The 57,671-nt window shown below is 28.8% G+C and carries 44 protein-coding genes (1 of these 44 running past the window's edge); 23 read left to right on the forward strand and 21 right to left on the reverse strand.

All coding sequences use genetic code 11. The features are described 5' to 3' along the window. Window positions 1-221 precede the first annotated feature (221 nt). The 4 genes from ACY2RW_RS14335 to ACY2RW_RS14350 all read right to left on the reverse strand — a co-directional run bounded on the left by ACY2RW_RS14335 (window position 222) and on the right by ACY2RW_RS14350 (window position 4,881). Complete coding sequence (locus ACY2RW_RS14335) at window positions 222-2,111, reverse strand: DUF349 domain-containing protein (RefSeq protein ID WP_490123422.1); 1,890 nt, start codon at window positions 2,109-2,111, stop codon at window positions 222-224. 102 nt (window positions 2,112-2,213) lie between these two features. Then, window positions 2,214-2,969, reverse strand: coding sequence for a shikimate dehydrogenase family protein (locus tag ACY2RW_RS14340; RefSeq protein WP_490123423.1), 756 nt, complete (start codon window positions 2,967-2,969; stop codon window positions 2,214-2,216). Next, window positions 2,950-3,957: a DUF368 domain-containing protein gene (locus ACY2RW_RS14345; protein WP_490123424.1), complete on the reverse strand. Its 1,008-nt coding sequence runs from the start codon at window positions 3,955-3,957 to the stop codon at window positions 2,950-2,952. Before ACY2RW_RS14345 ends, ACY2RW_RS14340 begins: the two co-directional genes overlap by 20 nt. Then, a complete protein-coding gene (locus tag ACY2RW_RS14350; protein ID WP_490123425.1) occupies window positions 3,958-4,881 on the reverse strand; it encodes a polyprenyl-phosphate transporter in 924 nt (307 codons plus the stop codon). It abuts the gene before it with no gap. A gap of 131 nt (window positions 4,882-5,012) precedes the next feature. Here ACY2RW_RS14350 and ACY2RW_RS14355 point away from each other — a divergent pair, with 131 nt between their 5' ends. After that, window positions 5,013-5,537, forward strand: coding sequence for a superoxide dismutase family protein (locus ACY2RW_RS14355; RefSeq protein ID WP_490123426.1), 525 nt, complete (start codon window positions 5,013-5,015; stop codon window positions 5,535-5,537). Between the two features lie 22 nt (window positions 5,538-5,559). Here the strand turns inward: ACY2RW_RS14355 and ACY2RW_RS14360 are convergent, their stop codons facing one another. Further along, complete coding sequence (locus tag ACY2RW_RS14360; RefSeq protein ID WP_490123427.1) at window positions 5,560-6,930, reverse strand: tetratricopeptide repeat protein; 1,371 nt, start codon at window positions 6,928-6,930, stop codon at window positions 5,560-5,562. Window positions 6,931-7,124: 194 nt separating this feature from the next. Between ACY2RW_RS14360 and pyrR the strand changes: the two genes are divergently transcribed. The 5 genes from pyrR to ACY2RW_RS14385 are packed head-to-tail and all read left to right on the forward strand — an operon-like array spanning window position 7,125 to window position 10,171. Further along, complete coding sequence (pyrR, locus tag ACY2RW_RS14365; protein ID WP_490123428.1) at window positions 7,125-7,664, forward strand: bifunctional pyr operon transcriptional regulator/uracil phosphoribosyltransferase PyrR; 540 nt, start codon at window positions 7,125-7,127, stop codon at window positions 7,662-7,664. A 1-nt stretch (window position 7,665) separates the two neighbouring features. Beyond that, the gene (locus ACY2RW_RS14370; protein WP_490123429.1) at window positions 7,666-8,595 is read left to right on the forward strand and encodes an aspartate carbamoyltransferase catalytic subunit; all 930 of its coding nucleotides are present in this window, start codon (window positions 7,666-7,668) and stop codon (window positions 8,593-8,595) included. Window positions 8,596-8,597: 2 nt separating this feature from the next. Further along, complete coding sequence (locus ACY2RW_RS14375) at window positions 8,598-8,930, forward strand: hypothetical protein (RefSeq protein WP_490123430.1); 333 nt, start codon at window positions 8,598-8,600, stop codon at window positions 8,928-8,930. A 9-nt stretch (window positions 8,931-8,939) separates the two neighbouring features. Continuing rightward, window positions 8,940-9,260, forward strand: a complete 321-nt coding sequence (locus ACY2RW_RS14380) for a T9SS type A sorting domain-containing protein (RefSeq protein ID WP_490123431.1) — start codon at window positions 8,940-8,942, stop codon at window positions 9,258-9,260. Beyond that, window positions 9,257-10,171 carry a ribonuclease Z gene (locus ACY2RW_RS14385; RefSeq protein ID WP_490123432.1) on the forward strand — a complete coding sequence of 305 codons (915 nt, stop codon included), beginning with the start codon at window positions 9,257-9,259 and terminating at the stop codon, window positions 10,169-10,171. Before ACY2RW_RS14380 ends, ACY2RW_RS14385 begins: the two co-directional genes overlap by 4 nt. Here the strand turns inward: ACY2RW_RS14385 and ACY2RW_RS14390 are convergent. Further along, window positions 10,168-10,530: a CoA-binding protein gene (locus ACY2RW_RS14390; protein WP_490123433.1), complete on the reverse strand. Its 363-nt coding sequence runs from the start codon at window positions 10,528-10,530 to the stop codon at window positions 10,168-10,170. The two genes, ACY2RW_RS14385 and ACY2RW_RS14390, sit on opposite strands and share 4 nt — an antisense overlap. Before the next feature lie 98 nt (window positions 10,531-10,628). On the opposite strand from ACY2RW_RS14390, the gene ACY2RW_RS14395 reads away from it, so the two are divergent. After that, complete coding sequence (locus ACY2RW_RS14395) at window positions 10,629-13,085, forward strand: TonB-dependent receptor (RefSeq protein WP_490123434.1); 2,457 nt, start codon at window positions 10,629-10,631, stop codon at window positions 13,083-13,085. Window positions 13,086-13,227: 142 nt separating this feature from the next. Further along, window positions 13,228-15,630: a TonB-dependent receptor gene (locus ACY2RW_RS14400; RefSeq protein WP_490123435.1), complete on the forward strand. Its 2,403-nt coding sequence runs from the start codon at window positions 13,228-13,230 to the stop codon at window positions 15,628-15,630. A 97-nt stretch (window positions 15,631-15,727) separates the two neighbouring features. On the opposite strand, the gene ACY2RW_RS14405 is transcribed toward ACY2RW_RS14400, so the two are convergent. Next, complete coding sequence (locus ACY2RW_RS14405) at window positions 15,728-16,735, reverse strand: 3-oxoacyl-ACP synthase III family protein (protein ID WP_490123436.1); 1,008 nt, start codon at window positions 16,733-16,735, stop codon at window positions 15,728-15,730. Between the two features lie 99 nt (window positions 16,736-16,834). On the opposite strand from ACY2RW_RS14405, the gene ACY2RW_RS14410 reads away from it, so the two are divergent. The 8 genes from ACY2RW_RS14410 to ACY2RW_RS14445 all read left to right on the forward strand — a co-directional run bounded on the left by ACY2RW_RS14410 (window position 16,835) and on the right by ACY2RW_RS14445 (window position 26,670). Beyond that, a complete protein-coding gene (locus tag ACY2RW_RS14410) occupies window positions 16,835-18,226 on the forward strand; it encodes a Gfo/Idh/MocA family protein (protein WP_490123437.1) in 1,392 nt (463 codons plus the stop codon). A gap of 243 nt (window positions 18,227-18,469) precedes the next feature. Beyond that, on the forward strand, window positions 18,470-20,383 hold the full coding sequence (gene htpG / locus ACY2RW_RS14415; protein WP_490123438.1) for a molecular chaperone HtpG: 1,914 nt from the start codon (window positions 18,470-18,472) through the stop codon (window positions 20,381-20,383). A gap of 164 nt (window positions 20,384-20,547) precedes the next feature. Continuing rightward, window positions 20,548-22,086: a rhomboid family intramembrane serine protease gene (locus ACY2RW_RS14420; RefSeq protein ID WP_490123439.1), complete on the forward strand. Its 1,539-nt coding sequence runs from the start codon at window positions 20,548-20,550 to the stop codon at window positions 22,084-22,086. A 212-nt stretch (window positions 22,087-22,298) separates the two neighbouring features. After that, on the forward strand, window positions 22,299-22,700 hold the full coding sequence (locus ACY2RW_RS14425) for a carboxypeptidase-like regulatory domain-containing protein (protein WP_490123440.1): 402 nt from the start codon (window positions 22,299-22,301) through the stop codon (window positions 22,698-22,700). 3 nt (window positions 22,701-22,703) lie between these two features. Further along, the gene (locus ACY2RW_RS14430; protein WP_490123441.1) at window positions 22,704-23,717 is read left to right on the forward strand and encodes a transglutaminase domain-containing protein; all 1,014 of its coding nucleotides are present in this window, start codon (window positions 22,704-22,706) and stop codon (window positions 23,715-23,717) included. Window positions 23,718-23,770: 53 nt separating this feature from the next. Continuing rightward, window positions 23,771-24,667 carry a KPN_02809 family neutral zinc metallopeptidase gene (ypfJ, locus tag ACY2RW_RS14435; RefSeq protein WP_490123442.1) on the forward strand — a complete coding sequence of 299 codons (897 nt, stop codon included), beginning with the start codon at window positions 23,771-23,773 and terminating at the stop codon, window positions 24,665-24,667. Window positions 24,668-24,856: 189 nt separating this feature from the next. After that, window positions 24,857-26,032 carry a nuclear transport factor 2 family protein gene (locus tag ACY2RW_RS14440; RefSeq protein WP_490123443.1) on the forward strand — a complete coding sequence of 392 codons (1,176 nt, stop codon included), beginning with the start codon at window positions 24,857-24,859 and terminating at the stop codon, window positions 26,030-26,032. A gap of 11 nt (window positions 26,033-26,043) precedes the next feature. After that, window positions 26,044-26,670 (forward strand): TMEM175 family protein, encoded by a 627-nt coding sequence (locus tag ACY2RW_RS14445; protein ID WP_490123444.1) that lies wholly within the window; start codon window positions 26,044-26,046, stop codon window positions 26,668-26,670. Here the strand turns inward: ACY2RW_RS14445 and ACY2RW_RS14450 are convergent. After that, window positions 26,667-27,089, reverse strand: a complete 423-nt coding sequence (locus tag ACY2RW_RS14450) for a hypothetical protein (RefSeq protein ID WP_490123445.1) — start codon at window positions 27,087-27,089, stop codon at window positions 26,667-26,669. The genes ACY2RW_RS14445 and ACY2RW_RS14450 overlap by 4 nt on opposite strands. Continuing rightward, a complete protein-coding gene (locus ACY2RW_RS14455) occupies window positions 27,076-27,660 on the reverse strand; it encodes an RNA polymerase sigma factor (protein WP_490123446.1) in 585 nt (194 codons plus the stop codon). The genes ACY2RW_RS14450 and ACY2RW_RS14455 overlap by 14 nt, the downstream gene beginning before the upstream one ends. 144 nt (window positions 27,661-27,804) lie before the next feature. Between ACY2RW_RS14455 and ACY2RW_RS14460 the strand changes: the two genes are divergently transcribed. The 7 genes from ACY2RW_RS14460 (at window position 27,805) to ACY2RW_RS14490 (ending at window position 33,567) form a co-directional block, all read left to right on the forward strand. Next, the gene (locus tag ACY2RW_RS14460; RefSeq protein ID WP_490123447.1) at window positions 27,805-28,149 is read left to right on the forward strand and encodes a DUF6249 domain-containing protein; all 345 of its coding nucleotides are present in this window, start codon (window positions 27,805-27,807) and stop codon (window positions 28,147-28,149) included. 95 nt (window positions 28,150-28,244) lie between these two features. Further along, window positions 28,245-29,567, forward strand: a complete 1,323-nt coding sequence (locus ACY2RW_RS14465) for a hypothetical protein (protein WP_490123448.1) — start codon at window positions 28,245-28,247, stop codon at window positions 29,565-29,567. Between the two features lie 3 nt (window positions 29,568-29,570). Further along, entirely contained in the window at window positions 29,571-30,911 is a 1,341-nt protein-coding gene (locus tag ACY2RW_RS14470; RefSeq protein WP_490123449.1) for a M28 family peptidase, read from the forward strand. Beyond that, window positions 30,912-31,709, forward strand: coding sequence for a M23 family metallopeptidase (locus ACY2RW_RS14475; RefSeq protein ID WP_490123450.1), 798 nt, complete (start codon window positions 30,912-30,914; stop codon window positions 31,707-31,709). Between the two features lie 135 nt (window positions 31,710-31,844). Continuing rightward, window positions 31,845-32,399 (forward strand): hypothetical protein, encoded by a 555-nt coding sequence (locus tag ACY2RW_RS14480; RefSeq protein ID WP_490123451.1) that lies wholly within the window; start codon window positions 31,845-31,847, stop codon window positions 32,397-32,399. A 100-nt stretch (window positions 32,400-32,499) separates the two neighbouring features. After that, window positions 32,500-33,075: a YdeI/OmpD-associated family protein gene (locus tag ACY2RW_RS14485; RefSeq protein ID WP_490123452.1), complete on the forward strand. Its 576-nt coding sequence runs from the start codon at window positions 32,500-32,502 to the stop codon at window positions 33,073-33,075. Window positions 33,076-33,078: 3 nt separating this feature from the next. Then, a complete protein-coding gene (locus ACY2RW_RS14490; RefSeq protein ID WP_490123453.1) occupies window positions 33,079-33,567 on the forward strand; it encodes a YdeI/OmpD-associated family protein in 489 nt (162 codons plus the stop codon). Between the two features lie 125 nt (window positions 33,568-33,692). Here ACY2RW_RS14490 and ACY2RW_RS14495 read toward each other — a convergent pair whose 3' ends face one another. From ACY2RW_RS14495 to ACY2RW_RS14550, 12 genes are all read right to left on the reverse strand, one after another. After that, complete coding sequence (locus ACY2RW_RS14495) at window positions 33,693-35,279, reverse strand: T9SS type A sorting domain-containing protein (RefSeq protein WP_490123454.1); 1,587 nt, start codon at window positions 35,277-35,279, stop codon at window positions 33,693-33,695. 394 nt (window positions 35,280-35,673) lie between these two features. Next, entirely contained in the window at window positions 35,674-38,733 is a 3,060-nt protein-coding gene (locus ACY2RW_RS14500; protein ID WP_490123455.1) for a discoidin domain-containing protein, read from the reverse strand. Between the two features lie 12 nt (window positions 38,734-38,745). Beyond that, complete coding sequence (locus ACY2RW_RS14505; RefSeq protein WP_490123456.1) at window positions 38,746-42,108, reverse strand: GH36-type glycosyl hydrolase domain-containing protein; 3,363 nt, start codon at window positions 42,106-42,108, stop codon at window positions 38,746-38,748. 10 nt (window positions 42,109-42,118) lie between these two features. Further along, window positions 42,119-44,227, reverse strand: a complete 2,109-nt coding sequence (locus ACY2RW_RS14510; RefSeq protein ID WP_490123457.1) for an MFS transporter — start codon at window positions 44,225-44,227, stop codon at window positions 42,119-42,121. A 58-nt stretch (window positions 44,228-44,285) separates the two neighbouring features. Beyond that, the gene (locus ACY2RW_RS14515) at window positions 44,286-46,265 is read right to left on the reverse strand and encodes a hypothetical protein (protein WP_490123458.1); all 1,980 of its coding nucleotides are present in this window, start codon (window positions 46,263-46,265) and stop codon (window positions 44,286-44,288) included. A 17-nt stretch (window positions 46,266-46,282) separates the two neighbouring features. Beyond that, window positions 46,283-47,533 (reverse strand): T9SS type A sorting domain-containing protein, encoded by a 1,251-nt coding sequence (locus ACY2RW_RS14520; RefSeq protein ID WP_490123459.1) that lies wholly within the window; start codon window positions 47,531-47,533, stop codon window positions 46,283-46,285. 184 nt (window positions 47,534-47,717) lie between these two features. After that, window positions 47,718-50,450 (reverse strand): helix-turn-helix and ligand-binding sensor domain-containing protein, encoded by a 2,733-nt coding sequence (locus tag ACY2RW_RS14525; protein ID WP_490123460.1) that lies wholly within the window; start codon window positions 50,448-50,450, stop codon window positions 47,718-47,720. A 227-nt stretch (window positions 50,451-50,677) separates the two neighbouring features. Continuing rightward, complete coding sequence (locus ACY2RW_RS14530; protein WP_490123461.1) at window positions 50,678-50,857, reverse strand: hypothetical protein; 180 nt, start codon at window positions 50,855-50,857, stop codon at window positions 50,678-50,680. A gap of 28 nt (window positions 50,858-50,885) precedes the next feature. After that, window positions 50,886-53,417 (reverse strand): T9SS type A sorting domain-containing protein, encoded by a 2,532-nt coding sequence (locus ACY2RW_RS14535; RefSeq protein ID WP_490123462.1) that lies wholly within the window; start codon window positions 53,415-53,417, stop codon window positions 50,886-50,888. A 32-nt stretch (window positions 53,418-53,449) separates the two neighbouring features. After that, window positions 53,450-55,627, reverse strand: coding sequence for a beta-glucosidase BglX (bglX, locus tag ACY2RW_RS14540; RefSeq protein ID WP_490123463.1), 2,178 nt, complete (start codon window positions 55,625-55,627; stop codon window positions 53,450-53,452). A 19-nt stretch (window positions 55,628-55,646) separates the two neighbouring features. Further along, window positions 55,647-56,993 (reverse strand): glucoamylase family protein, encoded by a 1,347-nt coding sequence (locus ACY2RW_RS14545; RefSeq protein ID WP_490123464.1) that lies wholly within the window; start codon window positions 56,991-56,993, stop codon window positions 55,647-55,649. Window positions 56,994-57,005: 12 nt separating this feature from the next. Beyond that, window positions 57,006-57,671: the final stretch of a glucoamylase family protein gene (locus tag ACY2RW_RS14550; protein ID WP_490123465.1), read on the reverse strand. Its footprint extends 705 nt past the window's final position; only the last 666 of its 1,371 coding nucleotides appear in the window; its start codon lies beyond the right edge, outside the window; it ends in the stop codon at window positions 57,006-57,008.

The raw sequence follows: 57,671 nt of genomic DNA on the forward strand, positions 1-57,671 counted from the left end.
ATGTCCTGTTCAAATTAACTTTGGGAATATAACAAATCTTGATGTAAAAATTACCAACCATTTTTTACCACATTACCTCATTTTGAGCCTTTCGTTTTCGCTCAAGACAGGCTTTGTGAAAAAATCTATGTGATTGATTTTGAACAAATAAGATTTCTCCATTACAGTCGAAATGACAAATTTCAATACTTTTTAGACAGCCTCTTTTTTATGTGAAAAAATTAATAGTCTAAATTCTTTAAATAATTTAGTTTTTCTTTCCAGATAGATAAATCATTTTTAAATTCTTCAACTCTGTTTTTTACGTTTAAAACAAGTGGGTTATCTCCTTTAGCATTAGAAAAGAAACCTAAATTATTTTCTAATTGCTGAATTTCTTTTACAACCTCATCCATTTTTTTTCTTACAAATTGATGTTCAGAATCTAATTTTCTAACATCGTTATCAGCTACAAAACCATCTACAGCATTTGTAAACTTTAACATTGCTACTTCTCTCTTTCCTAGAGAAAGGCTCTCTAAAAATTTGTCTATTTGTTTATTAAATTTACCATCTAAGTGTCTTGCATTTCTTGGTAATCTACCCAAACTTCTCCATTTATTTACAGATTCTAAGACAATGTCTTTAGTAGGCTCTTTTAACTCTTTTAAAGATTCTAAAAATTCTTTTTTAGCTTCTACAATTTCTTGTTGCTCTTTATTTAAAGTATTTCTTTGTTGATGGTATCTGTCAAAATAATGGTTACAAGCAGCTTTAAAACGTTTCCAAATATCATCAGAAAATTTACGAGGAACATGTCCAATCTTTTTCCAATCTGCTTGGACTTTTTTCATTTGATTTGTTGTGTTCTCCCAATCATCACTATCTTTAATAGATTCTGCAAACTCTATTAAAGCTATTTTTTTATTTAAATTATCTTGCTGACCACTTTTTTCTTGTTTGTAAAAACTATTTTTTGCGCTATTAAACTTTTTGGTAGCAGCTTTAAATTTTTGCCAAACTTCTTCGCTTTTATTGTAAGGCAATTTTCCTGCATCAAAATAAGATTTTCTTAGTGTTTCAATTTCTTTTATACTTTTTTTCCAATCGCTATGAGATTTATTATTGGAAGTATCAATAGCATCTATTTGTGCAATAACTTTTAATTTTTCTTCTATAATATCTTTGTATTTAGAGCGCATTTCTCTAAAATGGTCATGCCTTTTATCATGTATCTTCTTTGTAGCTTCGCTAAATTTGCCCCAAATTTCTTCTCTCATTTCTTTAGAAACTGGGCCAATATCTTCTTTCCAAACTTTATGTAATTCTTGCAATTCTTTAAAAGCAGTGTTTATATCTGGTTCATTTTCTAAAGCTTCTGCTCTTGCAATAAGTTTTAATTTTTCTTCTAAGTTGTGTTTAAAATCTAAATCTCTAAAATCGTTACTTAAATGTAATAAATCGTAAAAACGCTCTACATGATGATGGTAGGTTTTCCAAGTATCGTTATAATTATTTTTAGGAACTGGCCCTATTTTTTTCCATGTATCTTGTAGTTCTTTAAAACTTTTATACATAGTAGCAGTATCTCCTCCTTCAATTAATTGTTTTAATTGATTGATTACAGAAATCCTTTTTTCTAAATTTTCTGCTAACTGTTTTTCTAAATCTTTGTAATACGCATCTCTCTGCTTTTTATATTCAGATAAAAGCTTGTTATATTCAGATTTTACAGGGCTTGAAAACTTAAAATCGATAGAATTACCTCCAGCCTCAAGAAAAGCGGCTTTTTTTTCTGCTAAAATTGCGCCGAATTTTAAATTAAAGGCACTTTTTATTCCTTCTACCTGAGATTTTACTTTTTGAACAGCATTATTAGATAAGGTTTTTTTTAACTCTAATACTAAATCTTCTAATGATAAAGTTGCATAATCTATAGATGGTGCATCATCTTCTTTAGTTGTATCTTTCTCTGCATTTTCTGCCACAGATTTTTCAACCTCATCTACAGCTTCTTTAGTCTCATTATGCTTTTCAGGCTTTAAAGAATCATCAGCTTTAGCTGTTGTCTTAGTTTCTTCAACTATTTTTTTATCCGTTTTATCAACGTTATCATCATTATTTTCTAACATGTTTACAATGTTTAAGCGCTTATATATAATACCATAATTATACAGTCTATAAAGATACAGACAACTTAGTTAATTTACAAATCATCAATAGATTTTAAAAATTTAATCTTCGTTCCAAATTCTCCAAGATTCTTCTGCTTGCAATTCTAACATTTCATATCCATTCTTAATAGTTGCTCCTTTTTCTTTTCCTTTTTGTAAGAAAGTAGTTACTTCTGGATTATAAATTAAGTCAAATAAAAGGTGCTTTTCTGTAAGATGTTGATAAGGAATATTTGGGCATTTTAAAATATCTGGTGAAGTACCAATAGGAGTACAATTTACAATAATATGGTATTTTTGTAGAATTTCTTTGGTTATATTCTCGTAAGAAATTTGTTTTTCGTTTTTAGGATTTCTTGATACAAACTTTACTTTGATATTGTTCTTTTTTAAGGCATAAGCAACTGCTTTAGATGCACCTCCAGTACCAAGAATCAAAGCTTTTTTATGATGTTTTTTTATAAACGGACTAATAGATTTTTCAAAACCAACAACATCTGTGTTATACCCTTTTAAATCTCCTCTTTTAGTAAATTTAATGGTATTTACAGCACCAATTTTTTTAGCTGTCTTATCAAATTTATCTAAGTAAACCATTACGTCTTCTTTGTAAGGAATCGTAACATTTATGCCTTTTAAATTTTGAGTTTCTTTTAAAATTTCTGGAAATTTATGAATGCTTTGTATATCAAAATTTACATATTTGTTTGTATTGAGTCCCATTTTTGCAAACTTCTCTGTAAAGTATCCTCTAGAAAAAGAGTAAGAGATGTTTTTACCTAACAAACCAAACGTATTATTTTTTTTCTCTCCCATAATAATCTATGATTAATATTAATGCAATTCCTAAAATGATATAAAAAATGGCAAACCAAGTTTCAAGACTAGAAAAATTGGGCATAAAACGTTCGTAATTCTCTACAATTTTATTCCCTTTTTTATCTAATAAAAAAACATCATCTTTTAATGCGAAAATTGTTTTTTTCCAAGGCCAAACAATACCTAAAGAACCTGTTATAAAACCAATAATAATAGCATTTACAATTTGATGCCATCTTTTTAAAACATATCCTAAAACGTGTGAAATAGAAACCAAACCAAATGCAGAACCTGCAGTAAAAACAGTAATAATTTTTAGATATCTAATTTTAATTGGATCTGATAAAACTTCGTAATTACCTGCTAATAAATTGGTAATTATAAAAAATAATTCGTTTACAGAGTCTACTAAAAGCAGTACGTAATTACCCAACAAAATTAAAATAAAAGAGCCTGAAAGACCAGGAAGTGTCATGCCAGAAACTCCTATTATACCACAAATAAAAACAAACCAAAGATTGTCGTTTTCTGTTGCTGGTGTTAAAAAACTAATTCCTAAACCAATTGAAGCTCCTATAACCAGCGATAAAATGTTTTTAAAATTCCAATCTCCAAAGTCTTTTCCAATATAATAAATAGAGCCTATAATCATCCCAAAAAACCAACTCCATACATAGAGTTCGTAATTTTCTAAAAAATAATCTAAGACTAGAGAAATACTAAAATAGCTAAAAATACTTCCTCCCATAATCAGTATTAAAAACTGACCATTTACGTAGTTATAAAAACTTTTAAACCTACCATTAAATAACAATTTAAAAGCAGTCAAATTTATTTTTCTAAAAGAATAAATTAGCTCTTCATAAAAACCAAAAACAAAAGAAACTGTACCTCCAGAAACACCAGGAACTTTATTTGCAGCACCCATTGCTATCCCTTTTAAAAAAAGGATACTTCTTTCTAGGAAGTTTCTTTGTTTTTGCATTTATTTTTTTTGAACTGCCAATTTTTCCATAATTAAAATCAACCCAAAACCAACCAATGCCAATACAATTGCCATTGTTAATTCTGCATCACCTTGATAAGAAAAAGGAGATACACTTTGCTGATTAAATGGTACTTTAATTCCATGAGAATTTGTACGCCAAGTTAAGGTTTCTTTCCAAGGCCAAATTTTATTTAAAGAGCCTATTATAAAACCAGTTAAGGTAGCTAAAGTATAATTTTTATAATGTTTAAACAACCATTTTAAAACTCTAGAAAAAGTTAACAAACCTACAATTGCACCTCCCATAAAAATAAGAATTGTTTTAAAATCTCTGCTATTTACAGCTTCTAAAACAGGTTTATAGGCACCTAACAACACTAAAATAAATGAACCTGAAATACCTGGTAAAATCATTGCACAAATTGCAATTGCACCTGCTATGAATATAAATAATGGCGATGAATTTTCTGAAACTAACGGATTTAAAGTAGTGATATAATAAGCCAAAACTGCACCAATAATTAGCACTAAAACCGAGATAAAATTCCATTTTTCTATTTGTTTTGCAATATAAATGATGCTTGCTAAAACCAACCCAAAAAAGAAAGACCATAACAAAATAGGCTCATTTTCTAACAAGTACTTAATTATTTTTGCTAAAGAAACTATACTTATAAATATTCCAATAAAAAGTGCTGCTAAAAAGTTTCCATTTAATTGTTTCCAAGCTGCTTTGAAACCTTCTTCTTTTAATGTTTTAAATAGTTTTAAATTAATATTGCTTATAGAACCTAAAAGTTCTTCATAAATTCCTGAAATGAATGCAATGGTTCCTCCAGAAACTCCTGGCACAACATCTGCAGCACCCATTGCCATTCCTTTTAAACCAACAACAACATAATCTTTAATGCTTCTACTCATTTTAAATTTTCTATTTTTTTGAAAAACGAAGATAGGCGAAATTGGAAAAATAAAATAGTATTCTAGTTTCAATTATAAATCAAACCTATTTTTTGTAAACTTTTTTTTATTTTTGAAGAAACGATAAAATCATGAAAAATATTAAACTTTTATTATTATCAACAATACTATTCTCTATAACCTCTTGTAATACTACTGGAGAAGATAAAACTGCTATTGTAAATATAGAAGCAAAAAGCGATAGCAATGTAACTGGTAATGTTACTTTTAATGAAAAAAACGGAGTAATGACTATGAAAGCAGAAGTATTTGGTTTAACTGAAGGAAATCATGCAATTCATATTCATGCAATAGGAGATTGTTCTGCACCTGATGGAAAATCTGCAGGAGGACATTGGAATCCTACAAATAAAAATCATGGAAAATGGATGCAAGAACCTTTTCATATTGGAGATATTGGTAATATTGTGGCTGATAAAAATGGAAAAGGAACTATTGAAAGAACCACAGATTTATGGTGCATAAATTGTGAGGACGAAAACAAAAATATTGTTGGCAAAGCCATTATTATTCATGCTGGGCCTGATGACTTTAGTTCTCAACCTTCTGGAGCTGCTGGACCAAGAATAGGTTGTGGAGAGATTAAAGTAAAGTAAATTTAAGAATTGTTCTTTTATTCTACTCCATTGCCTTTTTATAATTTATAATCAGTTTTTGTACTTTTTCATTTTCAAATACTGTTGGAAATAGTTCTTTGAGTATTGTATGATACTCAAAGTCTATTTTAAAACCTGCAATTAAATGATCAAATCCAAATTTTTCTTTGCTTAATACAAAAAACAATCCAGCAAATCTGTATTCTATCTCAGCAGATTTTAAATGCATTTTTTGAGCTTTGTATAATATATTTACGGCATCATTAAAATCTCCTAAAAAAGATAAAACATCGCACAAACCAATATAAATTTCTAGCTCTTTATCATTTAAACTCAAACATTTTTCAAAACCAATAACAGCTTCTTCGTAAAAATTAAGTTTTAAATTAATTTGTGAATAACTTCTCCAGTACAAAGCATTTCCATCATCAATTTTTAAAGCTTTAGAAATGTAATATGCTGCTTTTTGGTATTTTTTTTGGTTGTAATACAAATTGGTTAAAAGCATCCAAGCTCTATCTAATAAAGGATCTTCATGTATTGCTTTTTTATAAAAAGAAATTGCTTCCTCTATATGTTCTAATTTTTCTTTACACTCCCCTATTCTTAAATAGGCAAAAGCTGTAGGGTCGTCTAATTCTATAGTAATTAAATAATTGTCTATTGCTTCTTGATAATGTTTTAATTGTTCTAATGTTTTTGCTTTTTCTAGATATCCACCAATAAAAGATTCATCAATTAAAACAGCATAGTCAAAAGACCTTAATGCTTCTTTGTAATTTTCTAAAATAAAATATTGCCTTCCTAATTGATGCCAAGCGACTTCGCAATATGGGTTTGTGTCTAAATAATTAGTAAGATATTTTACAGCTGCATCGTGTTCTTTTTCCATATCAAAACAATACACAATATTGTACAATGCAGAAAAATCTTCGTAATCTACTTCTATACACTTCGCAAAATTTAAACGTGCATTTTCAAAATCATCTAAATACAGATACTCCATTCCCATAATAGACCAGACATCTACTTTGTCATTTGTGTAGGTTAAAGCCGTTTTTAAAAGCTCAATAGCATTTTTATGATTTCCTTTTTTTGAACTTATAGTTGCTTTTTGTATAAAAACCTCATCATTATTAGGTTCTAGTCTTTCTATTTTTTTTAATAGTAGAGATGCTTTGTCTAATTCGTCTTCAAAAAGGTAAATTTCTACTTGAAGTAACTTTAAATCTACAGAAGCAGGATGCTGTTCTAGCCCTAATTTTACTGCTTTTTTTGCTAAAGCGTGTTTACCAACATCTAAATAATGTACAATAATTTCCTCAAACTCAACCAAATCAAAGAAATAAACAGCATTGGTTTTGAGCATCGATTCAAATTTTAATAGAGACATAACTATGAGATTTGAATTATTAGTTTAAAAATACTATAACTCTTAGGGCATATAAAATTTAGATGCAATTGTTTTTAACAATTTAATTAACAAAAAGCAATTGCAATTATTTACTACTTATAAATTTTGCACATACATATATTTGCAGTAATTTTGATTTTCAATAACTATCAAGCTAATTTGGTAGCTTTCTTATGAGCAAAAAAACACTACTTAACTCAAAAGATATTGAAATTATTTTACATCGATTGGCTTGTCAGTTAATCGAGAATCATAACGATTTTTCTAATACTGTTTTAATTGGCTTACAGCCAAGAGGTACTTATTTAGCTAAAAGATTAGCCCATTTACTTGAAGAAAAGTACCATATTAATAATTTAAAATTAGGCCTTTTAGACATTACTTTTTATAGAGATGATTTTAGAAGAAGAGAGGCACCATTGGTAGCCGAAACTAATAAAATGGATTTTTTAATTGAAGGCAAAAAAGTAGTTATTATTGATGATGTTTTGTACTCTGGAAGAAGTGTAAGAGCTGCATTAACTGCAATGCAATCTTATGGCAGACCAGAAAATATAGAGCTTTTAGTACTAATTGACAGACGATTTAGCAGACATTTGCCAATTCAACCAGATTACAGAGGTAGACAAGTAGATGCAATTAACGAAGAAAAAGTCTTAGTAACTTGGACAGAAACGCATAAAAAAGATGCAGTTTATATAGAAACAAAGTAATATGTCAGAATTAAGTGTATCACATTTATTAGGAATAAAATATCTAAAAGAAACCGATATTGATCTCATTTTTAAAACTGCAGATCATTTTAAAGAGGTTATTAATAGACCTATTAAAAAAGTACCTTCTTTAAGAGATATTACGATTGCTAACTTATTTTTTGAAAATAGTACAAGAACAAAATTAAGTTTTGAATTAGCAGAAAAAAGACTTTCTGCAGATGTAATTAATTTTTCTGCGAGTCAATCATCAGTAAAAAAAGGAGAAACTCTAATAGATACTGTAAACAATATCTTGGCAATGAAAGTAGATATTGTAGTAATGCGTCATGCAAATGTTGGTGCAGGTGTTTTTTTATCTAAACATGTAAATGCTAAAATTATAAATGCTGGTGATGGAACTCACGAACACCCAACACAAGCTCTATTAGACTCTTATTCGATTAGAGAAAAATTAGGCAAAGTAAAAGGTAAAAAAATTGTTATTGTAGGTGACATCTTGCACTCTAGAGTTGCATTATCTAATATTTTTGCGCTACAATTACAAGGTGCTCAAGTTAAAGTTTGTGGTCCAACCACATTAATTCCTAAATACATTACTAGTCTTGGTGTTGAAGTGGAAACCAATCTTAAAAAAGCTTTAAAATGGTGTGATGTTGCCAATGTTTTACGAGTACAACATGAGAGAATGGATATTAAATATTTTCCATCAACTAGAGAGTACACGCAGCTTTTTGGTATTAACCAAGAAATATTAGACAATCTTGGCAAGGAAATTGTAATCATGCATCCAGGACCAATAAACAGAGGTGTAGAAATTACAAGCGATGTTGCAGATTCTAACGACTCTATTATTTTAAATCAAGTAGAAAATGGAGTTGCTGTAAGAATGGCAGTTATTTATTTATTGGCACAACAAATAAAAAGGTAGTGATGCAAATTGATAAAAAAGAAAAATACACACTCATATCTTATAAAGAAAACTCGTTTACCCAATTTTATAATTCTTTTTTAAAAATAGAAAATGAATTAGATAAACAAAATAAAATCATTCAAATTTCTAAAGATATTAAGGTATCTAATGAAGAAATTTTATTATTTTTGGATAAAGCTGTTCAAAGTAAAGAAAATGGCACATCTTTTGTTATTGTTTATACAAATGTAGATATAGATAATTTTCCTGAAAGCTTTAACATTGTACCAACTTTACAAGAAGCAGAAGATGTTATAGATATGGAAAATATGGAAAGAGAGTTAGGTTTTTAAAATAAACAAATGATAAAAAAATTACTTTTTATTTTATTTTTAAGTATTACTTCTTTAGGCTTTTCTCAAGAAAAATCTATTGGTAGTTTATCTGCTGCTCCTAACCCATTTACAAATTCTACAAAAATTAGTTTTACAGCTACAACTAATAGCACTGTTTTTTTTACTGTTAAAAATGTTTTAGGAAAAACAGTTTATAAAAAAAATATCAAAACAAAATCTGGAAAAAACACAATTCCTTTTTATAAGAATAATCTACCAGTTGGAATTTACATTTACAGCATTCAAGATAAAAAGAAAGTAATTTCTAAACGTTTTGTAATTAGATGAGTCTAAACTTAACTATTTTGGGTTGCCACTCTGCAACACCAAGAATTAATGCTTTTCCAACCTCTCAATATTTAGAAATTAACAATCGACATTTTTTAATAGATTGTGGTGAGGGCACTCAAAGACAAATGCGAAAATACAAAGTAGGTTTCGCAAAAATTAATCATATTTTTATTTCTCATTTGCATGGAGACCATTTTTATGGTTTGGTGGGGTTATTGTCTACTTACGGAATTCTTAGTAGAGAAAAAGAATTGCATATTTTTGGTCCTAAAGGAATTAAAGAAGTTACTTTATTACAGCTAAAAATATCACAATCTCATGCAAAATATAAAATGATTTTTCACGAATTATCCTCTAAAGAAAGTGAACTCATTTTTGAAGATGATAAAGTATCTGTTAGAACAATACCTCTAAATCATAGAGTTTATACCAATGGTTATTTATTTACAGAAAAAGAAAAACCAAGAAAATTGTTTATGGACAACATTAACAATTACGAAGAAATAGACAAAGCAGATTATTTAAATATTAAAGCTGGTAGAGACGTTGTTTTATCTACTGGAGAAATTGTGCCAAATTCAGAATTAACACTTCCACCAAAAAAAACATTAAGTTTTGCTTTTTGTAGTGATACTAGTTACAAACCAGATATTATACCTATTATAAAAAATGTGGATTTATTATATCATGAAGCTACTTTTTTAGAAGAAAGAGAAGACTTGGCAAAAAAAACCAAGCATTCTACAACAAAACAAGCTGCACAAATAGCAAAAGATGCCAATGTAAAAAAATTAATTATAGGGCATTATTCTGGGAGATATAAAGATATTTCTATCTTTAAAAAAGAAGCACAAGAAATCTTCGAAAACACAGAACTAGCAATACCTGGAAGCATCTTTACAGTTTAATATTGATTTGTACTTAGTAAAACTAAAGTACAAGCCACTTCAGATTCGATATTATGTGCTTTTAACTTTTTTATAAACTCAAAATTTTCGGTTCCAGGATTAAAAATAACTCTTCTGGGTGCTAAAGAAATGATATAATCATAATACGCTTCTTGCCTTTTTGGGTTTAGATACAATGTAACAGTATCTACAGTCTGAAACTCCATTTTTTGAGTTTCGATTTTTACATCGCCCACAAAACCGTCTCTTAAACCAATTGCTAAAACAGGTACTCCTTTATCTCTTAGCCTTTTAATTGCAATATTAGAATATCGGTTTTCTTTTAAAGATGCTCCAAGAACAAGTGTTACATTTTTCATAATGTTAATAATACGTTAAACAAAGTTAATGCTTGTAACAAAGATAATCATTAGAACGTCTATATATCATTCAATCGAAAAAATAAAATCAACCCAAAATGAAAAAATTATTACTTATTGCAATAGTATTAATGTCTGCAAATTCTTTTGCACAAATGGCGAAAGAAACGTTACCAAAACCAGGTGTAATTAATGGTAAAGTAGTAGACGACAAAACAAAAGAAGCTTTACCTTACGTAAACATTGTAATTAGAGATTTAGCAAAAAAAATTCTTACTGGTGGAATTACTGATGACAATGGAAACTTTAAAATAAAGGATGTACCAAAAGGGAATAGCCTAGTAGAAGTTCAGTTTATTGGTTATAAAACATTTTCTAAAAAAATAAACATTACTAATAAAAACAAAAACATCAATTTAGGAGTAATTGGTTTAAAAGAAGATGCTGCTAGTTTAGATGAAGTTGTTGTAAGAGCAGAAACCTCTACAGTTGTACAAAAAGTAGATAGAAAGGTAATTAATGTTGGTAAAGATTTAACTTCTGCAGGAACAACTGCATCAGAATTATTAAACAACGTACAATCTGTAAGTGTAGATAGCCAAACAGGTAATATTAGTTTACGTGGTAACTCTAATGTACGTGTTTTGGTAGATGGTAGGCCTACAAATATTCCTGTAGCAGATTTGTTAAGACAAATTCCTTCTTCTTCTATTAAAAGTATCGAATTAATTACAAATCCATCTGCAAAATATAATCCTGAAGGAATGAGTGGTATTATTAACATCATCTTAAACAAAAATGCAAACATGGGTTTTAATGGCTCTGTAGATGGTGGAATAACAGCTGGACATTATGTTCGCTACAATGCATCTACCAATATGAATTACAAAACAGGAAAAGTAAATTTCTTCTTAAATTATGGGCATAATAGTGGCGATAATTTAAATTTTGGTTTTGTAGATAGACCAGGTGTAAACAATCAAAATTTTAGGTTTGTAAATACAAATCTGTCTAATTTAGTAAAGTTTGGTGCAGATTTTTATTTAAATGATAAAAATACGTTGTCTGTTTATACAAATCAAAATTGGTTTGAAGGTGATGTAAATGGTACTGCAAACATATTTGATACGAATGGTAATGCAATTATTTTATCACCAAATTCTCAAAAAAACAACTCACCAACAGGTACTTATAACATTAACTATAAATTAGATTTTGAGAAAAAAGGTCATAATTTAGAGTTTGAAGCTACCTACTCTAACACAGACGCAACTAGTGATTTAGTAAATAGGAATACGCTTCAACAACCTGCAAACTTTGATTACAAAGTATTTAATTACTTTAACGATATTGGCAATGACAGAAGTAATACTTTGGTAAATATAGATTATACAAATCCGCTTTCTGATAAAACAAAATTAGAATTAGGACTAGAATATAGAACAGACAAAACAGAAAACACTAATAAAACAGATCAAGAAATTTATACTTTTGATAACAATAATAACATAAATGGAACAACTCCTATAGGGAACTCTAATTTTGATTTTAAGAGAAATATTTATTCTGGATACATTAATTACGCGACTTCTTTTGACAAATTTACAATGCAATTGGGTGCAAGATTAGAAGATTTTAATGTAGAAGGTAACTTTAACAGAGTTGGGCAAAACCCTGAACCAGTTACAGACCATATTTTTACAGTATATCCATCTGCATTTTTTACTTTTAGTCCATCACAAAAAAATCAATATCAATTTAGTTACAGCAGACGTGTAGACAGACCAGGAATTGGACAAGTAAACCCAATTAGAGAATGGGGTACACCACTAATTATTTCTATCGGAAATCCAGACTTAGTACCTCAGTTTACCAATTCTTTCGAACTAAATTATACAAGACAAATCAAAGGAGGTAATTTAACTTTTGGTACTTTTTACAGAAAAATTTCTGATGTAATTTCTAGAATTACCAATAGAGATCCTGCAAACCCAGAAGTTGGGCAAATATTATCTTTTACAAATTTTAGTGATACAGATGCTTACGGTTTAGAATTTTCTGCAAACTTTAAAATGAATAATTGGTGGAGAGTAAACTCTAGCATGGATTTTTACTCGCAAGAACAATTTGGTAATATAGACAATACTGGTGCAAATGCAACCCAACTATCTGTACAAAACAATGTTTTTAATGCAAGAGTTAGTAATAGTTTTACAGCAAGTAAAAACTTAAGATTTCAACTATTTGCAATGTATAGAGGTCCACAAAAAGACATTCAATGGGATGTAGAAAATATGTGGATGGTAAATGCAGGTGCAAGTTGGACTGTTTTAAAAGGAAAAGGAACTGTAAACCTACGTTTTAATGATATTTTTCAAGGGATGAAATTCGCCTTTAATTCTACAAATCCGTTTGTACAAAATGGACGTTTTAATTGGGAAAGTAGAACCACTTATTTAGGTTTTAATTATAGATTTGGTGGAGGAAAAAACAAAGCAAAATCTAGAAGAAGAAGAGACAATAGAGAAAAAGATGGTGGTGGTGGCTTCTTTTAAAATAAAAAAATAATTATTTCTAAAACCTCAAATTCTTACAAATCAAGATTTGAGGTTTTTTTATGTTAAAATTTTAACTATTTTTAACAAATTTTTTGTAATATTATTTTTTGCTATGAATATTACAATTTGACATCAATTTATGAAAAAGTTAAATACCCTACTCCTATTATTATCAACAATTACATTTTTAGCGCAAAACTCAAAAACTAACGGAATTATTTCTGGAAAAGTAATTGATGCCCAATTAAAAAAAGCTATTCCTTATGTAAATATTATTTGCAAAAACAAATCAAATGTTATTTTAAATGGCGATATTACAAACAATAAAGGATTTTTTATAATAGATAAATTACCTTTAGATTCTATTTTTATTGATGTTCAATTTATTGGTTATAAAACATTAAAAAAGGTAATTTTACTTTCTGAAAAAGAACCAAAAATTGATTTGAAAACTATTGTTTTAGAAGAAATAGTAGACCAATTAAATGAAGTTGTCATTCAATCTGAAGCTTCTACAATTACCCAAAAAATTGATAGAAAAGTAATTAATGTTGGTAAAGATTTAACTTCTGCTGGTACAAATTCTCTGCAAATGCTAGAAAATATCCCATCTGTTCAAGTCGATTTTCAAACAGGGAGTGTAAATTTAAGAGGAAATAGCAATGTTAGAATTTTGATTGATGGAAAACCCTCTAACCTTTCTCCTTCTAAGTTATTAAAACAAATTCCTTCCTCTTCTGTAAAAAGTATAGAACTAATTACAAATCCATCAGCTAAATACAATCCAGAAGGAATGAGCGGAATTATAAACATTATCCTTAAAAAAAATACAACCATAGGTTTTAATGGTTCTGTAAATATTGGAGCAGAACATAGCATTAATACTAGACCTTCTGGTTCCTTAGATTTAAATTACAGAACTGGTAAAATTAATATTTATGCCAATTACAGTTTAGATTGGGGGAAATTTGAAACATTTACTCTCTTTGATAGAAGTGACAAAAACCTAAAACAAAATATCGATTATTTAGACAATTCTACAAGTAATTATTTAAAAACTGGAATTGATTTTTACATCAACAAAAAAAATACGTTGTCTTTTTATACAAATCAAAACTTTACGAATACCGATTTTTTTATAAAAACCAAAGTTTTAGAAAACAATAATCTGGTTTTTAATGCTCCTAACCTATCGCAATTTAATACCAAAGAACAGGCTTACAACTTAGATTATAAGTTAGATATTAATGATAAAGGAGAAAATATAGAATTTGAAATTAACTATACCAAAACTACAGATCCTCAGAACGACTTTATCATAGAAACAATAAATCCAAACTCAAAAGTTTACAACTATACCAACAACATAAGCAACAATGTAGATTCTTTTTTAGCCAATATAGATTATACAAAACCTATTACTAATGGAAGTTTAGAATTAGGTTTAGAATTAAGAACCCAAAAAGCCTACAATGCAATTATTACAGACCAAGAAATAGCTACTGGTGGAAATCCTCCAACAACGCCAAGAGGAAACTCTACATTTAATTACGATAGAGAGTTTTACTCTGCATATATAAATTACAATAAAGAACACAAGAAAATAGCTTTGCAAGCTGGTTTACGTTTTGAGCAATTTACTGTTGATGGTGTTTTTACAAATACACAACAAACTGGCTTAGAAACATATTCTGATCATATTTTTAGCATCTATCCATCTGCTTTTCTTACCTATTACCACTCAGAAAACAACGAGTTTCAATTAGGGTATAGCAGAAGAGTTGACAGACCTGGAGTAGATCAAGTTACACCTATTCAAGAATGGACGTCTCCACTAACAATTTCAGTAGGAAATAGAACATTACAACCACAGTTTACCAATTCTTTTGAGGCAAATTACACCAAAACACTTGCAAAAGGATACATAACTTTTGGCGCATTTTACAGAAACACAAGCAATATTATTGGTAGAATTATTAATAAAGATAATTTAAATGCAGACAGGCAAATTCTTTCGTATGCAAATTATGATACTGCAGATAGTTATGGAGTTGAGTTTTCTTCTAGCTTTAAACCAACAAATTGGTGGACTATAAGACCCAGTTCTAGCTTATACATTCAAGATAGTCAAGGTTTAATTAACAATAAAAAAGAAAGCATAAAAAACACTCTTTTTACTGCAAGAGTTAGCAATAGTTTTAAGGCTACTAAAAAATTGAGATTTCAACTATCGAGTTCTTACAGAGGAAAAAGTGAAGGTGTACAGTTTAAAGTAGATCCGTATTTCTTAGTAAATGCAGGTGCTAGATTGTCTGTTTTTGATGGAAATGGTTCCCTAACTTTAAGAGCAACAGATATTTTTGATAATTACAAATTGGCTTTTTCATCTACAAATCCTTTTCCGCAAACAGGTAACTTCACACTTGAATATAGTTCTATTTACCTTGGTTTTTCTTATGATTTTGGAAGCGGAAAAAACAGAGCTAGAGATAGAAAATATAGAGAAAAAAACGAGACTGAAGGAAGTGGAGGGATTTTGTAAGCCAAATTTTGTTTCTAAATTAAAAAATACTAATTCGTAAAAAAGTATAAAAAAACTCGTGAAAACGAGTTTTTTTATGCAATATATTTTAGAAAACTTACCATCTCATAATCACACTTCCCCAAGTAAAACCACTACCAAAAGCCGCCAAAACAACCAAATCGTTGTCTTTTATTTTGCCTTTTTCCCAAGCTTCTGTTAATGCTATGATTACAGATGCAGCTGTGGTGTTTCCGTATTTCATAATATTGTTAAAAACTTGGTCATCAGACAATCTAAATTTCTTTTGAATAAATTGTGCAATACGTAAATTAGCTTGATGTGGTATTAACATATCTATATCTTCTTTCTGTAAATTATTGGCTTCTAAACCTTCTACAATGGCTTCAGAAAAACGAGTAATAGCGTGTTTAAAAACAAACTGTCCATTCATATAAGGATAGTAAGAAGTATCATCAGGATCATTTTGCTCCATAATTTCTGGCACCCATCTTTGAGTTGATGGCCCTTCTAAAACCAATTCTTTAGCGTGTTTTCCTTCAGAATGCAAATGAGAAGATAAGATTCCTTTTCCTTTTTCTTCGCATCTAGATAAAACTGCAGCTCCTGCTCCATCACCAAAAATAACAGTAACACCTCTACCTCTTGTAGAACGTTCTAAACCTCCAGAATGATTTTCTGCACCTATGACTAAAATATTTTTATACATGCCTGTTTTTATAAACTGATCTGCAACAGACATGGAATAAATAAAACCAGAACATTGATTACGAACATCTAAAGCACCAATGGTTGGCATTTCTAAAATATCTTGTACTTGCACTCCACCTCCAGGAAAATACATATCAGGACTCAATGTAGCAAAAACAATAAAATCTATATCATCTTTTGTTAAACCTGCTCTTTCTATGGCAATTCTAGCCGCTTTTGCTCCCATAACTGCAGTAGTATCATCGGTTTTTGGGTCTATCCAACGTCTTTCTTTAATTCCTGTTCGTTCTTGAATCCATTCGTCTGAAGTTTCCATAAATTCCTTTAAATCATTATTGGTAACAACGTTTTCTGGAACATAATAGCCAAGACCTGTTATTTTTGAATTATACATGTATCTGTATTTTAAATTGTTTGTTTGTTGATTAGCTAAAATAGTGATAAATTAACACCTTTACAAAAAGTAAATACATCTATCCAATCTTACTTTATTATGAACAGAAAAGATTTTTTATCACTCTCATCAAAAGCAGCCTTATTTTTAGGATTAACCACTGCTGTTTCTTGCAAAGAAGAAACTGTTGAAAAAACAAATACGCTCTTAAACAAATCTGCAAAAGGAACAGTTTTTGGGCTAAAAGCCCCAAAAATAGACAATGTTAGAGTTGGAATAATTGGTGCAGGAAATAGAGGTCAGACTTTAATACAAATGTTTGATTGGTTGGTAAAAAATAATAATGCTACTATAGTTGCTATTTCTGATTTAAAAAAAGAAAAAACTGATAAATTAAATGCGCATCTTTTAAAAACTCATAACAAAACTGCAGAAGCCTATTATGGAAATCCTGATGAGTGGAAAAAGGTAGCAGATAGAGATGATATTGACTTACTAATTATTGCAACTCCTTGGGAAATGCATACACCAATGGCTTTGTATGGAATGGAAAAAGGAAAGCATGTTGCTTCTGAAGTGCCAATTGGAACTACTTTAGAAGATTGTTGGAAATTGGTAGAAACTGCAGAAAGAACCCAAAAACATTGCATGATGATGGAAAACTGTTGTTTTAACAATGAAGAGTTGTGGGTTTTAAATATGGTAAACCAAGGTATTTTTGGCGATTTAACGCACGCAGAGGGTGCATATATTCACGATTTAAGAATCCATTTACTAGATGAAAAATATTATGAAGATCAATGGAGAATTAAACATCATCTTAAAAAAGATGGGAATTTTTACACAACTCATGGTTTAGGCCCCATTAGCCAATATATGGATATTGGACGTGGAGATACTTTTGATCATGTAGTGTCTATGAGTTCTCGTGAAAAAAGTTTGAGTGATGCTGCAAAACGTGCTGGAATTGACAAGTTTTCGAATGTAAAATGTGGAGACATGAATACCACAATGATTAAAACCAAATTAGGTAAAACCATTATGTTGCAATTTGATGTGCATTCTGGAAGACCTTATGACAGATTAAATACAGTTGTGGGTACAAAAGCTGTGCATGAAGGTTATCCTTCAAAATTATACATTAATGAAGAAAAATTAGCTTGGTGGGGACACAAGTGGTTAGAAAAAGAAAAATATGATGAATACAGAGAAAAATACAATCACCCTCTTTGGAGCAAATTAAAAGCACAAATTTCTAATAATTCAGTGGGTCATGGAGGTATGGATTTTGTAATGATTTACAGATTGATTAGATGTTTAAATCAAGGTTTACCTTTAGATATAAATGTGTACGATAGTGTTTTGTGGAGTGCGATTACACCACTTTCAGAATTGTCTGTAGCACAAAATAGTGCTTCTGTAAAAGTTCCTGATTTTACTGGAGGAACTTGGAAAAATAAAAATACTACTGAAATGCTGAGAGAAATATAGTTTTTAGAGTTGAATTTTAAATTTTCTAAACTCAAAACTTTTACACTGTCATCTTGTCACAAAACCCTTTTTGGTATTTTTTTTGACTAATAGTCTACTAGAAAATAAAAATACTGTCATGCTGTTTGTTATTTTGAGCGAAATAAAATGAAGTCGAAAAATCTCTTTTTTTGAGATTTCTCCATAAAGTCGAAATGGCAAAGAGCAAATGACATCAACAAAAACTAAAATAAATATAAAATTATGAGCAAAGGAAACATTAATGTATCAGTAGAAAATATTTTTCCACTGATTAAAAAATTCTTGTATTCTGATCACGAAATCTTTTTGCGTGAACTAATTTCTAACGGAACAGACGCAACCACCAAATTAAAACACCTTATTTCTATTGGTGAAGCAAAAACAGAATTGGGTGATGCTAAAATTGAAATCAGTATAGATAAAGACGCTAAAACCTTAACAATTAAAGATCAAGGTTTAGGTATGACAATGGATGAAGTTGAAAAATACATCAACCAAATTGCATTTTCTGGTGCAGAAGAGTTTTTAGAAAAATATAAAGATGATAAAAATGATACAGGTGTCATTGGTCATTTTGGTTTAGGTTTTTACTCTGCTTTTATGGTGGCAGAAAAAGTAGACATCTTTACAAAATCTTTTAAAGATGAGCCTGCTGCACATTGGTCTTGTGATGGTTCTCCAGAATATACTTTAGTAGAGCATGATAAATCTGATAGAGGAACAGAAATTGTTTTACACATTGCAGAAGATTCTTTAGAGTTTTTAGAAGAAGGTAAAATTAGAGGCTTGTTAACCAAATACAATCGTTTTAACCAAGTACCAATTAAATTTGGAACTAAAAAAGTAAACGACCCAACTCACGAGCCAAAAACCACTAAAGATAAAGATGGTAAAGAAACTACAGAACCTCATAGACAAATTGAAGTAGATGATATCATTAACAATACAAATCCTGCTTGGACAAAAGCACCTGCAGATTTAAATGATGAAGATTATACAAATTTCTACAGAGAATTGTATCCAATGCAATTTGAAGAATCATTATTTCACATTCATTTAAATGTAGATTATCCTTTTAACTTAACAGGAATTTTATTCTTCCCTAAGTTGTCTCAAAACCTAGATATGCAAAAGGATAAAATTCAATTGTATCAAAATCAAGTATACGTAACTGATAATGTAGAAGGTATTGTACCAGATTTTTTACAGATGCTAAAAGGTGTTATAGATTCTCCAGACATTCCATTAAACGTTTCTCGTAGTTATTTACAAGCAGATGGAGCTGTAAAGAAAATATCAGGTTACATCACTAAAAAGGTTGCTGATAAATTATCATCATTATTTAAAAAAGATCGTGCAGATTTTGAGCAAAAATGGAATGATATTAAGGTAATTATCGAATATGGAATGTTGTCTGAAGATAAATTCTTTGACAAAGCAAAGAAATTTGCACTTTATCCTACTGTAGATGATGCATATTTCACTTTTGATGAATTACTTGAAAAAACAAAAGACACTCAGACAGATAAAGACGGAAATCACGTTATTTTATATGCTGCTCACAAAGATGCACAACACAGTTATATTGAAGCTGCAAAAGCAAAAGGATATGAAGTTTTATTGTTAGACTCTCCTATTATTTCGCACTTAATGCAGAAATTAGAAACTTCTGGAGAAGGTAAAATTAAATTCTCTAGAGTTGATGCAGATCATATTGATAATTTAATCAAAAAAGACGATACTGTAATTTCTAAATTATCTGATGAGGAAAAAGAAAAATTAAAGCCAGTTTTAGAAAGTGCAATTAACAATCCTTCATATACAGTTCAGTTAGAAGCAATGGATTCTGAAGCTTCACCTTTTATCATTACAGTTCCAGAATTTATGCGTAGAATGAAAGAAATGCAAGCTTCTGGTGGTGGAGGAATGATGGGAATGGGTAATATGCCAGATATGTATAACTTGGTGGTTAATACCAACAGCCCATTAGTTTCTGAAATTTTAAATACTAAAACAGAAAAGAAACAAAAACGTTTAATTTCGCAAGCTTTTGATTTGGCTAAACTATCTCAAAACCTTTTACATGGTAAAGAGTTGACAGATTTTATCAATAGAAGCTACGAATTGATTAAGTAGGCAACACAGTTGCATTAAGTATTATAACCTCCTTGTGAAAACTGGGAGGTTTTTTTGTTGATTTTTATAACAAATCGAATAAATTCTTTCCAAATCTTAAAGCATAAATTAAAACTTTTTTCTATCATTACATTTTCACTTTTAGTTAATATAAATTTTAAAATTTGAAAGATTTTAAAACAAAAATTTTAGAAGTATATATACCGTTTTTAATAGTTTCTTTAGGAACTATGGTTTCCTATAATATTTTTCGTTGGATTTTAGATATAAAACTTGGTATTTTACCATTAAAAGAAAATTTACTAAATTTTTGGATTCCTTTTACCATTCCCTGGATTACAATACTTATCTGGCTTAGAAGAAGAATTCGAATTTTAAACGTTAATGGCAAAAGAGATAATGGATACTTTGGCTATCAATTTATTATGTCTTTTGCAATAGCAATGCCAATAATTATTAGTCAGAACTACATTGAAAAGAGTTCTTTTGATTTAATTGAAATCGCATCAGTATCAGAAATAAAAGAATTAAAAAAAGAAAAATACTTTAAAATATCTTCATTTGATATAGTACATAATTCAAGTCATTTTTACACTACAACAAGGACATCTGGAAGAAATAATGATAGATTAAACTTTTATATTTATGTTGCTTGTCCTTTTAAAAACACAAATTCTATTTGGTATGGAGTTGACTATAGCAATAATGTAAGTAATAGAATTAATGATGAAAAGAAAAATTATGAATATAGAAGTTTTATAAAAAGTTCAGAAAAAGTTTTTAAAACATACAACTTCCATAATGTGAAATATTTTGAAAAACTTGGTTATTCAGATACAAAAGATGGCTTTTTAGAAGCAATTAAGGAAAAAAAACCAAATATTAGTGATAATGAACAAATTATACTAATTCCTAAAAATGATATTTTTGAAAATAGGCTTGGCAATTCTTTCTTTTGGATTTTTGGTTCATTTGGTATAGGGGCTTTTATTTTATTTTTTATGGTCGTAATTCCAAAAATTGATGAAAAGGAATTAAAAAACTTCAAAAAAAACAAACCTTTAAAAGAAGATATTTTACAATATACTCTTGGATTTTTAAATCCTTTTGGAGAATATAAAGCTACTGCAATTTTACTACTTCTTAATATTATTGTTTTTCTGGTTATGATTTTTGGAGGGTTAAATTTAGTTTCTCCCACATCAAAAGAATTACTTGAAATTGGAGGAAATAGAAGGTTTGAGGTTATAAATGGAGAATACTGGAGGTTATTTACTTCTATGTTTATTCATGGAGGATTAATGCATTTATTTATGAACTTAATTGGTCTTTATCTTGGAAGTTTTTTTTTAGAATATATATTAGGTTCTATAAAACTAATTATAATTTATATTGTTTGTGGCATTTTAGCAAGTTTGGCAAGTATTTATTGGAACATAAACACAGTTAGTGTTGGAGCATCTGGAGCAATTTTTGGATTTTATGGCTTAATATTAGCCTTTACAGTTTTTAAAATTTATCCCAGTTATCAAAGAAGAACAACTTGGATGTTATTGGGACTTTATGCAGGTATAAGTCTAATATTCGGTTTTTTGGGAGGCATTGACAATGCAGCTCATTTTGGAGGATTAATAAGTGGGTTTATTATTGGGGCTCTTTTAATAGCAACAAATAAATCTTCTCTAAAAAGTAACGCAAAGTAAAATATTTTTAAAGTTAATTTTATTCCAAGAAAGTTAGAACATACTTTAAAACTGACTCTACTCTGTTAAATTTTATAAAAATTAAAAGTCTAATTTTAAACTTAACTAAATAAAAAGTAACTTTAACTCCTTAAAATGATATTGTTACTCAATATCGTTTTTTAGTAAAAGTCTATTATTATAGTTTTACAATGAATTTAAAACACATCATTATGAAAACATTAAACATTAAAAAACAAGTATTTACAATTGGTAGTTTTTTACTATTATTTTTATTCTTTTCTAACACAATAACTGCCCAAGAAATTAAAGTGAAAGGTGTAGTAAAAGGTAAAACCGAAATTAAAACAGAAGTTTTAAATGGTGCCAACATATTTTTAAAAGGCACTAAAACTGGGACCACTTCCAATAGAAAGGGTGAATTTACCTTTCCTCAAAAATTAAAAGTTGGAGATGTTTTAGTATTTTCTTACTTGGGTTTTGTTAAAAAAAGAGTAAAAATAACTCAAAATTCTAGCACTATAAATATTGTTTTAAACGAAGATAATAACCAAATGTTAGGAGCACTAAACTCTAACAAGCGTTACAAATCTAAAAGACAAAAAACGCAGTAATTAATGCATAAAATAAGTCTTTTTTTACTTTTACTTTTTTCTGTTATTGGTTTTTCGCAACAATCAGATTTTAAGCATATTAATTTTAATAAAGCAGATTATATTGCAAAAAAAGTAAAAGTAAAAAGGCTTTACAATTTAAATAAACTTACTTTTTCAATAACTCAAAATTTAGAAACTGATGTAGAAAAAGTAAGAGCCATTTATGTTTGGATTTGTAGCAATATTGCAAATAATTTTAATTTGTATGCTTTAAACGAAAGAAAAAGGAATCGCTTTAAAAAAGATTCTGTAAAACTCCAAAATTGGAACTCAAAATTCAAAAAAAAACTCTTTAAAGAACTTTTAAAAAAGAAACGTACTATTTGCACAGGTTATGCCTATTTGTTTAAAGAAATGTGCACTATAGCAGGCATAGAAAGTAAAATGGTAAATGGTTTTGGTAGAACAAGTACTGTAGATTTTAGCCAACTAACCATGCCCAATCATACTTGGAATGTTGTAAAACTAAATAACAAATGGTATTTATGTGACCCAACTTGGTCTACAGGAATTTCATTTCCTGAAGAAGGCAGGTTCAAATTCGATTTTAACAATGGTTATTTTTTAGCAAATCCAGAGCTATTTTTTAAAAATCATTTTCCTTTAGAAAAAAAATTCTCTTTACTAAAAGAAGAAACTCCTAGTTTTTTAGAGTTTACAAAAATGCCCCTACTTTATGGTGCAGCTTACAATTATATTTCTGAGCATCAACTACCGTTAAAAATGCATCATGAAATTAAGAAAGATTCTATGGTTTCTTTTCAATACAAACTTAAAAGAAAATTAGCCTTAAATAAAGTCAAATTTGTGTTGTATAATGGTGGAAATGAAGTGCGAATGAACCCCACAAAAAAGCATATCAAAAATAATACTCTTACATTAAATCATCTTTTTAAAAGAAAAGGTTTTTTCGATTTGCATTTATACTTTGAAAATAAAATTATTGCTACATATACATTTGATGTAAAAAAATAAAATCTCTAAAAAAAAATTGTATTTTTAAAACCTAATTTTAAATTACAAAATCTATGAAATGGAAAGGTAGACGAAGAAGTAGCAATGTAGAGGATAGAAGAGGCATGTCTTCTGGAAGAAGTTCTGGAGGAATTGGAGGTGGTTTAGGCAAGTTACTTATCCCCTTAGTTTTAAAGTTAATCACAACAAAAAAGGGATTAATTATTGTAGCTATCGTTTTAGGTATCATGTATTTTACGGGTAACAATCCTTTAAATTTCTTTACTGGTAGTTCTAATAATCAAATACAAAACACCAATTACAAAGGGTCTGCAAAAGAAAATGAATTGGCAGAATTTAGTGCTACAGTTTTAGCAGATACAGAAGATATTTGGAAAAAAATTATACCAAATTACAGAGAGCCAACTTTGGTTATTTTTACAAGGTCTGTAAATTCTGCATGTGGTTCTGCTTCTAGCTCAACTGGTCCTTTTTACTGTCCTGCTGATGAAAAATTGTATATTGATTTAAGTTTTTTTCAAGAAATGGAACGTAAGTTAAATGCTCCTGGAGATTTTGCGCAAGCTTATGTAATTGCTCATGAAGTTGGGCATCATATCCAAAATTTAACTGGTATAAATAGAAAAGTACAATCTATGCGTGGCAGAATTAGTCAAACAGAATACAATAAATTATCTGTTAAATTAGAATTGCAAGCAGATTTTTATGCAGGTGTGTGGGCACATCATTCTCAAAGAATAAACAAAATGATGGAAAGAGGAGATCTAGAAGAAGCCTTAAATGCAGCACATGCAATTGGAGATGATCGTTTGCAAAAACAATCTACAGGAAGAGTAGTACCAGATTCTTTTACACATGGTACTTCTGCCCAAAGAATGCGTTGGTTTAAAAAAGGTTTTGATACAGGTGATGTAAATCAAGGTGATACTTTTAATGCAACTTCTTTATAGTTTCCTTAATTTATAACATTTCGTTATGTAAAAGAAGCTCTAAATAATATATCTATTTTAAAAAAATAGTGGTTAAAATCATACGCTTAAGCAGTTTTATAATTTCTGAAAACCACTTAAACCTCAAACATATTATACACTTAAAGTTTTAAAAAAATCTTTTGTTATCTTTGAGAAAACCAATCTCAAATGAAAAAACTATTTTTTTATTTTCTATTTTCTAGTCTGTTTATAAATGCCCAAGCAAATACAGAAGTTCACGTTTTTGATATTAAAAATAATGGCAAAAATTACATATTAGAAAACGGAAAAAACATTTCAAACAATGCTGGTTATGATAGTCAGCCCTTTTTCTACACTAATGATAAAATTATTTTTTCTTCCTCAAGAAATGTAAATACAGATATTTTACTTTACGATTTAAAAAATAATAAAAAACGTTTTATTTCGAATACAGAAAATGGTGGGGAATATTCTCCTCAAAGAATTCCAGATTCAAAAAATATTTCTGCTGTAAGATTAGATAATAATGGTTTACAAAGATTTTATAAATATGACTTTAAATCTGGAGAGAGTAAAGAAATTATACAAAATTTAAAAGTAGCTTACCCCACTTGGTTAGATAAAAGAACAGTAATTGCTGTAGCTATTGTTAACGACTCTTTAGAGTTATTTGTAAGTGATTTAAAAAAGAAAGAAAATGTTTCTGTCGCTAAAAATATTGGAAGATCTGTACATAAAATTCCAAACACAAATTTGGTAAGTTTTATTAGCAAAGAAAATAAAGAATATTGGCTTTTAAAATCATTAAATCCAGTTACAAAAGAAATTAAAACAATTACTTCTCTTGGTAAAACAGAAGATGTTACTTGGTTGCCAAATGGTACTTTACTTATTGCCAAAGGAAATAATGTCTATCAATTTAATCCAGAAAAAAATAAATATCCAAGTTTATTTTTTAGTTTTTCTGATGAAAATATTAACAATATTTCTAGAATTACAGTAAATGCAGATGCTACTAAAATTGCAATTGTAGCAGAAGTTTCACCAAGATATTTAGCTCAAGAACAATTAGATGGATATAACAAAAGAGATATAGAAGCATTTTTAAAACCCTATGCTAAAAACGTAAAAGTATATAAGTTTCCTAATAAACTAAATTATGAAGGTTTAGAAACCATGCATAAAAACTATGCTACTTTTTTTGAAAACACACCAGACTTACATTGCAAATTAATAAAAAGAATTGTTCATAAAGACAAAGTAATAGACCATGAATTGGTAACTGCAAATGGCAGAACATTTAAGGCTGTTGCTATTTATACCATGAAAAATGGTAAAATAACTTCTGTAACTTTTCTATAATACAAGTAATTATGAAATTTTTACATTCTAAGAATAGACTCGAAGCACTTTCTGATGGAGTATTTGCATTTGCAGCCACATTAATGGTTGTAAACTTAGGCTCTTCTACAGCTATAACTTCTTTTAAAGAAGAACTACCAAACTTTATAAGTTTTGCTGTCAGTTTTTTTGTGATGATGGCAATTTGGAAAGTGCATTACAATTTTTTTAGAAGAACCAACTATATAGATAATTGGATTATTGCTTTAAATATGATTTTATTATTTACAGTTTTATTTTATATTTTTCCTGTTCGTTCTTTATTACTAACAGGTTTTGGAGGAGAGCGTATTTCTATAAATGAGTTTTCTAATATTTTTCAGTTATATAGTATTGGTTTTTCTTTAATTTTTTTAAGTATTTATTTAATGTATTTAAGAGCTTTTAAAAGAGAAAATCCAAACAATAAAAATCTAAAATTGTTATTTTACGCAAGGCATTTCTTTATTTTTATTTTGGTAGGAATGGTTTCTTTTATCTTGGCAAAATTTCAAATAGGTTTAAGATTTGGTGTACCTGGTTTTGTATATGCTTTTTTAGGGCCTTTGTGCTACTTTCATTCAGTTAAATTTCATAAAAAACACAATTTAACATATTAATGTAAACGTTTGTTAAAGTGATTTTTTAAGAAAACTACTTGAATCATAATCATTAATCCAAAGAAAAATACCGAATACAAAACTGTATTAGAAAATGTAATAGAAAATGTAATAGATTCAAATAAACTTGGCATTTGAATTTTATCAAGAAAAGAAAAATCTATAGATGGTAAGTTATGGGTACTTTTATCATCAATTTTAAAAGAAATAAAAACCAGCGCTAATACAATTGCGCTAATAAAAAACCATACTTTTTTAGAAATTAAAGCACTAGTTTTAAAAACTTTAGGCGTTTTTTCTTTCAAAATATTTTGCATAAGAGACGTTGTAAAGTCTGCAGAAATTTTTTCTTGCGGAATTTCTCTCACATACTTTTTTGCAAAAGCATCTAACTCTTCTATATGTTTATTTTCTCCCATAATGATTTATAATTTCTGGTGCTACATTTTCCTCTACAATGGTTAATAATTTCTTTCTAGCTCTGTGTAATTTTACTTTTACATTGGCTTCAGATAGTTGTGTAACTTCTATAATTTCTTTTAAAGATAGTTCATCATAATAAAACATCCAAATTATAGAACGCTCATCTTCTGGCAATTTTAGCAAACAATTGTTCATTATTGTTGCACGTTCTTTTCTTTCTATTCCTTGTAAAATATCTTCCACAGATTTTATCTGATTGATTGTAATTTCGTTTATTTCATAAGAATGACTGTGTTTTTTGTACTTCTTTATGGTATCTAAGCTTGTATGATATCCTATTCTATATAACCAAGTAGAAAATTTAGAGTCTCCTTTAAAATTTTTTAAATTTTTGTATGCTTTAATAAATGTATCTTGACTAATTTCTTCTGCTTCTTCCCTATTCTTTGTCATTTTATAAGCCAAAGAAAAAACCATGTCTTTATAATTATCAACAAGAAAAGCAAACGCATTTGCATCTCCATTGATGACTTTTGAGATATATAGTTGGTCGTTTTTGTTAGTCATTTTATCTTTGACTGTATAATGTGCAAATAGGTTACAACTTTTCTTAATTTTTTTTTTACTTTTTTTGTAACCTTATTTTAAATGTTGTCGTCAAAGCTACAAACACAATAAAATTAATCATTTAAACTTTAAAAATAATAAATTATGGAAGTAGCAATTTTAGCAGTAATCTTTGGAAGCATATTTGGGGTCTTTTACCTTTTCTTCTCTACAAGAAATAAAGAACGTTTAGCACTAATAGAAAAAGGTGCAGATGCAACAATATTTATGAAAGGGCAAGTTAAGAACGCAGCTCCTTTTTGGAAAGTCTTAATTTTAAATCTATCGCTTTTATTAATGGGTATAGGTTTGGGTGTATTTTTAGGTTTGGTTTTAGATACATATACTGGTTTAGAAAGTGATGCTATATATCCAGCAATGATTTTCTTTATGGCTGGTGTTGGCTTATTTGCTGGCTTTAACTTAACTAAAAAATTAGACAAAGAATAACAAATATTCAAAATTCGACTTTAAAACCATTTCTATTAAATTGAAATGGTTTTTTTATTTTTAAAAATCTGTATCTTTAAAGAAAATATTTTACGGTGAGTAACGATTACAAAGACAGCAAGTTTAAAGAACTTTTAGACAAATTACAACAAGAAAGTTGGCAGTTAGAATTGTTAATCTCGGGGTTTGCTATTTTTGGTTTAATAACAGTATTACCACACATTAAAACTGCAATGGTTATTGCAGAAAATGACAGAGAATTTTTTTATTTTGTACCAACATTAATTGCATTTACAGCATGTTCTATCTTAATTTTTAATTTATTAATTCACGTAATTTTAAGAGGATTATGGATTGGTGCTTTAGGTTTACGATATGTTTCTGGTGATATCGATTTTGAAAAACTGAATTACCAAAACAGATTTTCTAACTACTTAAAAAAAAGAATTGTTTCTTTTGATAAGTACGTTGCTACTTTAGAAAATTATTGCAGCATATTATTTGCAATTTCTTTTTTATTAATTTTTTATGTAATCTCTATAGCAATCATTTTATTATGCTTAGTGTCTGTTGCTTCACTTATAATTTCTAATGATGATTTACCAGAAACACCAAGAATAGTAATTGGAGCATTTTTAGTGTTTTTTATAATTATTGGTTCTTTTTTAGTTTTTATCGATTTTTTAACCCAAGGTTATTTAAAAAAGAAAAAATGGCTCTCTAAAATTTACTTTCCTTTTTACTGGGTATTTAGTTTTTTAACGTTAACTTTTCTTTACAGACCTTTAGTTTATAATTTTTTAGATAATAAATTTACAAGAAGATTAAGCTTTTTTTTAGTCCCTTCTTACATTGCTATTTCAGTTTTAGTGTCTTTTAAACATCAGAAAACAAATTATCTAGAATCTGCAAAAAAAGTTCCTAATACCTATTTAGATGTAAGAAATTATGAAGATTTACTAATTAAAGATGATGATTTTGCTAGAGTAGCCACCATACAATCTAAAGTAATTCATGAACCTTATATAAAACTCTTTAGAATTTTTACAGAAAATGTAGAAAATAGAATTTATAATTATCATCCATCATTAAAACCAAAAGAAGACAAAAGAGGCTTTAAAACAGATATTGTAATGTTTAGTTCTACAAAATCCTTAAAAAATAGAGATAGTTTAACAAGAAAATATTTAGAAGTTTTTAATCTTACACACCAAGTCTATATAGATTCTGTAAAATATAATAGCGCCTTTTTAATAGCAAAAAACAAAAGAAAACAATTTGGTTTTGAAACCTATATAAACATTAAAAATCTTTCAGATGGAAAACATATATTAAAATTAAAAAGAACTAGAAAAAGAAAAAAAGATACTATTGAAACAACAGATATAACTATTCCATTTTGGTACTTTAAAAACTAAAAAATGAAAAAAACTACAATCTTATTTTTATTATTTGCATCAGTAATTTCAGCACAAACAGACTCTAAAATTTACGATATTATCAATGCAGTATCAGCAGAAAGAATTAAAGCTGATGTAAAAACACTAACAGAGTTTGGAACAAGAAATACATTTTCAGATACTATTTCTAACACTCGTGGAATTGGAGCTGCAAGACGTTGGATAAAATCAGAATTCGAAAACATTTCTAAGAATTGTAACAATTGTATAGATGTTTTTTATCAAAAAGATTTTGTTACCAAAAAAGGAAACAGAAGAGTACCTCATGATGCTTGGATTGTAAATGTTGTTGCCATACAAAAAGGCACAAAATATCCTAATAGATATGTTATTATGAGTGGAGATATAGACTCTAGAGCAAGCAATACAATGGATTTTAAAACGGATGCTCCTGGTGCAAATGACAATGCTTCTGGTATGGCTGGAACCATAGAAGCTGCAAGAGTATTAAGTAAGTATAAATTTGAAAGTAGTATAATTTATGTAGGTCTTTCTGGAGAAGAACAAGGACTTTTTGGAGGTGCAGGATTAGCAAAATATGCCAAAGAAAAAGGTTGGGATATTATTGGAATTTTAAATAACGACATGATTGGAAATATAAAAGGTGTAGATGGTGTTATAGACAATAGAGCTTTTCGTATTTTTTCTGAACCCACGACTACAGCAGAAAAAGATCCTGCTAAATTAGCAAGACTGGCAAGAGCTCGTCGTTTTTATGGTGGTGAAGTTGATGGTATTTCTCGTCAATTGGCAAGATACATTCATAAAAATGTAAAGACATATATGCCAGAAATGAATCCGATGATGATTTATAGATTAGATAGATTTGGAAGAGGAGGACATCACAGACCTTTTAATGATTTAGGTTTTGCAGGTATCAGAATTATGGAAGCACACGAAAATTACACACAGCAACACCAAGATATTAGAACAGAAAATGGAATACATTATGGAGATACTTTTGAGCATGTAAACTTTCCTTATGCAAAAAAATTAACAGCCGTAAATGCCATTAATTTAGCTAGTTTAGCTTGGGCTCCAGAAGCACCAAAAGAGGTTGCTATTGGAGGAATTGTAGAAGCAAATGCCAGACTTAAATGGTCTAAAGTAAATGGAGCTAAAGGTTATAAAATTTATTGGAGAGATACTACATCTCCTACTTGGGACAACTCAAAATACGTAGAAGCAACTGAATTTACCTTAGAAGGAATTGTTATTGATAATTTCTTTTTTGGAGTGGCAGCTGTTGGCAAAAACGGTCATGAAAGTGTAGTGGTTTTTCCAAATAAAATTTGGAGATAATTGAAACCTCTAAAGTATTTTATAATTTGTTTTTTCTTAATTTCATGTTCAGAAATAAAGAAAAAACCAAGTTTTATATTTCTTAACTACACACAAGATTCAATATTTGTAACTGGTAGAAATACTGCTGTGGTTCCAACATTTTTAAAAATTAAAGATGCAAAAAACAAATCCACAAGAATCATAGATTTTAATAAACCTGATTCAATTTTAATTTTAAAATTTCATAAATCAAAAACAGATTCTTTAAAAATTTTCAAAGATTTTAAATTTTCTATGTTTTACGGAGCATCTTCAATAGTAAAATATGATACTTTATACAATTACAATTTACCTTTTCCTAAAGGAAAACGCTATCGTGTTTTGCAAGGACAAAATGGTAGTTTTTCTCACAAAGGTCCCAATTCTAAATATGCCATAGACTTTAAAATGAATATTGGCCAAAAAGTTTGTGCAATTAGAGAAGGCTATGTTGTAATTGCAAAAAGTAGTTCTAATGAAGGTGGAAGTAGTAAAAAATACTTGCCAAAAGCGAATAAAGTTTTTGTGTACCATAAAGATGGTACATTTGCACAATATGCACATTTTAAGCAAAATGGAGTATTTGTAAAAGCTGGTGATACTATAAAAAAAGGGCAGATTATTGGTCTTTCTGGAAACACAGGCTACTCTACAGAACCACATTTACATTTTGTACTTTACAAACCAACAGTTAATGGTCTGGTTTCTATTCCTTTTATTTTAGACTCAATTCCTTCAAAAAATTATAAGAAAGGTAAAACTGCATTTCACAACTAAAATTTTATTATAAAGCTAAACAACCTAATTTTCAAATAATTATAGGTGAAAATTATCTCTACATAAGAATTATCAATAGCTAAATTTTCTTTAATAAAAGTATTACTATTATATTTGGGTATAAAACTTTTTATTATGAAAGCACTAACCACATTTGTATTAATTATTTTTGTTCACATTTCTTACGGACAAGAAAAAAACAACCTTCAGGATGCAATTTTTAAAGTGAATATAGAAGAAAACCATTTTTTAATTGATGATATTTTTTCTAATAAGCCAATAGAAATAAAAAGTTTTAAGCCCTTAAAACCTGTAAATAACTCCGAAGGAAAATTTCCTAAGTATATTACTAAGGTTACAATGAGTAATGAAGAATCTGATAAAATAGAAAATAAATCTTCCATTGTATTAGAAAATAAAATTCGATTTATAAATCAGTTAATTATAAAAAAACTAATAGATAATAGTAATCTTTCGTACAATCAAATTATGATGTATGGAGATAGAGATGTAAAAATTGATAAAAACATACCCCAATATAAAAATCATTTAAAATTAAGCTTGCAATTAAATTCTGAAGTAGAAATACAAATAGGAAAAAATTTATACAACTACTTAAGAAAAATTAACAAAACAGAACCAGAAAAATTATTACAAGGCAGTTTAAATTTACTTGCTATAAATTTTTAAAAAATTATCATATAAAAACTTTTTTGGATTGATTTGAATTGGTGTCTCAAAAATAATTGAGGCATCAATTTTATTTTTATCTTTATTTTGTTTTAAAAGTATGGAAACAAAAGAAGAATTTTATTTTAAAAATGATATTGAATGGCGCAATTGGTTATTAAATAATTATGCGTCTTCTAAAGGAATTTATCTTATTTTTTATAAAGTAGAAAATGATGAAGAATCGATGCGTTGGGAAGAAGCTGTAAAAGTAGCTTTATGTTTTGGTTGGATAGATTCTACTGCAAAAAGTTTAGGTAATGGAAAAAGAAGACAATACTTCTGCCCTAGAAGTCCAAAAAGTGTTTGGAGTGCATTGAATAAAAAATACATCAAAGAACTTACTGCAAATAACTTAATGCATAAAAGTGGATTAGAAATTATTAAAATTGGTAAACAAAATGGCTCTTGGACAGCCTTAGATGCTGTTGAAAAAGGAATTATCCCTGAAGATTTACAAGCTGAATTTGACAAAAATAAAGTCGCTTTTAAAAATTACAAAAACTTTGCTCCAAGCTACAGAAAAAGCTATTTGTACTGGTTAAATCAAGCTAAAAGAGTTGCTACAAGACAAAAAAGAATATCAGAAATTATTTCTTTTTGTGAGCAAAACATTAAATTAAGAGATACACGCTAATCTATGAAAACGAAGCCATTAAAAATAATTCACACAAATACTTACAACATTTTTGTTCCAAAGGAAGAGTATCAACCGTTTGCAGATCAAAAAATGAGTCGTGTAAAAGTAAAAGCAAGTCATCAAAACAAAATAATTAAGTTCTATGCTGCTGTAAAAAAAGATAAAGCTTCAGGTGATTTTAAAATGATGTTTAGCAAGCAAAAACAAAAAGAATTGGGTTTGTCTTTAGGTGATGAATTTAAAATCCAGCTTTTTGAAGACACCTCTAAATACGGAGTAGAAATGCCAGAAGAGTTAGAAGCGGTTTTACTAAGCGATTATGATGCTTACCAAATTTTTGAATCTCTTACTAAGGGAAAACAAAGAAGTATTATTTACTATATTTTACGATTAAAAAATGTACAGAAAAGAATAGATCAATCTTTGTTATTATGTAAAAATTTAAAAAGAGGAAACATTCAAAATAAAGAACTTTTTAAATCCATATAAGATTTTATAAGAAAAGGGGGGGGGGGGGGGGGTAAATCAAACTATATTTAAAGTTCAATATGAAAAAAATCAAGAAGAAAATATAATCTTCTTGATTTCTTAGATAAAAAGCTTTTTTAAAAGAACTACATCTTAATAACCTTTTTTATAAATGTTTTTTTATTGGTATAAATTCTTACATTATATAAACCTTTAGCCAAGTTGCTTATATCAATGCTATTTTTAAAATTAGTTAGTTTTTTCTTAAGAAGTAATTTACCTCTTACATCATACATTTCTATAGTATTATTTTTAGAATTTGTAAAATGGATAAAAAGATTTTTAACGACTGGATTGGGATGTAAACTAAATTCTAATTCAGAATTTTCACTACGCAACACTTTCTTTTTTGCTATTGACCCTTTTGCTGAAGTATTTGTTGGAAAATCATAATTATTATAGGTTGCAAAAAAAGTATTACCAAATTTATTTGCAGCCAATCCAAATAGCATCGAAGAGTAATCTATACCCTGTATTTCATTAGGTTTCCACGATAATTCATCTAAACTGTATCTCCATAAAATAGTTTCTCCTGTAGGTAAATTATACAAACCTCTATTGCTAGATAACATCTGTATTAAATCATTTTTAACAGTAGCGTCTATGCCTAAGTAACCACCAATAATATGTGGTGAAACTACGTGTGCAGGATGATGATTTATATCATCTGCATTATACCCATACTGTGTATAATTGTTATTACCAATAGTTATAGGTGAGCTACCAGCACCTAAACCCCACTCATAGCTACTTAAATGATTTTGGGGAAAATTATAAAGAATATGTGAAAAGTATAACTTGTCCGCAGCTAAAGCATTAGCCATATAATTTTTATAAGTAGAGCTATTATAAGCCCATGGCACTAAATAAAAAGGGAATTGAATCACAAAATCTGAACGAAAACTATTGCCAGCGCTGAAATCTGATAGTAATTCTTTACCCCAATAATTTGCATACGCAAAGTTATTTAATTGCGTCCAAACGTTCCATGCAGTTGTTCCATTTCCAGGATTATTTTGTTCAGACTCTTTTGCTAAATAGGCAACAATCATATACTCATTAAAAGGTTTCGCTGCATATCCTTGTCCGTTTCCAGAAGCAGTTTGCTCTAACCAAATAGATCCCTGAGAAGCATCATCTATTGCAGAAACCCAATTAACAGATAAAAACAGCTCATTTACATAATTTGTGATTTGAGTATTGTTACTAAAATATTTTTTGGCAAACAAAGCTCCTGTAGTAAGTAAAGCAGTATCTATAGTACTATACTCAGAATTCCAAGCTCTAGCACCTGTATTAATATCTAGAAAATGCCTATAGTATCCATTGCTATTTCTATCTGGTGTAAAACCAGAGGTATAACCTAAAATAGTTTGCAATGTTTGAATTATTTTTGTTTCTGCATCCGTAATGTAACCTGCTTTATCTGCAATACATAAAGAAATTAGAGCAGTACCAACGCTTGCAGTTGAAATCGGATGGTAATCTGACCAACCTTGTTTTATAATTTTAGAATCTCTATACATACCATTTGGCAATCTTAAAGATTCATACAGTTTGCATGTATTTTCTAACAGCTTATCTGTTGTTATTTGAGCTTGAGTTTTAAAACTAAACAAAAATAATAAAACACATAACGAATTCATGATTTTGTTAAAGTAGAAATTTTTCATTTTTTAAATTTTAGTGGATAAATATTTAATTTGATATAAACTTAATTTGAATTTTTCATCAAAAAAAGAGAGGTATCTACACAAAATAAAAAACAAATTTAAATAACTTATATACAGGCAGTTATTTTTTATGCTGTATTTTTTTTTAACATAATGTTGTGGTTTTGATGTAGTTGTTTTAAGGAGAATTATTATTATTTATATAAAGTTTTATTTGTGAAATACACAATTAAATAAACTACTCATAAAAAAAGAAGAAGTATGTATAAAAATTATACATACTTCTTCTTTTAAGAGATACCAATAACATTAAAAATTTACTCTATTTTAACACTTACTATGCATTCTATATTTTAAAAAATTAATAAAGTTGTAATCTATAAGCTAATTTTTTCTACCATGATGCTACAATTCTTTTTATAGTTGAAGGTAATAAAATACTATCTTCTTTGTAGTTTGAGGTCAGAACGCCATCTATCAAAACTTTCTTAGGTTTATTGTCTACTGGCCAGAATAGTTTTATCTCTTTTAAATCTTGAAACTTACTATCTATTGTAACCATTAAAATTTTATTTTTGTACTCTATCTTTATGATTGCATTTCCAAAATGTGTTGGGAATTTTTTTAGAGAAATACCTTTATTTTTTAACCAATTTAATGGAGTTGCTTTCAATAATTCAATTCTTCTATTTACATCATCTTCTAGAATAATTAATCCTCTTACAGAGTTTACGTAACCAGAACCAACCCAAGTATGAGGCATATCTCCAATGTAACTTGCCAGTCTTTTTCTACTATGAACTACTTCTCCCCAATGATTCCATTCCATAGGTCTTTTATCTTTAAAAAGCATAGCATGTAAATCTTTAGCTTCTTTTCTCATTCCTAATTTTGCAAGTGCTAAAATATTTCGATTTTCGTAAGGCGTATAACTATACGTTTTTCCATTAGAAACTCTATCGTTTACAAAATACACGTAGCTTTTAAAAGTTTTTTGTAATAAACTATTTGGAATTACAGATGTTGCTTGACACGGAAATAAACTTATAGCAATAGAAGTGGGATCACTATCACCTAAGTCTGCAGATGATGGTGCATAATCTATATTAAAATGTTTAACCGTTAACTCTATTGATTTTTTAATACTATTCCTAAAAATTTCTTGTTCTTTTTTTGCCCAATGTGCAACTTTAGTATTATTTAATTCTTTGGCAGCATATTCTCCATCAATCCATCCTCTTATGGCCCAAAAATCATCCCAATAAGAGTGTCTTGGAATATCATAACCTTCATGACTAATCGATGCTGGAAGAATTCCTTTAAAGCGTTCGTTATCTTCTTCTTTGCTCATATAGCCTTTTTGTAAAGTTTTATTACGTAGCTCAACCATATATTTCATAGCGTTATGCACATTACTAAAATGTTTTTTTAAAAACTTTTTATCTTTGGTAAATCTGTAATATTCCATAATTCCATAGATAAATTCTCCTTGGGCATCCCATTCTATATCAGCACCATATCCTGTGAAATTTTCTCCTTTATTTGATAAAATTGGTGGAACATGCCCATCTTTTCTTAAACGTTTTGCATACCATTCCATATAATTTTTGGCTTCTTCTAATAATCCCATACGCATCAGAGCAGAACAGGTCATAGCTCCATCTCTAATCCAAGTACGGTTGTAGTTTCTAGAACCTGGCTGTATTACAGTACCATCTTGATTGAGTAAAATATATCCTATTTGAGATTTTACAGTATTTTCTACTTCTTTGTTTCCCAGAGAAAAACCAACTTTATCTAATTTGTTTTTCCAAAATTTTATTTGAGTATTTCTGTGGTCTTCAAAATTTTTATGAAATTTTACTTCATTTATATTATTATGCAAAGGCATAGCAACTCTGATACTTTTATTGTTTTTGGGGCTTATATTTAACGTATATTCCAAAGCACCAGATATTAGTCCTTCTTGACTTATAGCTGTTTTAGCTTTTGGAAACTTGCCTTTAAATATTTGTTCTGCAGCAGATTGATTTTTTATAGTTGTTACTCCAGATTTTTTTGGCTTCTTATCAAACACATAAAGTACTTCATCATTTACATATAACTCTATTTGGTTCTTTTCTTTAATAGAGAGTTTGTTAATTAATGAAAGCCCACCATGTTGCCATTTTGGATTAATCTGCATAGGGTGTAATACCAAAAATAAAGAAGCATCTAATTTTTTAGAGGTTTTATTTTGTAAAGTATAAGAAACTTCACTTACAGAATTTTGTGCTGCACCGTAAGCTAATCCACTAATTACTAAATTAAAATCTTTGAAAACCCAAGTAACAGTTGGTATTGGCAAATAACCATCTGCTAACTGATGTTTTATTTCTTGAGCATCAAAAGCAGTTAATAATTTTCCATTTACTTTAAGTAACGGCATCAATGTTGGCTTACCTGATTTTGGTTCTATATTTCCAAATTCATCAAAAAGCGTTTCCTCAGTATCATTTGGTACTCCTAAAAGTGTCCAATAAACTTGTTTGTGTCTTAATTGATATGGGTACAAACCCTTTGGCATTTTTTTAGCTAAAATTTCATACTTTGCTAATTTTGATATTTCTTTGTTAGGACCGTAAAGACTAATATCTTTAATAGAAAAACCTCCATGAGATTTATTTGGGTTTTTCATTATTAATTTTATGAATCGTACATTCTTTTTTTTGTGTTTCAAAATTTCAAAACCACCTATGCTTTCTTGAATTTCGTATGCTTTTTCCCAACTTTTACCATCCATAGAAGTAAAATATTTGAGTTCTTGAGCATAGTTATCTCCCCAATTTAAAAAGATGCCTCCAATTTCTGTTGGTTGATTCAAATCTATTTCTATTTCAGCTTCTTTTTTATTATTAGATTCCCAAACTGTATTTTCATTTCCGTCTAATATATCAATCGCATTTTGTATGGCTATGTTATTTTCTTTTACAATCGGTATATCCAATCTTCCTTTTAAATTAACATCTATAATAGAAAAACCCCAACCAGTTGCTCTTGTATGTAATTTTATTCTTACATATCTTGCTTCACTAGGTTTTGAAAAAATATCTTGTATATCTCCCTCGCCTTCTTTTGTAGTATACACAACTTCCCAGTTTTTATGATCAACTGATATATAAACAGAAAAAGATTTTGCGTATGCAGTTTCCCAATATATACGCAGTCCTGTAAATAAAAACTTTGCTTTGGTGTCTATTGTTAATTGCTGCTCATCTGCCCAGTTGGAACTCCAACGAGTACTTAAATCTCCATCTATAGCTTTGTTTGCATCAAAACGTTTTTCTTGAGATGAAGATGCAGTTACTTCCCATTGATTTCTGTTAGGTACTTCGTTTTGTGTTTTACAACTGTAAAATATAAATAATACAGATAAGGTAAATATAATCTTTGAAATTAGTTTAATTTTCATCATTGTGTTTTTTTTTTATAAGTGAATGACAATGTTGTTATAGTCATTTTTTAAAAGACTCAAAAATTGCGAAGTATTAATAATACCTCCACCTTTTCTATATTCATTTTTCTGAATAGCAAAATCAATTTTTTTACCATTTACTGTAATTACTTTTGGGTGATATTCTTCTTCTACAACATTAAATTGTAGGTTTATAGGGAAACCTTTATATTGCATAGAAGCGTTTAAACCATTAAGTTTTTTAGGTATTACAGGGTCTATAATCGTATTTTCAAATTCGGTACGTAACCCTAATAAATGCCAAACAATAAGCCCCATATAAATTCCTGGTCCACTAGAATAAATTCTCCAACCACCTTTTAGTGTAATTTTACCTTCTTTCAACTCATTATAACGCTCATCAGCTTCATATCTGTTTTTAAAAGTAACATCAGAACTACTATAATAACAATTAGATTGTCTAACATCTCCGCAAGAAACTATTTCTTGATATGCAACTGGATTAGCCTGTCTTAAAGCTTTTATAAGTGCATTAGCTTTACCCATTCTTGCTAGTGTTTCTGCATATCTTAAATGAGCATGCATATACATAATACCAATTTCTCTGCCAAAAAAACAACTACTTTCTGCACGTTGAAAGATAGTTTGAATTCCTCCATTATATTTAGGAGGCTGATTCATTAAACGAGCTCCATCTGGCCCTTTAAGATGTTTTTCTATAATATTTAAATGAAAATCTGCTTGTTCTTTGCTAAAAATTCCGCTAATAATTCCACGAATCATAGGTAATAAACGATATTTTATATTAGTCTTTGTATCTGAGGGATGAAGCAATAAACTAATACTATTATCAGGTTCTAACAAACCATGACCTGCAACAATATGATCTTTTATTAAATATTTATTAAAATCTGATTGTATCTGAATACAAATATTATTTAAACGGTTTGCATTTGTAGTATCTCCTATCAATTCATAAACTTTTAAAAAAGTTGTAAAGGCTTGATAGTTTAAAGCTACTGTCCAACTAGAAATAAGTCTTTTAGCTAACTCTTTACTAGCAGGTTGCATAGAATCGTTCCAGTCTCCTCCTCCAAAAGGCACAAAAGCAGTATTGGGTATAAAAGAAGCTATTAACATATCTATAAGACGTTGTACATGCTCTAAAAGTGTTGTTTTTTCTGCAAATTCGTTCCCTTTAGTATGGTAATAAGGTAGTATTTCGTTAAGAAAATCTGTATCTCCTGTTGCTTTAATATAGTTACCTAAAGCTATTATACACCAATGATGAATATCTCCATGAGAAGAACCTGCTCTAATTTCTGAATAACTATCAAACATCCACCATTGAGGCCAACCCCCATCTGTATTTTGATGAGAAAATATAGTACGTAAAATTTCTTTAGTTTCTGCGTATTTTTCTGTACATAAAAGTAATTCAAAAGGTCCTTGTGTAGTATCTCTTGTACCCCAAGCTGCACCATCAAATTGTTCTAAACCATGTGGTGTTAATAAATGAGTTAAGGCATTAACTCCATACCAAGGTAAAATTTCTTGAATGATAGAAATATCTTTATCCTCACTGTTTAAATTTAAGTTAGACGATAAATTTACCCAATCTTTTTGTGCATATTCGCAATCTATTTTAAATTGTGCATCTGCATTACTAATTATTGTAAATGTTGATGGTTTAATAACCTCACCTAAAAAACTCATGCAAAAATGAGTAGTTTGATTAACTAAAACATTAAAAAATGTACCTCTATTTTTTTTACGGTTTTTATACAAAGTTTCATTGCCAGATACGCTAAAGTTATTTTCATCACTTTGCAGTAAAATTCTAAACTGCGTGTTTGGAAATTTAGAGGCAATTAAACTACTTTTTTCTGGTACAGAAATGTATTCTTTATGAGTAACTTTTGAGGTTTTCCAACTAATAGCTTCGTCTAAATTATTGGTTATAAAAATATTTACTTTATCTCCTTGTAATATCTTAAAATCTAAATTTACTTGAGGATTGGTTTTAGAGGTCCAAGTTCTAACCTGAAAACAATAATTTTTAAATTTGTAAATCCATCTACAATGGTTCAATCCCATTTCAAAAGCAGAAGGAATCCCTAACAAATAAGAAGTATTATCAATTTCTACAAAAATACGTTGTCCTGTTTCAGCCTCTAAGTTAAATTGGCTTGAAGATAAAGATAAAAAGCGATTAAAATTAGTATTACCCTGTGTAATATGAGAATTGAAAATTCCGCAAGCATAAGCTGTTGTAGATAATATATTTTCGTTTGGTGTGTAACCTGCTTGGGCTTGCAAAATATGACCATGAGGACGATCTACTAAAAGCTCTTTAGCCTTTAAAATTACATGATTGTTTTCGTTATAAAAAAATGATAGTAATTTATGATCTTTTGTTTCTAGATGTCTTTTTTTAGAGCTAAAGAAAACGTTAAGTTCTTTTTCTGACAGCTCTTTTACAGGTAAAAAAACTGCCGAATTAAAAATATTTGTACTAGATTTAAATACATTTTTTGATGTTTGATTAGTAGTCTCTAACTCTAATGTGTTTATAACATCTTTTAATTGTTCTAAGTCCTTTTTTGAAGTTGCTTCTTTATGATTAGCATCGTATTTTGCTACAAATACACTAGTATGTGTATTATTTTTTTGAAGCGAAAAAGGTGCTTCTTGTATTGCAACTATAGATAATTCTGCTGCACATTCTCCTTGCAAAGTTTCTTTTAATAAACTTTCTGGAATACCTGTTTCTCTATAGGTTTTACCATAAAATTGAATACCATCTGTGCTTGCCGATTTTGCTTTATTTTTGCAAAATAACTGAAGCCAAGGTGTTCCTAAACCTTCATTAAAGTTTTGACGACAACATATTACAGCTCCAAAATTTGTATCTTCTAAAATACGTCTTTCTACATATTGGCTTACATAATATTCATTAACTAAAGCATCAGAAATTTGTTTTAAGCCAACGTCTTGTATGTAAATTATATCTAGTTCTTGATTTTCTTGAGTAGTATTTTCTGTGTTGATAATCCAATGCCAACCTGTAAAATTCTCTGAAAGCTTTAACTGGCAATCATAATTTATGCCTTGCCATTTGCCTCTTGCAATAAAACAATTGTTTTCTATAAAAAAATCGCTATTACTTTCAGACCCTAAAAGAGGTGTAAATTGGTAAGAATTATTTATTTTTTTTCTTAAAAAAATGTTAGCTCCTGCTTTAGAGAACTTAGAGTTTTGTTTTAAACTAATACGAATTGGTTGTGCTTCTATACTTTTTATAGCACCATTATTTAAAAAATTAAATACCAATCCTTTTGAGCTTTTTATAGATAAATTTGGTTTATTAGACATATTATTGCAATTATTTTTCTGATATATTATTGTAAGCGTTATTTCTTTTTTCTAAAGCTATTTTTATCTCATAGCAACGCTCTTCTGTTAACGGATATTTAAGAGTAACCAAAAAAGAAATTAAGCATAAAATTAAAGGCAAACCAATTTCTACAGCTCTCATCATAAACAATGTATATGAAGATTGTTGTGTTAGTGCCAACGTGTTTTCTTTAATTTGTTTAAGTTCTTTTTCTAATAGTTCTAAATCAGTAATTTGTAAACTGTTTATTTGTGTATTAACCATCTGTAAATCTTTGTTAAGTTTTTTATAATGGTCTTTACTGTTTTCTTTTTCTAAAGCCTCATTTTTTAAATGATTTTGGAGTAAAGCTCCTGTTACTTTAGCTTTTAAAATACCTAATTCTAAAAATTCAACTATATTTTTAGTATTCATATTTGTAAAGTCTTTAGAAGTTTCTGTAAAAGACAACAAATTAGATTGTACAGATAAATTGTGTTCAATATTTTTTACACTTTTTATGGTTTTATTAAATAATGCTTCTTTAAAGTTCTTGGTCTCTAAACTAATTTCTGTTTCATTTTTAAGACTTTTTTGATAATTGCTTAAGGTTACCAAATACTCTTTAGCATTATTTGTGGCTTTTTTGTGTAGTTCATCTGCCTTTATTTTGTATTCTGCAAATGGTAATTTTTTATCATTTTTAATAGTTTCTACACGTGTTAAAACTTGGTTTACTGTACCTTTTAAATCATCTACTTTTGTTACTTGTGCTTCATCAAACTGAGTAAATACAATAAGTAAACCTGCAACAAAACTGGCTAATGCTGTACCCATTTTTATAAACCACCAAAAGATAGAATAATAACTTCCTTCAGATCTTTTATTAGTTTTTAAATCATCTTCATCACAAATATCACCTACCATAGAAGATCCTAATGTAAAAAAGAACAACATACCTGTAGATAATAACATAGTAGGAATTACTATTAAATAAGGGTAATCTTGATTATAACACACAACTTTAGAAAGTTGTGCCAACGCCATTAAAGAAATTGCTATTAATAAAGTTTTACGTTTACCTATTTTAGGGCTAATCCAGTTTAGTGGAAAAACAGCCAACAACCCAGTAATTGCCCATATTGTACCATTAATACCTAAAAGTGTAGAAGCCAATTCTTTGTCTCCATCAAAAATATAATATATTGGTATGTAGTAACCTAGTAAGTTAACAAAGTTAAACCCCATTGCAAGAGTAAAAACAATACCTACCAATCGTATAAATGTTTTATTTTTAAAAGTACGTTTTATGTCTTTCCAGAATTTTGTTTTTTTCTGATGAGCCACTTTTTTAAAACCTGGCTCTTTTACAGTAAAAAACCACCAAAAAGATAATGGGATTATAATAATGGCAATTAGTATAGATACATATTTCATACCATCTGCTTCATTACCTCCTGGACCTTTAAAATACTCCATATTTGCCAAGGCGAATAACCAAGGTGTGCTCATTGCAAATAGATTGCCTAAAAAACTTTTTGCGCTAAATAATCGAGTACGTTCATGAGGGTCATTAGACATTTCCATACCTAAAGCTCCATGTGGTATTTCAAAAATAGTACAAGCCGTAAAAAAAATCAACAACCAAAAAAGTATATATGTAAGTTGAAACCATTTAAAACTAGATTCTGTATTAAACCATTTATGCACCAACTCTCCATCTGGAATCCACCACATTAATATAAAGCTAATAGCTACTAAAATACCACCCACCAAAAGAAAAGGACGTCTCCTACCCCAACGTGTTCTAATATTATCAGAAAAATGCCCAACAATTGGATCAGACACAGCATCCCATAAACGTGGTATAACTAAAATAACACCTAACCACAATGCACTTAATCCTAAACTAATATTACCAATTAAGCCCATTAATTGACCAGCAATATTAAAAAGAGCTATTGGAATAATACCACCAAAACCATAAGCTGCTAATTGTATAAAAGGTATCTTATTTTGTTTTTTAGTGCTTATCTTGTTAGAATTGTCTGGTTCTTGCATATTTGGTTTTCTAATGTCTTTTTTAATAATTGCTCTATTGTATAAATTAATACACAATAGCTTTATACAATAGAGCAAAAATTATTTTATTTGAAAAAAATATTATTTGTAAAACTTATTCCCATTTTACATCATCTACATAATAAGTATCAGGGTTAGCACCATCTGTTTGACCTCCATTAAAAAAGAGTACAATTTTTGTATGATTTTCTGATGATTGCCCACTAAAATCAAAAGTATATTCTGTCCATACACCTGTTACATCTATAGCACCCCAAATTTCACTTGCAGCAGATGTACCTCCTTCTAATTTAGCTAAAAAAGGCACTTTTTTTGAAGATAAAATCTTAATTTTAAGTTTGTTTTTTGTAGATAAATCTATGGCACCTCCAAAATTAAATAGTAAATGATCCCAAGCATCTTGCCCATTATCTTTTATTTCTAATACAGATTCACTCGTATTTATACCACTTTTATTAGGGTTAACAACAACGCTTGTCTGTACATTACCTTCTATTGTGTAGTTTTGCTGACACTCTGCATCATTTACAATACTATTATCTGTAGTTACTCCTGTACAATTAGCTGGTGCTGTACCAGAAGACACAAACTGTATGTCATCTATAAAATATGTATCTGAAGCTGTCCCATCTGTTTGTGCAGCATTAAAGAAAAGTACAATTTTATTATGATTTGCTGATGCTTCACTACTAAAATCGAAAGTATACTCTTTCCATTGGTTAACACCATCTATAGTTGTAGAAACTTCTTTTGCTGGTGATGTTCCTCCTTCTAATTTTGCAATAAATGGTACTGCTTTAGAGGTATAAATTTTTAACTTTAAAACATTTTTTGTTGATAAGTCTATGGCTCCTCCAAAATCAAACAATAAAAAGTCAAATGGTGCAGTTCCATCATCCTTAACTTCTAATACATTTTGTGATGGATTACTAGCGTTTTTAGTTGGATTTTCTATAATTGCTGAAGTTACATTACCTGCTGGCATAATGTTATTTTGACAATCAAAATCATTAAAAATAGCTGCGTCTGCAATTGTGTTTGCACAAGGGTCTTCTGTAAATCTTACGTCATCTATAAAATATTCATCTGTTCCTGAAGGAACTACACCTGCGTTAAAGAAAACTACAATTTTTGTATGATTTTCTGTTGCTTGGTTTAAGAAATTAAATTTATATTCTATCCACTCTCCAGTAGTTGTAATTTGTTGGTCTTTTTCTACTGCTGCAGATGTACCTCCTTCTAGTTTTACTTTTAATGTACCTGCTACTGGAGCATGTACTTTTATTGTAAAAATATTATTTTTAGATAAATCTATAGCAGCTTTATAATCTATAACTACTGCATCCCAAGCACCAGACTCGTCTACATACTTACCACTAAAAAGACTTTGATTTACGTTATTTTTATTTGGAGTAAGTACTTTTGTTATTTTTGGAATTTCTATATTCTTCTGACAATCAAAATCGTTAATAATACTTGTATCTTTTTCTACATTACTACATGGGTCTTTAAAGTCTCCAAAAGAGAGATCATCTATGTAATATGTTCCATTAGTGCCTGCAGTTTCTTCATTAAAAAATAATGAAAATTTGTTATGACCTTCTTGAGCATATTGGCTAAAATCAAATAAATATTCTGCCCAACCACCATCACCAGTAATATCCTTTGTAATATCTATTAATCCTGTTGCACCACCTTCTAATCTTGCCACTAACTTGGTGTTTTCTGTTTTTGTTTTAACCTTAATTTTAAAAACTGAATGGGTTGTTAAATCTATAGGTTTTATATTTACATCTAGTGCTTTTAAGGGATCTGAAGAATCTATATATTTACCAACAAACCTACTTGTATTTATTTGTATTTCACTTGGGTTTCTAACAGTTTCTACATCTGTTAATGTTACGTTTGCTTGACATTCAAAGTCAGAAATAATGTTTGTATTCTTTATTACTTCTTTATTGCTATCACAAGGAAGGTAAGTAATGGTTGGAAATTCTTGCAGTTCATTTTCACAAGATGAAAATAAAATAAGCGTGATAATTAAGATGCTGAATTTTTTTGTGTACTTCATCATGATTTTATAATTATTTATTATTGTTTGAAAATTTTGATATTTTTTGTGTGTTCTGTTGTGGTTACATTCAGAAAATAATAACCTGCTTTAAGAGAAGTTACATCTAAATTAAAGTCGAGTTTATTAATTTTTTTGTTTTGTAATACTTTTTTCCCATTTATGTCATAAACCAGCAAACTTTTTATTTGAGTTTTCGATTTTACAGTTATTTTACTGTTAGATATAGTTGGAAAAACTTTAATAGTGCTGTCTGATAAAAAATCGTTTACATTTGCAGTTGCAGAAGAAACCCACTGTATATCATCTAAATAGTAAATATCTGATGAGGTACCATCTGATTTACCTGCGTTAACAAATAAAAGCAATTTGGTGTTTCCATCTCCTCCAGAAGCATTGTTAGAAAAACTACTAAAATCAAAGGTAAATTCTACCCAAGAGTTTGAAGGTCCTAAATCTTCACTAAAGGGAGACCAAACTTCTTGTGCATTACTACCTCCTTCTATTTTAGCTAAAATTTGTATTGATTTAGGAGAATACAATTTTACTTTTAAAAAGTTATTGGTGGATAAATCTATTGCAGTTCCGTAATCAAAAATAATTGCATCAAAAGCAGCAGTTCCATCGTCTTTATATTTTCCAATATTTGAACTAGTATTTATACCAGAAGAAATATGATTAGATACTGTGGTTAGTTTTGCTGAAAAGCTACCTATAGATGGTTTTGTTTTTTCAAAATCTGTAACTACAGGGTACGTACTTTTAGTTGCTGCCTCCCATCTAATATCATCTATATAATAGGTATCTGTAATTGTACCATTGGTTTGATTAAAGTTAAAAAAAAGGATTATCTTTTGATGATTTTCGGAAGCATTGTTACTAAAATCATAAGTATATTCTACCCAAGTATCTTTAACATCTATAGTTTGTGCAATTTCTACTGCAGCAGATGTGCCTCCCTCTAATTTTACTGTAAGTGGCACTAATTTAGTGGCATACACTTTAAATTTTAAGATATTATTTGTAGATAAATCTATTACTCCTCCTTTATCTAAAGCAAGATTATCAAAAGGCGCAGTTCCATCATCTATAAATTCACCAACATTTGCACTGGTGTTAATTCCTGTAGAAAAAGGGTTGGCTATTGTAGTTAATGCTCCTGTAGTTGTGTAGGAAGGAGTAGAACATTCAAAATCTGTTATTATTGGATCTGTACATTGTGCAATTGCTTGGTAAGAAACCAGAACAATAAGAAGTATTATTTTTTTCATAAGATAATAATTTTAAAAATTACCCAGTAAAAGTAATACATAAGCTTAAAAACATTTTTGTAGTATATTTATACTTTTAAAAAAATATTATAAATAACTGAAAATAATACATTTAAAAATAAATATGAAATTTAATTTTAACATATTGATGTATAAGTGATGTAGATTGTTTTTAGCAAAAAGGCTATATTTTTATCAGAAAATCAAATATGCTTTTTTCTTTTGGAAGTGATAATTTTTTTCGAAGTCTATATCTATGCAACTCTACTCCTCTTACACTAATACCCATTAAAGGTGCTATTTTTTTTGATGTGTGCCCTGTTTTAATGTATGCGCAAAGTTTTAAATCTTTGCTTGTTAATTTCGGATAAGTGGCTGTAAGTTTTTTAAAAAAGTCTGCATGCAGCTCATTAAAACTATCTTCAAATAGTTTCCAATCTTTATTATTACTTATAGATTCTTTAGCAAGATTTAGTAGTTTATTAGAAATATACTGATCTGGAAAGGCTTTTGAAAGCCTACTAAGTTCATTTCTTAAAATAATAATAATTTCATTTTTCTTTATTATAGAAGATGTTATGGTTGCTAACGCTCTTTTTTTACTTACAATTTCTTTTTTAAGGTTTTCTTTTTCTATTTTATTAATCTTTTTTTGTGTATCTAGTATAAATTCTTTTTGAATTTTAATTTGTTCTTTCTTAATCTTTATTCTATTTATTTTTCTAATTACAAAATAAGTAGAAATCAATAGTAAAATATAAACAAATTTCATTAAGTTAGAAAAATACCATGGAGGCAAAACAGTAATGTAGAGATTGGTTGTACTTGAAAAACTTTTATTAAGGTTATTATTATTTTTTATATCTATTATATATTCTCCAAATTTTAAATTTTGTAGCTGTAAGGTACCATTAGAAATAATATTATTATAATTAATTCTTCCAGAGATATTGTATATAAACTTATTTTCATAACTATTGGGAGTAAAAGTTTCTAGAGTGATTATTTTTGACTGTTTGTATGGTATTTTAATAATACTATCTCCATTATAAAAATCTTTTTCTTGCGTATAAACTCTTTCTATTTTAGGTTTTTCTGTTCTAAAATTTTTTTTGTGATTATTGATATTAAATTCTGCAAAACCGTCATTTAAATTAATTAACCTTAAAGAATCATTTTTTAAAATTACTTTTTCAAAATTAGCAACTAATCTTTCTTTTATTTGAGATGAGTAAAAATAAAAGTTTTTTTCTAAGTTGTTATTTACATACAGTAGCTCCCTATTTTGGTCTATAAACCATAAACCTGTAGAATCTTTACCTACAAAGTCTTTGTTCTTAAAATTAATCATTTTTTTAGAAGAAACTATTTTATCTTTAGTGTATGTAAACCAACTTTTATTGTTATAAAAAAATATTTTATTGTTAATGTTATATATTTTAGTTTTATAATCAATTAAAAAAGGGCTATCTCCATAAGGCACTATTTTAGCAACTTTTGTAAGGTTATTGCTTAAAGTTATTCTAAAAACTCCTTTGTAAGGATGAGTTACCCAAATCACATTATCTGATTCAAATTCTATTTGAGAAACTGGAAAATTAATACCCTCAATTATTTTATAATTCCATGTATTTTTTTCTTTTATGAGTAAACTTAATCCAGTATATCTACCTTGTATAAATATATTATCTTTATTGGGAATTTTCTTTATTTTATAGACACCCCCCATCTTAGATTCTTTATAAACAAGCTTGTCTTCGTTAAATATAAAAGTTCCAGAATTGTGAGCACAGATAAGATTATTATCTACAGGAAATAAATCCCAAATATGACCTTCTGTTTGGGCTACTAGCTCTAAAGAATTATTTTTAAAAGTATACAAACCAGTGTTACTGGCAACATAAAATTTCTTTTTTAAATAAGCCAAATCATAAACACTACCTAACACTCCAGAAAAATCTTTGTAATATTTGTTGGCATTTCTTATATTAATTCTAGATATGCCATTATCTAAAGTTAGCCACAAATTATTTTTTTTGGTTTTTAAATTTAACACAGTGTTATTTTGTAAACCAGATCTTTTATTGATTACCTCTATTTTATTATTATGTAGCGTATATATTATAGCTCCATTTTTTATTGTTCCAAATAAAAGTTGATTTTCATTTATAAATGAAACCTTATTTAAAATACTTGTTTTTAAAAGTTTATTTATTGTTTTTGGTAGTTGTACAGTTTCTTTTTTTGAGTAAATAACTGCCCCTTGGTTTTCATCATATAAAAATAGTTTGTCTTTTATAACTGCAAGCTGATTTACTTTTTTATAAGTCTTATTTAGTTCATGAGGCACTAGATTTTGCCCTTGCAATACTCTTAATCCTTTTTGTAAACTACTTACAATAAGCTTATTTTGATAAACCACAAAGTTTAGAATATTTTCACTATCCTGTATAGAAATTATTTTCTCTCCGTCAAAAAGATTTAATTCGCTAAAAGATCTAAAAACTATTGTATTGTTGTAATTTGTTATTTGCCAGAATTCATCATTTGTAAAGACATGATTTTTATCAAAATAAGGTAGTAAAGATGTATATTTATAATCTCCAAATTTTGTTTTTTCCCAATAGCCAAACTCTTCATAAGACCCTGTATAGATTTTATTTTTGTGGTATAAAACAGATCTAATAATAGTTTTATTAGGCAATTGATAAAGTTTCCATATTTGTCCATCATATATTAAAAGTCCTTTATTATTGGCAACAAAAACAACCCCTTCATCATTTATATCTGCATCCCAGTTTTGATTATCTGCATTGTATTGATTTATGGCATAGTTGGTTACATCTGGATATAAATTTTGAGAACTTATTGACAAACAAGTAAAGAAAAAAATAAATAATAGTACTTTTTTTAACATAAGGAAATTAAAAATTCTATAAATCTGTTAGTTGTAAATATAACCCCATGGTTCAAATAAATTTTGTTTGTGAGGTGTGTTTTGAAAGTAAAATCAAAGCTCTCGTAATTTTAATCTTTAAAAAAATCTAAAATCACAATTTACGAAGAATTAAGTATAAAAAACAATAGGTTTTAAATAAAAAACACCCCGAAGATTTTCGAGGTGCTTAAAGTGTTTAATAATGATTAAAACCCTGTACCAGGTGCTTCTGGGCTTTGTGCTTGTGCTTTTTGTGGATTTAATATCATATAAGTTCCTAAAGCTGTTAATGCTGCATATTTACCATAATTACCAATTTTTTTAATGGCGTCTTTACGAGAAATATTTTCTTTTTGAGTGTGTGTATTTTTTATATGTTTTTTCATGATATCTTATTTTTAATATTCTCGTAAATTATTCTAAAATTATTTTTTTACTTAAAGCACCTTTATTTGTTTGCAACTTAACAATATAAATACCTTTTGCCAAATTTGGCAAACTTATATTTTTGCTAGTATTTGTACTAAAAGTAGATTGTAATACTTTTTTTCCAAGAAGATTAAAAATATTAACAGTGCCTTTCTCATTATCTAAGCCAGTAATTCTTAGAGTATTCTTGTTAGACTTGTATATACTATAATTACTAGTATTAAAATTATCTGTAGATAAAACACTATTTTTAGTGTGTAAGTAAAAACGTCCTGAGCCATTAACAGCTGAGTCTAAAATAACTTTGTAAGCTCCATTAGCATCATTTAATTTTGTAAATGTATTATTTACTCTATCTTCTATATAAACATTTAAACCAGAAGGTAAATTTGTTTGTTCTACTGTAAAAGTAATTTCTTTACCTTTTGCTGCTTTTAAACCAATAGGCACAACCATGTTTTCGTAGTTAGAATTTGGTAAAGATTGTACACCTATTTTTTTATTGTTATTATTAGAAACAAGTTCTGTATAAACAGCAAAATCATAATTTACACCACCAAACAGAGAGCCATCAAAACCATTATCAAAACCTGTAGTTGTACCATTAATGTAATAAAGTTTTGTTTTAGCGTATAAACCTCTTTGGCTTGCATTTAATACAATTTCTGTTCTCCCATTTTTTAAAAAAGTATCTGTTTTATGACTTTGGTTAGCTCCACTAAACACAACTTTATTAGATGAAGCTGTACCAGAACTTACAAAAAATGCTTGGCCAGGAGCAATCTCAAAAGAAGCATCTACACCAGACATTTTTTGCTCATAAGCACCATTACCACCATTTGCAGCTGGATTCCATAACCAAATAGTTTGCTCATCTAACCTGTTGCTAATATTATTATCTGCAAAAAATTGACCTAAATTAATGTAAGCTGTAAACGGATTACCTACTAAATTAAATTTGTTAGTACCTCCACCTCCTTGAGAAATAGCAGCTTCTACATTTCCAGTAGTATATGTTCCTGTAAAAGTTACATCTCCTGCAGTAGCTTTTTTAACTGAATAACCTTTAGCATTATCAAAATTATCTGAACCTGCATAAGAAACAAGATAATAATTCCAAGCTGTACCATCATTTTTATAGTTAGCTATACCTCTAAAATTGGTGTTTGTTACACCAGATGCTAGTGTATTGGAAGCTATAAAATTTACAACGGTTTGCCCTGTAACTGGAGATGAAACCAAGTGCCACGCTTTATTGGCAGCAGCATCTGCAGTAAGTGCTCTTTTGTAAATTACGTTTCCAGCACCAGAAACAGAAGAATCTACCACTAAAGAACCTCCAGAATTAATGGTAAGCGTAGCTCCAGCAGCAAGAGAAATGTCATTTGCAACTGCACCAGTTGTAGTGCTTATTACAGGATCATTTGCAACATTTGGTATTTCTACAGTTGATGTTGCTGTAGGTACACCACCACTCCAATTTGCGGCATCTGCCCAATCTGTATTTGTAGCTCCTGTCCAAGTACTTTTTGAGACCCATTTGATATCATCTAAATAATAAATGGTTGGGTTAGCACTACCTCCAGTAGTATCAAAAAAGAATAAAAGTTCGTTATGGTTCGCTGCAGATTGCCCACTAAAATCAAAAGTATATTCTTTCCAAGCACCTGTTACATCTATATTTACTGTAACTTCTGATGCAGCACTAGTACCCGATTGTAATTTAGCAATCATAGGTGCTGTAATAGATGAGTAAATTTTAATTTTTAATATATTATTGGTAGATAAAGGAATTGCAGAACCGTAGTTGAATGAAAGTCCATCAAAAGCTGCTGTCCCATCGTCTTTATATTTACCAATAGTTGCACTAGTGTTTATACCAAAAGAAACATGGTTAGATACTGATGATAATTTTAACGTTGTAGAATTTGCAAGAGGTGTTCCAAAAAACGCTCCATGAGAAGGTTTTGTGCTTTCAAAATCTGTAATTACTGGATCTGTACTTGTACTTGCAGCTTCCCAGCGAATATCATCTATATAATAAACATCTGTTGCAGTACCATCTGTTTTAGCAAAATTAAAAAAGAAAACTAATCTTTGGTGATTTTCTGCACTTTCAGAGCTAAAATCAACAGTGTATTCTACCCAAGAATTAACTACATCTAACGTAAGATTAATTTCTTTTGCAGTAGATGTTCCTCCTTCTAATTTTACAGTAAGAGGCACCGATTTTGTTGAATAAACTTTAAATTTTAATACATTATTTGTTGCTAAATTTATTGCAGAACCCTTATCAAAATTTAGATTGTCAAAACCTTGAGTTCCATCATCTGTATAACTACCTACATTTGCACTTTTATTAATACCGTTAGAAAACGGGTTGGCTATTGTAGTTAATGCACCAGTTACGGTATAAGAAGGTGTACCACATTCAAAATTTGTGATAACAGGATCTGTACATTGAGAATAATAAGCACTATAAGAAATTAGTGCAAATAAAAGTAAAATTTTTTTCATCTGTATTTATTTTAATGGTTACTATTAATTATTTAATTTATTTTATAATAGAATGTATTTGTTAAAGGTTGGTTAGCATTACTTGCTATACCTAATTTAAACTTACCTTCCTCTAAAATAAATTCTTTTTTATTATTATGAAATTTTATTAAATCTTCTGTTATTTTGAATGTAATTGTTTTAGACATTCCCTTTTTTAAGTGTATTTTCTTAAACCCTTTTAGTTCTTTAATTGGTCTAGTAATACTTGCTGTACAATCTCTAATATATAATTGTACAATTTCATCACCATCAAAGTTACCTGTATTAGTAATTTTTACTGATGCTTCTATACTGTTTTTGGGTAGTAAAATGTCTTTATTTAAAGTAATATTACTGTAACTAAAAGTAGTATAACTTAAACCAAAACCAAAAGGATACAAAGGTGTATTGTCTACATCTAAATATTTAGAGGTGTATTTTGGGTCTGGATTTGGAGCATTAACAGGTCTTCCTGTATTTTTTTGATTGTAAAAAATAGGAACTTGCCCTACATTTCTTGGAAATGATGTTGTTAATTTAGCTGATGGATTGTATTTACCAAACAATACTTTTTCTATGGCTTCACCAGCATTTGTACCTAAAAACCAAGTTTCTAAAATGGCATCTACAGTTTTATCTTCCCAAGATAAATCTAAAGGTCTTCCATTAATTAAAACCAATACTATGGGTTTTCCTATTTTTTTAATTTCTGCAATTAAATCTTGTTGTACTCCAGGTAATTTTATATTGCTTCTTGATGCAGCTTCTCCACTCATGTTTTCAGCTTCTCCCATTACCATAACAACAACTTCTGCTTTTTGGGCAATTTCTATAGCTTTTATAAAGTTTCCTTTATCATTACTATCTATATCACATCCCTTAGCATAGTTAAAATTGACTTTGTTTTTAATTAAAGCATCTTTAACACTTAAAATATTTTTATTTTGGTTTCCAAAAGCAGACCAAGAACCTAAAATATTTTGGTTATCTGATGCTAAAGGACCTATTAAAGCAATTTGAGTTGTTTTTTCTAATGGTAAAGTCTCATTTTCATTTTTTAAAAGCACAATAGATTCTTTTGCCATGTTTGTAGCAAGTTCTAAATGTTCTTTAGCCAGTATAAGTTCTTGCTCTCTATTCTCATCACAATATTTGTAAGGATTATCAAATAAACCTAATTTGAATTTTAGTCTAAGAATTGCTTTTGTTGCCTCATCTAATCTTTTTAAAGAAACTTTTTCCTCTTTAATAAGTTCTTTTAAATGGTTTTTATAAGCCCCACCTTGCATATCCATGTCAGAACCTGCATTTATAGCCAATTCTGCTGCATGTTTTCTGTCTTCTGCAAAGCCATGAAGTATCATTTCATTTATAGACAAGTAATCTGTAACCACAAAGCCTTTAAAGCCCCATTCTTTTCTTAAAATACCTTCTAATAAATATTTATTTCCAGTAGCTGGCACTCCATTAAATTCGTTAAAAGCAGTCATAAAAGTAGCAACATCCTCTTCTAAGGCTGCTTTAAAAGGAGGTAAATGTGTATTTCTTAATTCTACATCAGACATATCTACTGTATGATAATCTCTACCAGCTTGTGCAGCTCCATAACCTGCAAAGTGCTTTGCACATGCTAATATGTTATTAGCTTCTTGCAAATTACCTTGAAAACCTTTTACTCTGGCTTTGGCTATTAAACTGCCTAAGTAAGTATCTTCTCCAGAACTTTCTGCAACTCTTCCCCATCTTGGATCTCTAGAAACATCTACCATAGGTGCAAAAGTCCAATGCAGACCTGCTGCTGATGCTTCTGTAGCTGCTACCTTTGCTGTTTGCTCCATTAATTTTAAATTCCAACTACAAGACTCTGCTAGTGGAATTGGAAAAATGGTTTTATAGCCATGAATAACATCAAAAGCAAATAATAAAGGAATACCTAATCTGGTATTTTCTACCGTTAATTTTTGTAGTTTTCTAAGGTATTTAACTCCAGAAGCATTTAAAACAGCACCTACTTCTCCTTTTTTAATATATTCTAAATAATTTTCATCTAAAACAGGACCTGTAACATCCATTTCGCTTGCATACATTACTGTTTGCCCTATCTTTTCTTCTAAAGTCATTCTAGACATTAGATTATTTATTTTTTCTTCAATAGAAAAATCTTGGTAGAAAGGTGTCGTTTTTTCCAATTTTAATAATTAATTTATTTTATATTTTGGGGCTACTAAATCCTAACTTTTTCAATCCATTTTTTATATCATTATCACTCATAAATAAAGACCACACTTGTTGAGTCCTATAATTTTCTATCATCGCAATTATGGGAGCTTGATCTATAGCCAAATAGCCATTAGAATACCAATTTTGCTGTTCTGAAAACGCATCATAAAATCCGTATTTGCCCCATAATTTGTCATGTAATTGGTAGTAAAAATATTCTAATGCTTTGGTAGATTCTTTTGGGGTGTAAGGAAAAGAAGACAAGGCAGCAGTAGGCGTAATAACTCCTAAATCGTTATTTGGATGATGAGCAGCATATCCTTGATGATTATCACTTGCTGTTAAACCCCAGCAGTTTTCGCTATATCCTTTAAAATTTTTTGGATTTTCTTTACAATATTCATAGTTGATTAGTGAATGCACTCTATTTTGTTTGAAATAATCATCACAGAAATCATCCTTTAATCCTCTTGGATCTAATCCTAAGAAAGAGTAATGTGATAAAAATAATGGGCCTCCAAAATCTTCTCCTAAAGGTAAGTTATAATTGTAAAACGTTTTGCCATTTTTCATTTTACCATTTCTAGCCCAACCATTTGTATATACATCTTTAGAAACACTATGTGTTGGAGATGCAGCTGCTAAAACATAAACAATTAAAGCTTCGTTCCAACCACTTACTGGCAAATTCATTTTAAAATTATGTTTTGGAGACCAGTGCCAAGTAATCGATTTTTTACCTTGCGTGTACCAATTCCATTCTACATTTTCCCAAATTGAAGTAATTCTATCTCTAATTTGTTTTTCTTTTGGTGTGTTTTTAGAGAAATACTGCCTATTAATTAAAAGGCCTTGTATTAAAAAAGCTGTTTCTACAATATCTCCACCATCATCCAAATCACTAAAATGACGTGCTTTTGCAGAATTTGCAAGATACCAGTGTGCAAATGCACCATGAAATTGTTCTGCTTTTTCTATAAATGTTATAATTTTATCTAATCTATTTAAAGCTTCTGTTCTTGTTATCCAACCTCTTGTAACTGCAGTTGGAAAAGACGAAATACCTAAACCTGTACCTCCAGAAGTAATTACATTTTTAGAGTTGCCATCAAAAGCATCTTTTTGAGAGCGCTCTCTAGCCCAACCACTATTAGGTTCTGCAAAATCCCAAAAATAATTAAATGTAGTTTTTTGAACTGTGTCTAATAATTTATTAAAAGAAATTTTCTGAACACTATTTGCCTCTTTTATTACTTTATCTTTTTTACAACTTATAAAGATTAGAAAAAAAGTAACTATAAAAGTAAAAAACGATATTTTTTTGGAGTAAATCATTTTCTATCTAGTTTAAAAAGTAAACCCAAGTTTTGTTAATCCGTTTTTAATTTCTTGGTCAGCCATAAAAAGATTCCATAACAATTGCGTTCTATAGTTTTCTATCATGCAAATTATGGGTCCTTGATCTATAGCCAAATAACCATCTGCATACCAATTTTGACTTTCTGAAAAAGCATCATAAAAACCATATTCTCCCCAAAGTTTTGCATTTTGCTTATAGTAAAAATATTCTAATGCTTTTTTAGATTCTATTGGTGTGTAAGGAAAAGAAGATAATGCTGCTGTTGGTGTAATAACTCCAATGTCATTAGTAGGCTCATGCACAGCATATCCGTTAAAGTTATCGCTAGCTGTAAGTCCCCAACTATTTTCTCCATAACCTTTGTAATTATTTGGATTTTCTACACAATGATTATAATTAATTAGTGCATGCGCTCTATTTTGCTCAAAATAATTAGTGTACTGATCTACTAAATTTGTAGGGTTTAATCCTATAAATGAGTATTGAGAGAAAAATAAAGGACCTCCTTTTTCTGGTCCTAAAGGTAATTTAACACCAAAATAAGTATTACCATTTCTCATGTTACCATTTCTAGTCCAACCTTCATCATAAATTTCTTTAGTAATAGTATGTGTTGGAGAAGAGGCTGCTAATACATACACTAATAAAGCTTC

The organism is Polaribacter sp. 2305UL8-11, from assembly GCF_058147165.1.

Excerpts from the sequence above, each read along its gene's own strand:
- ACY2RW_RS14515 (WP_490123458.1), bottom strand. The coding sequence starts at position 46,265 with ATGATGAAGTACACAAAAAAATTCAGCATCTTAATTATCACGCTTATT.
- ACY2RW_RS14430 (WP_490123441.1), top strand. The coding sequence starts at position 22,704 with ATGCATAAAATAAGTCTTTTTTTACTTTTACTTTTTTCTGTTATTGGT.
- ACY2RW_RS14440 (WP_490123443.1), top strand. The coding sequence starts at position 24,857 with ATGAAAAAACTATTTTTTTATTTTCTATTTTCTAGTCTGTTTATAAAT.
- ACY2RW_RS14485 (WP_490123452.1), top strand. The coding sequence starts at position 32,500 with ATGGAAACAAAAGAAGAATTTTATTTTAAAAATGATATTGAATGGCGC.
- ACY2RW_RS14520 (WP_490123459.1), bottom strand. The coding sequence starts at position 47,533 with ATGAAAAAAATAATACTTCTTATTGTTCTGGTTTCTTACCAAGCAATT.
- ACY2RW_RS14425 (WP_490123440.1), top strand. The coding sequence starts at position 22,299 with ATGAAAACATTAAACATTAAAAAACAAGTATTTACAATTGGTAGTTTT.
- ACY2RW_RS14505 (WP_490123456.1), bottom strand. The coding sequence starts at position 42,108 with ATGTCTAATAAACCAAATTTATCTATAAAAAGCTCAAAAGGATTGGTA.
- ACY2RW_RS14545 (WP_490123464.1), bottom strand. The coding sequence starts at position 56,993 with ATGATTTACTCCAAAAAAATATCGTTTTTTACTTTTATAGTTACTTTT.
- ACY2RW_RS14340 (WP_490123423.1), bottom strand. The coding sequence starts at position 2,969 with ATGGGAGAGAAAAAAAATAATACGTTTGGTTTGTTAGGTAAAAACATC.
- ACY2RW_RS14450 (WP_490123445.1), bottom strand. The coding sequence starts at position 27,089 with ATGGGAGAAAATAAACATATAGAAGAGTTAGATGCTTTTGCAAAAAAG.
- ACY2RW_RS14470 (WP_490123449.1), top strand. The coding sequence starts at position 29,571 with ATGAAAAAAACTACAATCTTATTTTTATTATTTGCATCAGTAATTTCA.
- ACY2RW_RS14455 (WP_490123446.1), bottom strand. The coding sequence starts at position 27,660 with ATGACTAACAAAAACGACCAACTATATATCTCAAAAGTCATCAATGGA.
- ACY2RW_RS14385 (WP_490123432.1), top strand. The coding sequence starts at position 9,257 with ATGAGTCTAAACTTAACTATTTTGGGTTGCCACTCTGCAACACCAAGA.
- ACY2RW_RS14500 (WP_490123455.1), bottom strand. The coding sequence starts at position 38,733 with ATGATGAAAATTAAACTAATTTCAAAGATTATATTTACCTTATCTGTA.
- ACY2RW_RS14395 (WP_490123434.1), top strand. The coding sequence starts at position 10,629 with ATGAAAAAATTATTACTTATTGCAATAGTATTAATGTCTGCAAATTCT.
- ACY2RW_RS14405 (WP_490123436.1), bottom strand. The coding sequence starts at position 16,735 with ATGTATAATTCAAAAATAACAGGTCTTGGCTATTATGTTCCAGAAAAC.
- ACY2RW_RS14480 (WP_490123451.1), top strand. The coding sequence starts at position 31,845 with ATGAAAGCACTAACCACATTTGTATTAATTATTTTTGTTCACATTTCT.
- ACY2RW_RS14460 (WP_490123447.1), top strand. The coding sequence starts at position 27,805 with ATGGAAGTAGCAATTTTAGCAGTAATCTTTGGAAGCATATTTGGGGTC.
- ACY2RW_RS14355 (WP_490123426.1), top strand. The coding sequence starts at position 5,013 with ATGAAAAATATTAAACTTTTATTATTATCAACAATACTATTCTCTATA.
- ACY2RW_RS14375 (WP_490123430.1), top strand. The coding sequence starts at position 8,598 with ATGCAAATTGATAAAAAAGAAAAATACACACTCATATCTTATAAAGAA.
- ACY2RW_RS14410 (WP_490123437.1), top strand. The coding sequence starts at position 16,835 with ATGAACAGAAAAGATTTTTTATCACTCTCATCAAAAGCAGCCTTATTT.
- pyrR (WP_490123428.1), top strand. The coding sequence starts at position 7,125 with ATGAGCAAAAAAACACTACTTAACTCAAAAGATATTGAAATTATTTTA.
- ACY2RW_RS14335 (WP_490123422.1), bottom strand. The coding sequence starts at position 2,111 with ATGTTAGAAAATAATGATGATAACGTTGATAAAACGGATAAAAAAATA.
- ACY2RW_RS14390 (WP_490123433.1), bottom strand. The coding sequence starts at position 10,530 with ATGAAAAATGTAACACTTGTTCTTGGAGCATCTTTAAAAGAAAACCGA.
- ACY2RW_RS14380 (WP_490123431.1), top strand. The coding sequence starts at position 8,940 with ATGATAAAAAAATTACTTTTTATTTTATTTTTAAGTATTACTTCTTTA.
- ACY2RW_RS14530 (WP_490123461.1), bottom strand. The coding sequence starts at position 50,857 with ATGAAAAAACATATAAAAAATACACACACTCAAAAAGAAAATATTTCT.
- ACY2RW_RS14490 (WP_490123453.1), top strand. The coding sequence starts at position 33,079 with ATGAAAACGAAGCCATTAAAAATAATTCACACAAATACTTACAACATT.
- ACY2RW_RS14525 (WP_490123460.1), bottom strand. The coding sequence starts at position 50,450 with ATGTTAAAAAAAGTACTATTATTTATTTTTTTCTTTACTTGTTTGTCA.
- ACY2RW_RS14350 (WP_490123425.1), bottom strand. The coding sequence starts at position 4,881 with ATGAGTAGAAGCATTAAAGATTATGTTGTTGTTGGTTTAAAAGGAATG.
- htpG (WP_490123438.1), top strand. The coding sequence starts at position 18,470 with ATGAGCAAAGGAAACATTAATGTATCAGTAGAAAATATTTTTCCACTG.
- ACY2RW_RS14535 (WP_490123462.1), bottom strand. The coding sequence starts at position 53,417 with ATGAAAAAAATTTTACTTTTATTTGCACTAATTTCTTATAGTGCTTAT.
- ACY2RW_RS14370 (WP_490123429.1), top strand. The coding sequence starts at position 7,666 with ATGTCAGAATTAAGTGTATCACATTTATTAGGAATAAAATATCTAAAA.
- ACY2RW_RS14345 (WP_490123424.1), bottom strand. The coding sequence starts at position 3,957 with ATGCAAAAACAAAGAAACTTCCTAGAAAGAAGTATCCTTTTTTTAAAA.
- ACY2RW_RS14445 (WP_490123444.1), top strand. The coding sequence starts at position 26,044 with ATGAAATTTTTACATTCTAAGAATAGACTCGAAGCACTTTCTGATGGA.
- ACY2RW_RS14400 (WP_490123435.1), top strand. The coding sequence starts at position 13,228 with ATGAAAAAGTTAAATACCCTACTCCTATTATTATCAACAATTACATTT.
- ypfJ (WP_490123442.1), top strand. The coding sequence starts at position 23,771 with ATGAAATGGAAAGGTAGACGAAGAAGTAGCAATGTAGAGGATAGAAGA.
- ACY2RW_RS14495 (WP_490123454.1), bottom strand. The coding sequence starts at position 35,279 with ATGAAAAATTTCTACTTTAACAAAATCATGAATTCGTTATGTGTTTTA.
- ACY2RW_RS14360 (WP_490123427.1), bottom strand. The coding sequence starts at position 6,930 with ATGTCTCTATTAAAATTTGAATCGATGCTCAAAACCAATGCTGTTTAT.